Genomic DNA, 40,443 nt, shown 5'->3' with positions numbered 1-40,443 from the left:
GCCGGGTCCGGGGCCGCACGCGTGGGCGGGCGGCGCCGGGTCCGGGACCGCACGCGTGGGCGGGCGGCGCCGGGTCGGGTGCGCCCGCCCGACCCGGCGGATCCGCTCGGTCCGCCGGCCTCAGCGTCGTCTGCGGGCCAGCATCAGGGCACCACCCCCGGCGACGAGAAGAAGCGTGGCCGCCGCGGCGGCGGTCGCCGGGCCGAGCCCGGTGCGGGCGAGTTCCTCGGCGAAAGGAAGGCGGGTGGCGGGGGCGCTGGGGAGGGTGGTGGTGGCGGGGGCGCTGGGGAGGGTGGTGGTGGCCGGAGCGGTGGCTGTGGGCGGGGGTGTGCGGGTGGCGGTGCCGGTCGTCTCGGGGCGCGGCTGCGCGTCCGACCGCGGGTCAGGGGCGGGGGCCGAGGCCGACGCGGAGTCGGCGGGGCTCGGGGTGGTGGGGTCGAGGGCGGGGTCGGAGTCGATGCCGAAGTGGTAGTCGTTCGACTGGCCGACCCAGTCCCCGTCATCGTCGTCCTCGTGCCGTTGTACGACGGCCGCGTTCAGGGTGACCTGGTTGGGCACCGCGTCCGAGGTGAGCGCGAGCCGGAGCTTGACGGTGACGGTACGGCGCGGGGCCACCGTGAAGCCGCTGAACCCGTCGAAGGCCCCGACCAGCTCGGCCTCGTCGGTCGCCACGAAACGGACCGGGTGCGGGTGGGCGCCCGCGTAGAACTCCAGCCGGGGCTGCCCGGGCTTGAGGGCGCGCTCCCTGTCGACGAGGACGACGACCGGGTGAATGCCGGTGCAGGGGCGGGCGGTGCTGTTGGTGAGGTCGAGGTACCAAGTTCCGTAGCCGCCGCCGGCCGCGTAGGAGTGCGGGCCGCCGTGGATACGGCTGACGAGCGGGAAGGCCCCTTCGCCGGAGGCGGCACAGTCCGGGTCCGCCCGCGCGTGGGCCGGAGAGGCCGGGACTGCTGCGGGGAGAAGCGCGGCGGCTGCTGCCAGGCAGAGGGACGTGGGCGTAGACAGTCGCATGAACACATGACCATGCCGGGCGGAACGGACGGAAGCGCGCCGCCGCTCCGGCCGCGGCCGGAAGTCCGCCCGATCAGCGGAAGCGGGTTGCTGTTGCTGTTGCTGCTGCTGCTGTTGCTGTTACCGCTGCCGCTGCCGCTGAACGGTGTCGCCCTCGCCGTCGCGTGAGGGGGCGGGCGCTGCCTCACGGGCGCCGGGCTGACGCGCCGCACAGGTGCGGGCCTCCCTCGGCCCACGGGGCATCGGGCTGGCGCGACCCCCTGGGTGCCGGCGCGGCGACGCCCGGGGCGAGTGCCGGCCCGCCGACGCCCGAGGCGAGTGCCGGCCCGCCGACGCCCGAGGCGGGTGCTGGCCCGCCGCCACCCGCTGGTACCGGCATCATGAGGCGCCGGCCCCCGCCGACCCTTCACGCGTCGGCGCGGCCGAACAGTGGGGCGAGGAGGAGGTGGGCCGCGCCCTCGGCGACTGCGCGGGGGCCGCCGGGCGCGATGCGGACCGGTACCGCCTGTCCGTCGCCACCCTCGCGGCGGGCGTGAGCGTCCAGGACGGCGGCGACTCCGCGTACGAACGTCCGCGGGTCCCCGGCGACGGTGCGGCCGCCGAGCAGGACGAGGTCGATGTCGAGCAGTCCGACGAGGTTCGCGGCGCCCGTCCCGAGCACGCGGGCCGCCTCGGCGGTCTCGCCCCGGGCGACCGCGGCCAGGCACAGGGCCTCGACACAGCCGCGGTTCCCGCATCCGCAGGGCGGCCCGTCCAGCTGGATGACCTGGTGTCCGAACTCCCCCGCGCCTGTCCTCGCGCCCCGGTGCACGGCCCCGCCGATCACGAGCCCGGCGCCGAGCCCAGTCCCGAGGTGCAGATAGGCGAAGGAGCCACCGCTCTCCCCACCCCGCCCGTCCCTCTGAGGCCCCGCGCCCTGGCGCTCCTCACCCTGGCGCTCCTCACCCTGGCGCTCCTCACCCTGGCGAGGCTCCCCGCCGGGAGCCCAAGCCGACTCCCCCTCCCGCTCCCCGGCCCGCTCCCCGCGCGCTTCGCCCTCCCGCCCCCCGACCGCCCGTCCCTCGCCGCCCACCGCCAGTCGTAGTGCCGCCGCGTTGGTGTCCTTGTCGATCACGACCGGCAGGCCGAGCCGTCGGGTCAGGGCGTCACGCAGGGGGAAGCCGTCCCACTCGGGGAAGCCTGTGACGCGGTGCAGGACGCCGTGGGTGTGGTCGAGGGGGCCGGGGAGGGCGACGCCGAGGCCGAGGACGGAGGCCGCGCGGCTGCCCGGCAGCGCCTCCGCCTCGCGGACCGCCTGGTCGATCACCGCGCCCGCGCCCGCTCCGAAATCGAGCGGTGACCGGCGTTCGGCGACCACCGCGCCGGTCAGGTCGCACAGCACGACCGTCGACTCGTCCCGGTCGAGGTGCAGCCCGATGGCGTGCCCCGCCTCCGGCACCAGCCGCAGGACCGTGCGCGGCTTGCCGCCCGTGGAGGCGCGGCGCCCCGCTTCCGCGGCGAGGCCGTCCTCCCGCAGCCGGGCGGTGATCTTACTGACGGCCTGCGGGGTGAGCCCGGTGCGTTCCGCGAGTTCGAGCCGGCTGATGCCCTCCCCGCCGGCCGTGCGCAGCAGGTCGAGCACCAGCGCGGTGTTGTGGCTGCGCACGGCGTCCAGGTTCGCGCCGGCCGGTCCACCTCGTGTGCTGTTCACCCCCGCATTGTCCCTCGCGCTTGCACTTTGGCAACAGCGTTGCCAAAGTGGACGGCATGACAGGTGCGACAGATACGACAGGTACGGCCGACACGTCCGACGCGTCCGGCGCCCTCCTCCGCGTGGGCCTCGTCGGCTACGGTCTCGCAGGCTCCGTGTTCCACGCCCCGCTGATCGCCGCCACCGAGGGCCTCATCCTGGACACGGTGGTCACCTCGAACCCCGAGCGGCAGGCGCAGGCACGCGCCGAGTTCCCCGACGTCCGCCTCGCCGCCGGCCCGGACGAGCTGCTCGGCCGCGCCGGCGAGCTGGACCTGATCGTCGTCGCGTCCCCGAACAAGACCCACGTCTCGCTCGCGACCGCCGCGCTGAAGGCCGGCGTGTCCGTGGTCGTGGACAAGCCGATCGCCGGTACGGCGGCCGAGGCGCGGGACCTCGCGGCGCTCGCCGAGGAGCGCGGCCTGCTGCTGTCCGTCTTCCAGAACCGCCGCTGGGACAACGACTTCCTGACCCTGCGCAAGCTCCTCGCGGAGGGCGCCCTGGGTGACGTGTCGCGCTTCGAGTCCCGTTTCGAGCGGTGGCGGCCGGAGCCGAAGGGCGGCTGGCGGGAGTCCGGCGACCCGGCAGAGATCGGAGGTCTGCTGTACGACCTCGGCAGCCACGTCGTCGACCAGGCTCTGGTGCTGTTCGGCCCCGTGACCGCCGTGTACGCCGAGTCGGACATCCGCCGCCCGGGCGCGCGGGCGGACGACGACACGTTCATCGCGCTCACGCACGCGAGCGGGGTGCGCTCCCACCTGTACGTGTCCGCGACCACGCCCCAACTCGGCCCGCGCTTCCGGGTGCTGGGCTCTCGGGCGGGCTACGTGAAATACGGCCTCGACCCGCAGGAGGCGGCCCTGCGCGAGGGTGAGCGTCCGGGTGGGACGGCGGACTGGGGTCTGGAGCCCGAGTCGCTGTGGGGCCGTGTCGGTGCCGGGGAGTCCCCGCCGACCGGCGGCGGCCGCCCCGAGCCGACTCTTCCCGGCGACTACCCCGCGTACTACGCGGCGGTGGCCGCCGCTCTCCGCGGCACCGGCGAGAACCCGGTGACCGCGCTGGAGGCGGCCGCCGCTCTCGACGTACTGGAGGCGGCCCGCCGCTCGGCCGACGACAAGGTGACGGTGACACTGTGACGCACCACCAGGGGGTCACCCCGAGGTTCCAGCCCGAGATCACCCCGAGCGTCGAGGAGCTGGAGGCACAGGAACGCCGCCTGGTGTTCCGCCAGTTCACTCCCGACGACGCCTGGGCGCTGGGTTCCCTGCTGGTCGAGCTGGCCCGGGAGCGGCAGGCTCCGGTCGCCGTCGACATCCACCGCGCGGGCCAGCAGCTGTTCCACGCGGCGCTGCCGGGCTCGACCCGGGACAACGACGACTGGATCGCCCGCAAGCGGCGGGTGGTCGAGCGGTACGGCGCGGCGTCGTACCTGGTGGGCGCGCGCTTCCGCGCCAAGGGCACGACGTTCGAGGAGGCGTCCCGCCTCGACCCGGGCATGTACGCGGCTCACGGCGGCTCCTTCCCGATCACCGTGGAGGGCGTGGGTGTGATCGGCGCGGTGACGGTGAGCGGCCTGCCGCAGCTCCAGGACCACCGGTTCGTGGTGGAGGCACTGGACCAGTACCTGAACCCGGACCAGGACCGGTAGGCGGCAGCCCCCGGGGGGATGCGACGGTCTCGCCCCCCTGGGGGCGCGGGGAACTGCGCGAACACCACAACGAGCCGGCACCCACCCCCACACAGCACCCCCACCCACCGACAGGGGCGCGGGGAACTGCGCGAAACCCACAACGCACCCGCACCCGCCCCCGCCCCCGCCCCCGCGGAGCGCTACGCCGACTTGAACACCTGCCGCTGCCTCCCCAACCCCCCGATCTCCAGCTCCACCACATCCCCCGCCCGAAGAAACGGCTTCGGCTCGGGCTGCCCGAGAGCAACCCCCGCCGGCGTCCCGGTGTTGATGACGTCCCCCGGGTACAGGGTCATGAACTGGCTGACGTACCGCACGACTTCCCCCACGGGAAAGATCTGCTCGGCCGTCGTCCCGTCCTGCTTCAGCTCCCCGTTGACCCACAGCCTCAGGGACAGGTCCTGCGGGTCGGGAACCTCGTCAGCCGTCACCAGCCACGGCCCGAGCGGGTTGAACGTCTCGCAGTTCTTCCCCTTGTCCCACGTTCCGCCGCGCTCGATCTGGAACTCCCGCTCGGACACGTCGTGCGCGACGGCGTACCCGGCGACATGCCCGAGCGCCTCCTCCGCCGACCCGAGGTAGCGGGCCGTACGGCCGATGACGACCGCGAGTTCGACCTCCCAGTCGGTCTTCACCGACCCCCGGGGCACGAGCACCGTGTCGTGCGGTCCGACCACCGTGTCCGCGGCCTTGAAGAAGATCACCGGTTCGCCGGGCGGCTCGGCCCCCGTCTCGCGGGCGTGGTCGTGGTAGTTCAGCCCGATGCACACGATCTTGCCGATCCGGGCCAGCGGCGGCCCGACGCGCAGTCCGCCGTCCTCCAGCGCGGGCAGGTCCCCGGCGTCGGCGGCGGTCCGGATCCGGCCGAGTGCGGCCTCGTCGGCGAGGAGCGGTCCGTCGATGTCCGGGACGAGACCGGACAGGTCCCGCAGGGTTCCCTCGGCGTCGAGCAGCGCGGGCCGCTCCGCTCCCGCCGTACCGACACGCAGCAGCTTCATGATCAGAATCTCCCTCGATCGCTGACGCCCCGCCGACGGGTGCAGCCATCGGAGGACTGGTCGATCCTCCAAGGCGCCCGTCCGCTCCGCAAGACCCTGTTCGCGTACTGGACCGTAACCGGCGGCTCAGCGGTACAGCACCGCACGCTCCACGGCGCTCCACGTCGTGCTGGTGACCACGTACAGCGCGGCGGCCAGCGGCATGACCGCGACGGTGACGAGGGTGAGGAAGGACATGAACGGCAGGACCCGGGTGACAGCGCCGAGCCCGGGCACGCGCTCCCCCTCGCTCGCCCCCTCCGCGACCCGCGCCACCGGGCTCGCGGCCGTCGTCCGCCGCGTACGGCGGTAGTTGAAGGCGGCGACGGCCGCGACGACGGTGAAGACGCCGAGGTACACCAGGCCCGCGTCCCCGAACGGCCCGCCGGCGCTCAGGGCGTCCGCCCACCGGTCACCGAGGGGCGCGGCGAACAGCCGGTGGCCGAGGAGCGCGTTGGGCCGCCCGTCGATCGTGGTGCTGGAGAACAGGTGGTACAGCAGGAAGAACGCGGGCACCTGGAGCAGCCCGGGCAGGGTGCCGGACAGCGGCGACACCCGTTCCTCGGCGTGCAGTTCGAGCACGGCCTTCCGCAGCTTCTCGGGATCCTTCCGGTGCTTCCCGCGCAGTTCGGCGATCCTCGGCTGGAGCGCGGTACGGGCCTTCTGCCCGCGCGCGGCGGCCCGCGAAAGGGGGTGCACGAGCAGTCGTACGAGCGCGGTGAACAGGATGATCGCGGCAGCGGCCGCGCCCGCCCCGAAGAGGGGCTGGAGCAGGTCGGCCAGGCGGTCGACCAGATCGGCGAAAACGGACATGGGTGAGCCCTCCGGGGGTCTCGTCGTGCCGGGGAGTAGCGGATGGCGGCATGACGACCCACCCGCGCGGGGCACGGATCACGGTCTCGTACTCAGGTGAGGGCGTGCCCTACGCGGCGGTCGTCCGGAGGGCCTGTCCCGGCGCTCGGGGCCTGCGGCGGCCGGCCGCGTCGGGGTCGCGCTGCGGCAGGAACGCCGTGCGGCGGGCGCGGTCGCGGATCGCCATACGGACCCGGGTGTGTGGCACCGCGGGTGCGCAGCGCGCGGTGAGCAGGGAGCAGACGGCGAGCGCGGTGCCGGCCGCGGCGGTCGCGGCCAGCGCGACGGTCGCGGAGAGGCTGCCGGTGTCGAGCAGCGCGAGCTGAAGCAGCAGACACAGAAGCGGCGGCACGACGACGGAACGCGGCAGCAGGGCGACGGGACGGGGTCGCCCGGCGGCGGAACGCGGCAGCAGGGCGACGGGACGCGACAGCAAGGCCGCGGGGCGCGCGACGGTCCGGTTGCGGATCATCGACCGTCCCTCCTCTCGCACTTGTGCCCGTCATACATACAGGACCCCGTCAGACGGCGGCCGGTTCCGTCTCGATCGGCTGCAGCAGTCGCTTCGGCTTGAGCAGTCGCTTCGGCTTGAGCAGGACGCGGCCGACCGGGTCCGCCGGGTCCGGGTCGAGGCCGGGGCCCGGTGCGAGGAGGACGTCCTCGACGGCTACGACGATTCCGCGGGCGGGGCATTCGCCGTACGACCCGAACCCGGTGGCGCGGTCGGCGTGCCGGAACGAGCGCAGCCGGGTCTCACTGAAGTGCACGGTCCCCACACGCCGGGGGAGCGCAGGACGGGCCACAGCTCGACGCCCCGGTCGGTCAGTACGCAGATCTCGCTACGGCGGTCAGCGCGGTCGCGTGGAGACGAGCTTCCCCCAGACCACCAGCCGGTAGCGGGAGGTGTATTCGGGGGTGCACGTGGTCAAGGTGAGGTAGTCGCCGGGGACTTGGTAGCCGTAGGCGGGTCGGACGGTGGACCGGGGTACGGGAGCGAGGACGCCCGAGTCGCGGGCGGAGGTCTGCGGCAGGATCGTGTCGACGGCGTAGGTGTAGGTCGCGCTCGCGGTCTCGACCCGGACGCTGTCCCCGACGGTCAGCCGGTTGAGGTACCGGAAGGGTTCGCCGTGGGTGTTGCGGTGCCCGGCGAGCGCGAAGTTCCCGGCGCGGCCAGGCTGTTGGGTGCCGGGATAGTGACCGACGTACCCCTTGTTGAGGACGGACTGCTTGCCGACACCCTCGGCGACCGGGACGCGCAGACCGAGGCGGGGGATCGTGAGAACGGCGTACGCCTGGGAGCGGCCGGGCGTCGACACGGCCCCGCTGGCGCTCCCGGCCCCGTGACGACCGGCGCCGCCCCGAACGCCACCCGGCGCCGCACCGGAGTCCCCGCCGCCCCCGCCACCCTGGCTCTGCGAGCCGGCGCCCCACTCCCGTTCCAGCGCCTCCACCTTCCGCTCGGCGCCCTGTCTGGCCTGCCGGTTGGTCCACCACAACTGGTGGACGACGAGCAGCAGAAGCACCAGCCCGACCGTGACGAGAAGCTCGCCGCCGGTCCACAGGACGCGCCGCCCCCGGGCGCGGCGCCGCAGGATGCCGTGGTGCACGACGTGCAGCCGCACGATCACGCCTCCTTCCCGAAGCCGCCCGCACGATAGGACGAGCCGCGTGAAGTCACCAGACCCGCGCGCCTGCTCCGGGGACCCCGCCCGCCCGGTATGAGGACCCGCCCTGGGCCGGGCAGGCCCTCCGCCGCTCCGGGCCCGGGTTCAGACGCGCCGCAGATTGTTGATCTTCTGTTGGGCGTTGGTGACGGTGCGCTCCAAGTCGATGCGCGCGGCCTCCTGCCTCATGGCCTGCACCATGCGGATCTCGTGGTCCGCGAGGGCGATCCGCGCCGGGGTGGCGGGCTCGGGCAGTGCGGTCTGGAGGTAGTGCTCCACGCGTTCGACGACCTTGGTGAGGTCGGCGCCTATGGTCCCGGTGTGCTCGACGCGGCCCCTGATCATGTGGGCGATCCGGCTCACCTCGGCGAAGTCCTTCGCCGTACAGGGCTTCCTGGCCAGTCCGCACTGCTCCTTGTAGAGGGCCTCGAGTGCTTCGGCGGGGGCGAGGAGTTCAGCGGTGTCCTCGTCCTTCCTGCGGATGTCCTTCACCCAGGCGAGGGCCTGCTTGTGGTGGGTCAGCGTGAGAGCGCCGAGCCCGCCCGTGACGAAACAGGTGGCGGCCGTGCCGTAGAGGGCGGCCGTACTGGGGTCGGCGGCCGAGACGAGGGAGCTGAGCAGCATGCTGTGGTCCTTTGCGAGGGCGCCGCACACCCGAAGTCGGGGTGGTGAGTGCGGCGTTCGGGATGGTGGGTCCGGGGTCGACGATCAGGTGCCGGTGGCGCTGTGGTGCAGGGCGTCGAGATCGTGCACGATGAACTTGCGGTAGCGGGCCTCGAGCGCACCGTGATAGCGCAGGGTGCGGATCGCGTTCTCCACGGTGGAGACGCCCAGTTGGAGGGACGCGGCCAGGTCCTTCTGCGTCGGGCCGCTGATGGCGGTACGGCGCGAGACGGTCGGCTCCGGAACGCCGGCCGTCTCCGCGAGGTGCGCCAGGAGCATGCTCACGCGCTGGAACGGGGACTGGGCGAAGGTCGCGTACCGCGGGGCGGTTCAGCGATGCGTCTGATGTGGGGCCCACGTGGTAGCGGACCCGGGCGAGGTGCAACGACGAGCCCTCGTCGCGGGGCTTGTGGGCGAAGAGGAGGGCGCACCTCAGCCATGACTGAAGGACTTCCGCCCCCCTCAGGTGCCGATCCCGAAGTCAGGCGCTGCTACGCCCCCACCCCATGACACCCCCCATACCCCCGCCCCGACCCGCACCAGCAGACCGCCCCCCTCTGCGGTGGCCAAGCAACCGCGCGCCCCCTCGCCGCCAGTGTCGTCGCGTACTGCGGTAGCAGGGTCGTGTCCTGCGGGGAGGTGAGTTCCGAGGCTGCGAAGGCCTCGTAGGACGGGACCGTGCCCGTGACGATGCCCAGGTTCGCCGTGCCGGAGGCGGCGAGTTCTCTGAGGGCCGCCTCTATCGTCGCGAGGTGTTCCTCGTGGGAGGGGTACTCCGCCGACAGGGACGGGTACGCCTCGACCAGTTCGGTGAGTTCGGGGGCCGGCCAGTGCAGGACCGCGACCGGGAAGGGGCGGGACAGGGCCTCGCGGAACGTGCCCAGTTCCGCGCGCAGGCGGGAGATCTCCGCCTCCAGTTCCGCCGGGTTGTCCGAGCCGAGGGACCAGACGCGCTTCGGGTCGTGGAGTTCGTCCAGGGACACCGGGGAGGAGTGCAGGGTGTCGGCGAGCATGTCCCAGTCGTCGTGCCCGACGCCCAGCATGCGCCGGACCCGGTGGCGGCCGAAGAGGAGCGGGTGCGTCGCGTACGGGGGTTCCGTCTCGTCCGCGAGGAGCAGTCGTACGGCCTCCGTGAACGTGTCCTGCGCCGCCTCCAGCTCGTCGTGCGACTCCAGGGACTCCGCGACGATGACCCAGGGGGCCGGATCCCGCGGGGACGACGAGCGGATGCCCTCGATGATCGCGCGGGCCTCGGCCTCGTGGTCGTACTCCCAGAGGTTGGACGCCTTCAGCGCCCGGACCAGATGGGGGTCTTCGAGTCCGTCGGGCGACGACAGCAGGCGGTCGTAGAGCGCGGTCGCGGCGGGGCGGTCGCCGGCCAGTTCCAGATGGGCCGCGGCCTGCACCAGCAGGGCTTCCGCGTCCTCGGGATACAGGCCGGCGGTCCGCTCCAGGCGGGCCGCTTCGGCGGTGTGGTCGACGTTCTCGGCAGGAGTGTCGGGGCGCATGGGTGACACCGTACTGCCGACCACCGACAAAGAAGAGGTATGCGCAGGCCAGCGACTGGTGAACACCTGCTTCCGCGCCGCGCCGGCCCGCGCACACCCCCGACTCCGCCTCGCCCTGAGCGACTCGGATCAGATCGTCACGCCGTCGATCTGCAACGTCTGCACCGATTTGGCCGCGAACGGCACCGCCACCGTCTTCCCGCTCAGCGCGGTGTTCGTGTACGCCTTGTAGAGGTCGCCGCCGCCCGTCGTGAGCGTGTTCCAGCGGGGGACGACGCCCCCCGAGCCGCCGGTGACCGTCGTGAAGCGGGAGAGGTCGAAGGTCAGGGTCTGGGCCGAGGCGGCCGTGTTCGCGGCCACGATCACCAGGCGCTTCGCGCTCGCGTCGTAACCGGCCACGGCGTAGCTCACGCCCGTGTCGAGGATCTTCATCCCGGGGCGGATGTGGCGGCTGAACTGTGCCATCACGTAGTACTTCGTCGTCACGGCGCCCGCCGCCAGGGTGTTCGCGTCGTACGCGATCATCGCCCAGTTCGTCGACGGGTCCATGACCTGCCAGTAGACCCAGGCGGTCGGGTGCAGCCAGCGGAAGTCGTAGAGCAGGTTGCTCGCCATGGTCATACCGGTGCCGTCGTTGTCGCCGGTCTCCGAGTTCCACAGCGCCTTGCCGGCCGTCGTCACCACGTCGGTGTACAGCAGGTCGCGCCGGCCGCCCGAGCCCTGGTAGCCGTGGACGTTGACCCGGTTCACGTACCCCTTGGTGGTGGAGCTGAAGGAGTTCCACGTGGTGCGCGCCAGGTCGTAACTCGTCTCGTCCGACGCCGAGATGCGCGTGCCCGTCAGGCCGCGCTTGTCCAACTCGCTGCGCATGTAGGGGAGTACGGCCGACTGGACGGTGGCGTCCATGTGGCATCCCTCCTGGGTGCCGGTAGCCGTCCACCAGCTGGAGTTGGGCTCGTTGAACGGGTCGACCGTCGCGAAGTTCACGCCCCAGTTGTTCTTGGCGTAGAGCGCGACGGCCGCCAGGTGGGACGCGTGCTGGCGGTAGTTCCAGGTCTGCAGGTTGTTGCCGCCGTCCGAGGCGCCCGACGGGTTGTGGTTGCTGCACATCCACCACATCGGGGAGTTGGCGAACAACTCGGTCGTGGCGCCGCGCGAGGTCGCCTTCACCAGCATCGCCCGCTGGGTCGCGTCCGCCGACCAGTCCCAGGCCGAGGAGGTCGGGTCCTCGTTGTTCCAGTCCTGCCAGTAGCCCTCGATCTGCTTGAAGGCGGGGATGTTGGGCGAGGCCGTCATCGTGGCGCCGCCGACGCTGTTGGTGCTGCACGCGCCGAGGTTGTAGCGGGCGATGTTGAGGCCGAGGCCGGGGAGCGTCGTGCCGTTGTACGTCACCGACTTGGTGGTGAAGAAGATGTCGGCGAAGTCGTCGCGGGCGCCGAACACGTTGGCCCACCAGGCCAGTGAGGTGCCCCAGCCCTCCCAGGTGCCGTACGACGTGCCGGGGGTGACGGCGATGGTGGCGTCCGCGTGCGCGGTGCCCGTCGCCAGGGCGCTGCCGAGGACCGTTCCGCCTGCCGCGGCCAGCAGGGTTCTGCGTCGGATCATGACGTCTCCGCTTCGATCGAGGAGCCGCCGACGAGCTCACGGTGAGCTCTCGACGAACTCGCGACGAGCCCGGTGGCCGGTCCCTGAACCGGCTGCCGAACCGGCGTCGTGGCCTGTCCCGTTCATGCCATCAGGAAGCATCGGGGTGCCGCGGTGAGCTTGTCGATAGTTCCGACAGCCCTTTCTAAAACCTATGGAGGAAGTGAGTTCGGGATGTCGGACGGGCGCGGGCGGACCCGGCCGGCGTGAGACATCGCGGCGAGCCGTTCGATGCCGGCAGCGCAATGGCTACTCATTGCGACGGCCGCCCTCCGGTGGAAGTAACCAAGAGTCACCAAATGTGCATGGTGAGTGACTTCTGACTGCCGGTGAGGCGCTGGATGAAGATATCCGGTCGCTTATCGCGCACGCCTGACGGGCGGAAAGTTTTGGTGCCGCCCCGCCCGGGGGTCGTCGTCGTGAGGCGCACGCAAGTGGTCATGGCCATGAATCGACATTTAGTGCCGGACTGTCGCGCGGTGAACCGGACCGATGGGCGGCAATGCCCCGCCTTCACTGAAATGAAAATCTGTCTGATTTTCGGGAGCGGTTTACGGTGTCAGCATTCTTCTGATTGCCGATCGGATTTCACTAAAGCGGGTTTAACTGCGGATTTAAGTTCTGGGGTCGAACTCCTGGGCGAGCGCGGCGGTCGGTTAGGTCATCCTTCCTAGTTCTTCAGAGTCAGCCAAACGGTGGTCAGAAATGGCTAGGAGTGATCCACTCTTCCGCATCGCCGTCAATCGCTCGCGCGCACGAAAGGGGCGTAGGGTGCAGAACGTACTTATCGGTCCGCGATACGCTACGCCTCGTAGCGGATGAGATTCCTCCGTTTGCGGCGGCAGATCTTGGGTCGACTGCCCTACCTGAGGGGGTTTCTCCCCAAGGGGTTTTGCGACGCCGTGTCTCCCGGCCGGTCGAGGGTGTTAACTGGACACAGGTCTGAACCTTGGTGGGTCCAGCCCTATCGGGAGGCTTCGGGGTGTGGTGCTCTGGGGCCTCCCTTCTTATGTGACCCACTCCATCTGGGCCGTCGACCGCTCATCTGATATGCGTCGCCGGACCTGCTCGCATATACCAGGAATTCTCTTCTCGAATATTTCCATGCACGACTCGATTCGTGGAATTCCCGGCTTCTGGGATGTGCCCCACATGCGGACCTCCTCGTCGGGCCCGAGGGAAATCCCTGCCGTTGGGGTGTTTGCGCGCCTTCACCAGGGCTTCACGCAAAGACGATCGCCGCGTACTAGGTGACTGGATATTCCGCTGCGGCTGGAGGTAGCGTTATAGGCCTGACGTTCTCGCCATGCGCCGCCCGGTCACACCACAACCGGGGGGACTACGCGGGAGAGGGCGCTGGACCCACCAACCGGGTGCGCCCGTCCCTGCGCGGGCGCACCCTTCCATAACGGAAAAAAGGGATATCAGGCCGCATGTGTACCGCCGTCAGCGGTGGCATCGTCACGCGTACGCGCCGCGCGAGCCACAACCGTGCAGAAACCACCCACCGTCACCACGCGGCCCCCGCCGCGCCCGTCCTCCCGCCCGTCCCCACGCCCGTCCTCCCGGCCGTCCTCCCGGCCGTCCTCGTGCCCGGCGACCGGCCCCGCCGACGGGAGGCGTGACGGCATGCCGGCCAAGACCGACGCCCCCCGCCTGAGCGACCTCGTCCTCGGCCGGACGAAGATGCCCGAGGGCAGCTTCCTCGACCACCTGCCGGCACCGGCCTGGACGACGATGATCCAGAACTGGGACCAGCGCATACGCTCCTACGAACGCGACCAGCCGCTCCCGCTGACCTCCACCGACCAGCACGTTTTCATCATCGTGCAGGGCTGCATCCGCCAGGACCGCTTCCCCCTCGGCACCGAGCCCGGCACCCCCACGATCACCAGGTTCCGCGGTATCGGCGAGATGGTCGGCGAGACCAAGCTCATCGAGCCCTCCTCCTCCGTCGTCACCACGTGCCTGTCCAAGACGTACGTCATCCCCTGGCGCATCCGTTACATGAAGGCCCTGCAACGCCAGCAGCCCGCCGTCCAACGCGCCCTGCTGCTCAGCCTGGAGGACCGCAACCGCCAGGACGAGCGGATCTTGGGGGCGTTGGCCTGATCGCGTGGGTACCCAACCCTCGAACCCGAACAGGTTTCACAGAACGTCTCGCTTTGTCAGTGGCCGCTGTTAGAACTGAGTCATCTCAACACAGGTGATCAAGGGAGCAGCCGTGGCGAAGCCGCAGGATCTGAGGCAGCCGGTCGCAGGCGTCTACGAGAAGCTGATCACCCACGACGTATACGATGAACTGGCGCAGTTCGAGGCTGCTGGCTGGAAGGCCATCGACGCCGAGGTCAGCGCCGAGTCCTCTCCCCATGTGCTGGCTCGTCACATCAGTCAGGCCGTAAGCCGCAGGCTGAGTCAGCTGCCGCACGACCAGCGGGTCGCCGCCGCCAACCACATCCTGCGGTCACTGGTTGCCGCAACGCCTGATGACTCCGATGCCGGGGCGGCGAGTGCCATCGTCGAGGGCCCACGACAGCTACTGGCTCTCGCCGAGCAGGAAGCTCCGGGGGTTTATGCGATGCGCCCCCTCACACCCCTCTCCGAGACCTCACTGATCACGAACTCGCCCGAGGACCCGAACCTGGGCGCGGAGTTGCGAGCCGAACTGGCCACCGCAGACCACATTGATCTGCTCTGCGCTTTCGTGAAGTGGTACGGCATTCGCGTCCTGGAGGACTCCCTCCGCGCCGCCAAGGACCGCGGAGTGCGGATCCGTGTCATCACGACGACATACATCGGTGCCACTGACCGCCACGCCCTCGACCGGCTCGTCCGTGAATTCGGCGCCGAGGTCAAGGTCAACTACGAACTTCGATCGACTCGACTACATGCGAAGGCTTGGCTGTTTCGCCGGAAGAGCGGCTTCGACACCGCGTATGTCGGCAGCTCCAACCTGTCGAAATCCGCATTGCTCGATGGCCTGGAGTGGAATGTAAGGCTGTCGTCGATCGCCACGCCCGCGGTCCTCAAGAAGTTCGAGGCGACCTTCGACGCGTACTGGAATGACATCGCCTTCGAGCCGTACGACCCCGACTCTCATGGCGAACGCCTCGATCGAGCCCTAGCCCAAGCAGGCGGTAGCACCTCTTCGACCGACCTGAAGATTAACCTCTCAGGCCTAGAAGTGCGCCCCTTCCCGCACCAACGGGACATGCTCGAACGGCTCCGCGTGGAACGAGAGATCCGTGGGCGGCATCGCAACCTCCTTGTCGCGGCTACCGGCACCGGCAAGACCGTAATGGCAGCCCTGGACTACCGCAGTCTGTCCAAGAAGCTTGGTGCCGCACATCCGAGGCTGCTGTTCGTGGCCCACCGCAAGGAGATCCTCAGGCAGTCGCTACGCATGTATCAAGAGGTCCTCGACGACGCCTCCTTCGGCGAACTGCTCCATGGTGGTCAAGAGCCGCAGGCCTGGGACCACGTCTTCGCGAGTGTCCAGTCCCTCAACGTCCGACGCCTGGAACAATTGACCTCTGACCACTTCGACATCATCGTCATCGATGAGTTCCACCACGCCACCGCTGCCACTTACCGTCGGGTTATCGACCACTTCAACCCCAAGGAGCTGTTGGGCCTTACCGCCACGCCTGAGCGGATGGACGGCCTCACGGTGCAGGACGAGTTCTTCGACGGTCGCATCGCGGCCGAGATGCGGCTCTGGGAGGCGCTCGAAAACGACCTGCTGTGTCCCTTCCACTACTTCGGGGTTCCAGATGGCACAGATCTGACGCACTTCGGGTGGACCAGGGGAACCTACGTCGACAGCGAGCTCGGAGATCTCTACACAGGGAACCACGCCCGCGCCCGCATCGTGGTCAAGCAGATTCGAGACAAGGTCTCCAACCCCGGAGCCATGCGTGCCCTGGGCTTCTGCGTGACCAGGGCGCATGCCCACTTCATGGCCGACTTCTTCCGCGAGGCCGGCTTCAAGGCCGCGTCGCTGGACAGTGGCTCGCCCGCCAGCGTACGCGAGCAGGCGCTAGCTGACCTCCGCGACGGGAAGCTCCAAGTCATCTTCTCCGTCGACCTGTTCAACGAGGGCCTCGACATCCCTGACGTCGATACGCTGCTGCTCCTGCGCCCCACCAACAGTGCCACCGTCTTTCTCCAGCAGCTTGGCCGGGGACTGCGTCGCACGGAGTCGAAGCCAGTACTCACCATTCTTGACTTCATCGGTCAACACAGGGCGGAGTTCCGTTTCGAGGCACAGTTCCGGGCCCTGACGAACCTTTCGAGGAACCGGCTCGTCGATCACATCGAGCACGACTTCCCGCAACTTCCCTCCGGATGCCAGATCATCCTGGAAGGCAAGTCGAAGGAGCTTGTGCTCGACAACATTCGCACCCAACTGGGCGCCACAGTGAAGACGTTGGCCAACGAGGTCAAGGCGTACAGCACACCCCGACTCGCCGACTACCTCCACGAAAGCCGACGTGAGATCAAGGAGCTGTACAAGAGCGACAACTCCTGGACGACCGTGATTCGGCGAGCAGGCATCGTCAAGGACGTTGCCCCGTCGGAAGAAGCCGCCCTCCTCAAGCGCGTCCATGCCTTCCTGCACGTCGACGACCCAGACCGGGCAAAGGCATACCTCCGCCTCCTCGCCGATGACGCCCCGCCGTACGAAGCACTGAGCCCAGCCGCCCAGACGTACGCACGCATGTTGTTCTTCAACCTGTGGGACAACGCGGGCGGCTTCACAAGCTACCAGCAAGGTCTCAAGTCACTGCACGGCCAGAGTGCCTTCCGTGACGAGCTCCGACAAGTGCTGTCGCACGTCATCGAGCAGGCGGACCACTTTCCTATCCCCCTGTCGGGTATTCACAGCCGCATCCCCCTGAAGGTCCACAGTGCCTACAACCGCTCCGAGATCCTTGCCGCGCTCGGCGTAGCGCGCCTGGGTGGTCAGATGCCGCGGTCCTTCGCTCAGGGCGTCCAGTGGGTTGAGGAAATCAAGACAGACGCCCTCCTCATCACCTCAGAGAAGAACGAAAGGGACTTCTCTCCGACGATCCGCTACAAGGACTACGCCCTGAGTCCAACGCTCTTCCACTGGGAATCCCAGAACGCGACGGCCGCCAACTCGCCGACGGGACTGCGCTACCAGAATCACAGGCAGCAGGGCAGCCAGGTCCTCCTGTTCATGCGCCGCTACAAGAACACCGACATCGGGAAGTCACAGCCGTGGATGCTCCTGGGACCTGCGACCTACGAGGGGCACACGGGTAGCAAACCGATGGCAATCACGTGGCGATTGCGACACGAACTTCCGGCTGATGTATGGACATACGCGGCTATCGCTACGGGATGATCTCGCCCGTATCCAGAAAAGGCGGCCAGCTACTCGGAATCAGCTCTCTTGATATCTTCGCAGACGAATATTTCCAGCCTCTGGGATTCCGGGAAATCTCAATGGCGGCCAGAGGGAATCAGCGAACGTCAGGCACGCCTGGCAGAGGTCGCGCTCAGCGTGTGGCCTGGAGCAAGTCAGTGATCCGGAGGCCGAACGTGAATCTGGCCGATCTGTGAACTGTGGAAGCGCGGCTGTCCGGGGCTCAGCATCCTCGTGCCGGGCCCCGCCCCTCGACCTGCTACTTCGCCGACATCGCGTTCTGCCGTGCTCAGTCCCCAGGCTCGGCGCCATGTGCCTGGGCGATCCCATCGATGCGTTTCGCCAGGTCAAAATCCGCATTCGTGAGCTTGTGCCCGGCGTCATGCGTTGTGATCGCGAAGCGCACCGTTCCCCAGCGCAAGTCGATGTCCGCGTGGTGGCTGATAAGTCGTTCGATGTCGGCGACGTGCACGATCATCGCGACCCCGCCGTGGTATCGGATGCCGTAGGCGCGGGTGATTTCGTCGCCTTCACGGCGCCAGCCGGGTGTTTCCAGGAGGGCGGCGTGAATCTCTTCCTCGGTCAGCGGTACCGGTGTCTCCGACACGTTCAGCTCCTCTCCATCACGGGTGCCAGAATTCCATCGAGGTCCCGGCTGACCGGCGAATCCTGCCAAGGACGCATCCTCCGTTGCAGGATCACCAACTCCCGTGTCATGCGGGCGGATCGCGTCTCGATGGCGATGTCGGCGGCCGCCCGAGCGATCTCCAATGCTTCGTCTGGGTTGCCTGCTCCAGCCGCCGCCGTCGCGTGCCGTGCCAGGTAGACGCCGCGGTCGCGCCGCGCCGATGCAGGCACGCCCTCAAGAACCTGGTTCCACAAGGATGCCGCTTGTGAGCCTAGGCCGAGCCTGCCGTAACAGGTGGCGCGCTGCACTTCGAGGTAACCGGGTGTGCGGCGGCAGGCGTTGCCCCACGGCAGGTCGTCATCGACTCGCGAGAGCAGTCCGTCGGCTTCGTCGAGGAGTCGGTCGACCGTGCTGCGGTCACCTGTGAGGCTGGCGCCATGGGCTTGCTGCTGCATCGCCATGATGCGCACCTTGGGAACCAGTCGCCGCGAGTCCTCAAGGGTCGCCTCGCACAGGTCGATCGCGGCCGCTCCGTCTCCCAGATCCGTGCGAACCTGGGCCTGATTGACGAGCGAGTAACCGATCAAGTGTGGGTCGCGGGAGCGTACCGCTATTTCCTGCGTGACTCCGCGCCAGAAAGCGGCTCCGTGCATGTCTCCTGCGTCCTGGTACAGCCATCCGACAAGCGCCGCGTACGCAGCCCCAGCGCGGAGTAGGCCCTGTCGGGTCTCTCCCTTGGCTGAGCGGACCAGCTTGTCAATGAGCTGGTACTGCGCGGAGACGGTGCCGATCAAGTCGTGCGGGCCGAGGAACATGTCAGCCCGGTAGTGACCCTCGAGTTGCTGCTGAAAGTAGTCGATCAGCGCCGGGTCGACATATTGAAGTGCAACGGGCCCCGGGACGAGAGCCGCAGCGGTGACCGAGACGAACGTACGGCGTTTCACCCGCTCCTCTTCCTCGTGTTGCTCGGGACGAATCCAGCCCGGCGGGGTGGTGAATCCGAGGTCCTCCGGCCACCGGCCGAGGGCGTCGTGGATCACGAGCGCCGTTTCCTCCGAAGGCCAGCCTGGAGTCGTGCCTTCCCAGCGGCGCCATGTTCGCGCCGAGACGTTGAACTGCCGGTCGTCCAGCAGTTGACGCCCGTGCTCGGTGAGACTCTCCGCAGCCTTCTCCAGGCTTCGCCAACCCACTCGTAACCGCGCCGCTTTCAACGCGTCGTTGCGACCCATGTATCCAGTCTGAGGTGTCACAGCGCGTGTAACCGGTCATGGCCGCTACATGGCCGCCCGTGGCCACGCAATGGCCTGGTTCCGTCACTTGTCGCAACTCATCATCCTCATGTGACTACACAACGTGCTCGACACCAGACAGCTGACAGCGTGATTGCCGAGTGGCTCGCTCAGGCACACCCTGTACCGGAGCATGCTCGGGCCGAGTGGTCGAACCAGGGGGTAGCGCTCTTACCGCTCGGCCGACGCTTCGCCGCAGTACGACTCTCGGGAACGCTCGTGCACGCCGCCCTCGACTCGGATGACCCGGGTGTGGTGACCGAGGCCCTGACCGTGCGCCTCCACGGACCCGTCATCCACGACAACCGGGCCGCCGGCCCGACGTACTACGCGCTCATCCAGTGGCATGCCGGTCTCGTCTGGGACTACAACCGCAGTGCTCCGTGTCTGCGGGACGACACCTATCTCGGGGTCCCGCGGATCGATCGGCGCGAACCGCCCGGAACGTACTGGGTTGTTCCGCCGCGCTACGACGGTGACCTGTGCCGGCCGCAGGCCGTGCGAGACCTGATCGACGCCGGGCACCGGCGGCTCATCCAGCACGCGTCGGCCTGATTTCGCCGCCCACCGCCTCCCCGTGCCAGGTGCTGCGCGGCGGGCCGCAACTCGCCTCTCCTCCGGCGCGCCAGGCGTTCGGCGTTCAAGGGGAGTTCCCCCCGTCCATCCAGAGTTCCCCCCACACGTGAGGTGTTGCCGTGTTCGACACAAGCCCGGCCGAACGGCCGCCCGGTCCGACGCCGCCCAGGACTCGCACAAGTTCGCAGGAGGCGCCGCGATGACGATCACCCTCGCGACCAGCCCGGGCCCGGGCCCCTGTCCCGGCACCCGTACCGGCCGATCCCTCGTCGCCGACGTCGAGTTCGAAGCCCTTGCCTCGTTCTGTGCCGACGAGTACGGCTTGGAGCGTTGCGTCGCCGACCGTGTCGTCGATCAGGCTCTGGCGCTGGTTCATGTGATGGGGACGTCCCGGTCGGGAGCCACCATGGCTCCCTCGCGGCTGGTGGATCCCGGGTGGCACACGCTCGTGCTGCACACCGACTGGTACGCCAACTGGTGTCAGGAGCAGTTCGGTTACTTCCTGCATCACCGGCCTAACAGCAGGACCCGTACGCGCGGCCTGATGACCTCGGTCGTGGAGAGGATCCGCTCGGCCGGCTTCGAGGTGGACGAGCGGTTGTGGGAAACGGCCGCCGACTGCAATCCGCCCGCCTGCTGCGGCGACGGTCCCTGCTGCTGACTCCCTCTGTCCACTGGTGGGCGGGTCGGCTCACCCAGGTCGGCTCGCCCGGCACCGCCCTCCACTTCCCAGAACGGACCCATCCCCGTGTCCTCCAACGAGCTGACCGCGACCAGCCGTGTCACCGTCTTTCCCCTCGACGGTCTCACCGTCGCCTACACCACCCGGTCCGGTGACGAGCGTGGGCTGGGCGACATCGGGCTCGTCGCCGTCGTTGACGAGGACCGGGACGGCGAGGAGTTGTGGCGGCTGGCCCAAGACCTCGGCGGCCGCGTCCACGGCGGTGACCAGGCCCGGTGGATTCTCACCCAGGCCAGCCGGGCGCGGATGGTGAGGTCCGGCGATCTGCCCTGCGCGACCTGGACGGCGTACATCCGTCGGCGCTTCGACCTCGATGCCCTCTTCGTGAATCACGACGTCCTGCTGACCGGCCGGATCGCGTTATCGGCCTTCTGACAGCCCACAGGGAGTGGTCAACGGGAGCTGGCTGCGGTGGAGTTCAGCCGGTCCAGATACGCGTCGAGTGCCGCGAACGTCGCTTCCGGCTGCTCGATGTGCGGGAGGTGGCCCGCCTTCGGGATGATCTCCAGGTGGGCGTCGGGGAAGGCGTTCGCGTAGGTCTGGGCGTAGGCGGGGGTGACGATGCGGTCGCTTTCGCCCCAGAGGAGGAGGGTCGGGACGTCGGCGTGGCGCAGGCGGTTCAGGAGCTTCGGGTCGTACATGCCGGGGTCGCCGGCGAGGGTGCGCAGGGTGGCCATGTTGGCGCGGGTGACGGCGAGTTGTTCAGGCGGGAGGAGGGCGGGGTCCTGGTAGTAGCGGTCGGAGTCGTGCCAGGCGTGCTCGGCGATGCCGCGGGCGTCGAGGGCGAAGAAGTCGGGGATGGGTTCGCCGGGGACGTCGATTCCGACGGCGTTGACCAGGACGAGGCCGGTGATGATGCCCGCCGTGTCGCGTACGGCCATCTCCGCGGCCGTCCAGCCGCCGAGCGAGGAGCCGACCACGAGGACGTCGCGCAGGCCCTGGGCGCGGAGGTGGTGGAGGTAGGTGAGGGCGAGGTCGTCGACGCCGGTCAGCCAGTCGGGGCGTTCGGTGCCGTTCCAGCCGGGGTGGGTCGGGGTGATGGTGTGGCTGGTCCGCGCGAGGTGGGCGGAGAGTCCGGCGACCGTGGCGGGTCCGCCGCCGCCGTGCAGGACGAGGGCCGGACGGCCGCTGCCGGCCGTGGCCAGGGTGAGGGACAGGTCTGAGTACAGGTCGAGCCTGTGGTCGGTAGGCATGCGACCACCATAACTAAAGATGTTTATATAAGCTAGCTTAGTCGTGCTCTAGACTGGGCTCATGCCCGATGAACTGCAGGATCTCGGAAGAGCCGTCAAGCGAGCGCAGTACCGGCAGCACCGCGCGCTCGACAGCCGCCTCGCCGGCGTCGGCACGACACTCGCCCAGTGGGACGCCCTGCGGGCGATCAGTGAGTCACCGGGGTCGTCCGCGCGCGCCCTGGCCTCGGCGACGTTCCAGAGCGAGCAGGCCTTCGGCACCCTCGCGGGGCGGCTCGTGGCCCTCGGCCTCGTCGAGCGGCGCCCCGGCGGCGGCCGACGCATCGAGCACCACCTCACCCCGGCCGGTGAGCGGACCCTGGCGGCCGGGCACTGTATCGCCGACGAGGTGCTCGCCGCCTGCTTCGCCCCGTTGGACGCCGCCGACCGCGTCACACTGCTCGACCTGCTGCGCCGGGTCACGGCGGACGCGGATCCGGCCCCGGCCCCGCACACGGAGTCGGGGGCCGGCGCTTCCACGTGACCCGGACGTACTTCGCACCCCGCGCGCTCTCCCTCCCTACGACGCCGGGGCCAGTTCCGCCTTCACGAACAACAGGGCGTATCCGGACGGCAGTCGGGACAGGACGCGGGTCGCCAGGTCGTCGCCCACCAGCTTCGGCAGGACACCGAGGACCGAGCTGACGTCCCAGCGGGCCGTGGCAGGGGTGGCGCTCCTCGTGCGGGCCGCGACCGCGTCCACGAACTCCGCCGCCGTGAGGGGGTGGGCCGCCGGGACCTGGGAAGCGATCAGCCGCGCCGCCTCCCGGGGCAGCGCGCGGGCCAGGGCGTCGCGTTCCTCGCCCGTCACCTGGCCGCCGAGGGCCGACAGGACCGTACGGCTGACCCGTTCGGCCGCCGCCCGGGTCGGATACAGGCCGCACTCCCGCACCTCGTCGACCAGCCGGGTCCAGCCGGCGTCGCTCACATCGCTCACGGGGGCCAGGTCGTCGCGGCCGTGCGGGTGGTCGTGCACGTCGGCCGAGCGGGGCCGTACCCCGGACCGGGCGCCCTCCTCCGTCGTGCTCGGCCAGATCGTCGTAGTCATCGGCGGGGCTCCTCCACCAGTCGTTCCAGTCGTCGCAGGGCGAACGGCGCGTGGCGCGCCATACGAGGGTGGTGCGCCGGCGCGTCCCGCAGGCCGTGTGCGGTACGGCCTGCGGGACGCCGCCGGGGACGGGCGGCCGTCAGCCCCTGATCTGCCGGCGGCCGCGGTCGCCGCCCGTGATCTCGATGCGGCGCGGCTTGGCCTGTTCGGCCACGGGGATGCGCAGGGTCAGGACACCTGCGTCGTACGAGGCGTCGATGCGTTCCGTGTCGAGGGTGTCGCCGAGGAAGAGCTGGCGGGTGAACGTACCCGTGGGACGCTCGGCGACCAGGGTTTCGGCGCCCTCGGGGGCGGGAGAGCGGCGCTCGGCGCGGACGTTCAGGACGTTGCGTTCGACGTCGAGCTCGATCGTCTCGGGGTCGATGCCCGGGATGTCGAAGTGGACCACGAAGTCGTCCCCGGAGCGGTACGCGTCCATCGCCATCGAGGCGGGACGGCTGGTGGTGTTGAAGACCTGCTGCGCGAGACGGTCGAGGTCGCGGAACGGGTCGGTACGCATGAGCATCACAGGTCACTCCTCTCGTCAGATGTTGGGTGCGATGCCCTAACGCTTCTTATATAACTCGCACGATGAAACTTGACAACCCGCGACTCAGGTTCGTTTCGTGGTTCCGGGCGCGCGTTAGCCTCGGGCGCATCGGACCGTACGACGACGACGCCCCGGCGGCCACGGCGGCGGGGCGGCGCAGGAGGCAGAACATGGCGAAGGTTCCCAGCTCGGTGGTGGCCGCGGGCGGGCTCGTCGGTGGGTACGGCATGGCCCGCTGGACCCGGAAGCGGCAGCTCGGCGGGGTCGTCCTGGCCGTCGCCGGGGCCGCGGCGGCGCAGCAGTGGCGTCAGCAGGCCGGCGGGAGGGCGGCGGGAGCGCTGACCGCCGCGTACGTCGCCGCGTTCGCCGGGTCGCACCCGCTGGCCAAGAAGGTCGGCGCCTGGCCCGCGGTGTTCGGGGTCGCGGGTGCCGTGGCCCTCGCGTCGTGGGCGGTCGCGGACCGCCGCGGCTGAGACGCCTCCCGCGCGCGGGTCAACTGACCGCCACGGCTGCGAGAGCCCACACGGGACAGCCGACCGCCGCAGCTGAGAGTGCCCACACGGGACAGCCGACCGCCGCGAGCCGCCCGGCCGCTGCGGCTGCGAGAGCCCGCACGGGTCAGCCGACCCGCCGCGAGCCGCCCGGCCGCTGCGGCTGAGAAGGCCCGCACGGGTTAACCGACCGCCGCAGCTGCGAGAGCCCGCACGGGACAGCCGACCGCCGCAGCTGAGAGTGCCCACGCGGGTCAGCCGACCCGCCGCGAGCCGCCCGGCCGCTGCGGCTGAGAAGGCCCGCACGGGACAGCCGACCGCCGCGGCTGCGAGAGCCCGCACGGGTCAGCCGACCGCCGCGAGCCACTCGGCCGCCCTGGCCGAGACGACCCACGCGAGTCACCCCGACCGACGGGGGCCGGCCGGCCGAACCCGCCCGGGGCCGGACGCGCGACCGACCCACCCTAGGCCGGCCGTCCGCGACCGACCCGCCCGACGCGGATCACCGACCCACCCGGCGCCGGCCGACGCCGCTCAGCCGACCGACGCGCCCCAGCCGACACCCCCGTGGAAAGGCCCCGCAGGGGTCGCCTACGACGCGCCCGCCGACCGGAACGTCCGCCGGTAGCCCTGCGGGCTCGTTCCGACCACCCTCCGGAAGCGTTCGCGGAAGGCGGTCGGTGAGCCGAAGCCGACCTGGGTCGCGATGCGTTCCACCGGGTCCGGGGTCGTCTCCAGCAGGTGCTGGGCCCGCCGTACCCGCGCCCGGTGCAGCCACTGCAGGGGCGTGGTGCCGGTCTGTTCGCGGAAGCGGCGGTTGAGAGTACGGGTGCTCATCCCGGCGTGGGCGGCGATCTCGTCCAGGGTGACGTCCCGGTCGCAGTGGTCCTCCAGCCACTGCAGTACCGGTTCCAGCGTCGCGCCCGCGGGGGCCGGCGGCTGGGCGTGGACGATGAACTGGGCCTGGCCGCCCTCCCGTTCGAGCGGCATGACCGACAGGCGGGCCGCGTGGGCGGCGACCTCCGAGCCGTGGTCCCCGCGGATCATGTGCAGGCACATGTCGAGGGCGGCGGCCGCGCCCGCCGAGGTCAGGAACTGGCCGTTGTCGACGTAGAGCACGTTCGGGTCGACGGTCACCTCCGGGTACCTCGCCGCCAGGTCCGGGGCCGCGGTCCAGTGGGTCGTCGCGCGCAGGCCGTCCAGCAGGCCGGTCGCGGCGAGGACGAACGCGCCGACGCAGACCGACGCGATGCGCGTGCCGTTCGCCGCCGCCGCGCACAGCGCCTGGGCGACCCCCGGGGGCAGCGGGGCCATGGGGTCGGCCACGCCGGGCAGGACGATCGTGTCCGCACCGGCGAGCGCCTCCAGTCCGTACGGCGCCCGCACGGTGAACGGGCCCGCGCTCACCTCCGCGGCCGGCGAGCAGACCCGTACCCGGTAGGCCGCGCGGCCGTCCGGCAGCCGGGTCCGGCCGAAGGTGTCGACGGGGGCGGAGAGGTCGAACGGGATGACGCCGTCCAGCGCCAGTACGGCCACGGTGTGCATGGCGAGATCGTAGGCGCAGGCGGGATCGCGGCCGACGGCCGGCCGGGGGATGGCCGACCGGGGTGGCGGGAGGCACGGCGACGCGGCCGCCCGGCCGAGTCGCGGCCGACGGCCGGCCGGGGATGGCCGACCGGGGGATGACCGACCGGGGTGGCGGGAGGCACGGCGACGCGGCCGCCCGGCCGACGGACGCCTGCGACGCGGCCTGGCGGGAATCCGTCGGCCCGTGGCAGTACCGCCACTTCTGCGGGGTCCGGGCCTCGCCTAGCGTCACCCCGTGACCAAGTTCCTCCTGGCCGTCCACGTCCTCGCCGCCATCGTCGCGATCGGTCCCGTCACCGTCGCCGCCAGCATGTTCCCGCCCAGCGCGCGCCGGGCCCTGGCCGCGCCCGACGACCCCGGGGCCGTCGGGACGGTACTGCTGCTGCACCGCATCTGTCGGGTGTACGCCGCCGTCGGCGTCGTCGTCCCCGTGTTCGGGTTCGCCACCGCGAGCAGCATGGGCGTCCTCGGCGACGCCTGGCTGATCGTGTCGATCGCCCTGACCGCCCTCGCCGCGCTCGTGCTGGCCGCGCTGGTCCTGCCGAGGCAGGAGGCGATCGCCGACCGGTTCGCCCCCGGCGACGGGGAGACCGGCACCGCCACCACCGCCACCATGGCGACCACCGCCGCCACCACCAGCACCAGCGCGGCCACCATGCCCAACACGCCCAGCACCCGGCAGGCGACCGTTCAACTCGCCATGTTCACCGGCCTGTTCAACATGCTGTGGGCGACCGTCACCGTGCTGATGATCATCCGGCCCGGCTCGACCACGGGCGCCTGACCGACCCCGGCCCTGGCCCCGACCACGGACCAGCGGACCCGAACGAACAAGACCCCCGGAACAACCCGACAGGGGCCCGGCAGCACCGGGCCCCTGTTCGACGAGTCGCTGCTACGCCGGGGCCGACCCGGAAGCGCCCGACGCGCCCGAGGCATCCGAGGTACCCGCCCCCGCCGACGTGCCCGACACGTTCGCCTTCGCCTTGGACGAGGACGACGCCACCGCCGTCAGCGGCTTGGCGATGTCCTCCAGCGAGCGGCGCTCGGCGTTCACCGCGAGGAACGCGGCGACGATTCCCGCCGCGCACATCAGGCCGGCGCCGATCTGGAAGGCGAGGACCGTGTCCCCGACCTGGCCGGACTGGGTGAGGTCGGCGAAGACCAGCGGGCCGGTGATACCACCGGCGGCGGTGCCGATGGCGTAGAAGAAGGCGATGGACATCGCCCGCGTCTCCATCGGGAAGATCTCGGAGACCGTGAGGTAGGCGCTGGACGCGCCCGCCGAGGCGAAGAACAGCACCACGCACCAGCAGGCCGTGAGCGTGGTCGCGGTCAGCGAGCCCCGGTCGAACAGCCAGGCCGTGCCGAAGAGCAGCACGCCCGACAGCAGGTACGTCGAGGAGATCATGACCCGGCGGCCGACCGTGTCGAACAGCTTGCCGAGGAGCAGCGGGCCGAAGAAGTTGCCGACCGCGATGACCGCGAAGTAGTAACCGGTGTTGCCGGTCGGCACGTCGAAGAACGTCGTCAGGATCGCGCCGAAGCCGAAGGTGATCGCGTTGTAGAGGAACGCCTGCCCGATGAACAGGGAGAAGCCGAGGACGCTGCGCTTGCGGTAGGTCGCGAAGACCGTGCGGGCGATCTCCCCGAAGCCGACGCTCCCCCGCTGCTCGATGCTGATCTCGCCCTCGGGCTGCGGCAGCGGCTCGCCCTTCTCGGCCTCCACCTTGCGCTCGATCGAGGCGACGATGTCCTCCGCCTCGCGTTCCCTGCCGTGGATCAGCAGCCAGCGTGGACTCTCCGGGACGTGTCGCCGTACGACGAGGATGACCAGGCCGAGCACCACACCCAGCGCGAACGTCAGCCGCCAGCCGACGTTCTTCGCGAAGATGTCGGTGTTCAGCGCGACGATCGACAGCAGCGAGCCGCCGACGGCGCCGATCCAGAAGCTGCCGTTGATGATGAGGTCGACGCGGCCGCGGTAGAACGCGGGGATGAGCTCGTCGATCGCGGAGTTGATCGCCGCGTACTCACCGCCGATACCGAAGCCGGTGAGGAAGCGGAACAGGAAGAACCACCAGGGCGAGAACGACACCGCGGTCAGGGCGGTGGCCGCCAGATACACCATCAGGGTGATCATGAACAGCTTCTTGCGGCCGAAGCGGTCGGTCATCCGGCCCCAGAACAGGGCGCCCACGCAGGCACCGGCCACATACAGGGCGGCCGCGATACCGGTGATCTGCGCTGAGGTGATCGACAGACCGCTGCCCGGCTCCGAGAGCCGGGAGGAGATGTTGCCGACGACCGTGACTTCCAGACCGTCGAGGATCCAGACGGTGCCGAGACCGATGACGATCGTCCAGTGCCAGCGCGACCACGGGAGGCGGTCGAGACGGGCAGGTATGGCGCTGGTGATGGTACGGCCTGGTCCGGCCGTGGCAGTGGCGCTGGACATGGGCTCCCTCCTCGTCGAGCGAACCACCTCCGTCTGCCCGTGTCCTGGCGCCTTACGCCCCGGCCCTCACGCCCCGGCGCTTGCGGCCCGGCCCGCGTCACCGGCGCACAGGCCCCGCTCCGCCCCGCGGCACCCGCGCGCCCCGGGGCGGCCGGGGCGGCCCGCGGCCTTCTCACGCCCCCAGCGCCCGCGACAGCGTGAAGATCGCCAGCCCCGCGAGGGAACCCACCACCGTGCCGTTGATCCGGATGAACTGCAGGTCGCGGCCGATGTTCGCCTCGATCTTCTTCGTGGTGTGCTCGGCGTCCCAGCCGGCCACCGTGTCCGTGATCAGCGAGGTGATCTCCTTGCGGTAGGTGGTGACCACGTACACCGCGGCGCCCTCCACCCACCGGTCCACCTTGTCCTGGACCTTCGGGTCGGCCGCCATCCGGGCACCCAGCGACAGCAGCGAGGCCCGCACCCGCAGCCTGAGCTCGCTGCGCTCGTCCTCGGCGGCCGAGACGATCATGGATCGTACGGCCGTCCAGGCCGACGCGATGAGGTCCTGGACCTCGCCGCGCCCCAGCACCTCGCCCTTGAGCCGCTCGACCCGCGCCCGGGTGTCGGTGTCGGACTGGAGGTCGGAGGCGAAGTCGGCGAGGAAGCGGTCCAGGGCGCCACGCGCCGGATGGGAGGGCATGTCGCGCATCTCGGTGGTGAAACGCAGCAGCTCCTTGTAGACCCGCTCACCGATCCGCTTGTCGACGAACCTCGGGGTCCAGCCGGGCGCCCCGCCCTGGACGGCGTCCATCACCGAGTCGTCGTGCAGCACCAGCCAGTCGTGCGCGCGGGTGACGACCAGGTCGACGAACCGGTTGTGGCCGCCGTCGGCGACGACCTTCTCCAGCATCTTGCCCATGCCGGGCGCGATCTCCTGGGCGTCGGCGCGCCGGGTGATGGCCTCGCCGACCACCGCCTGCACGTCCGCGTCGCGGAGCACGGTCAGGGCGCCCCGCAGCGCCGCGGACAGCTCCGCGGTGACCCGGTCGGCGTGCTCCGGATCGGCGAGCCAGACCCCGAGCCGGCTGCCTATGCCGACGGCGCGCAGCCGCTGCCGTACGACGTCCTCGGAGAGGAAGTTCTCGCCGACGAACTCACCGAGCGAGACGCCCAGCTGGTCCTTCTTGGTGGGGATGATCGCGGTGTGCGGGATGGGCAGGCCGAGGGGGTGGCGGAACAGGGCGGTGACCGCGAACCAGTCGGCCAGCGCGCCGACCATGCCCGCCTCGGCGGCCGCGCCGACGTAGTCCGCCCAGGCGCCGGCGCCCGAGTGCGACGCCCACCGGGTCAGGACGTACACGAGCGCCACGAACAGCAGCAGGCCGGTCGCGGTCAGTTTCATGCGGCGCACTCCGCGCTGCTTCTCCCGGTCGGCCGCGCTGAACGTCGTCATCGTGCGGGCGGCGGGCGCCGGGGCGGCCGGTCCCTCCGGGTCGCCCGTCGGTTCAGATGTCGTACGGTCCATTCACTCCACCCGTCCGTGATCTCCTGCACATATTGTCCCTTCCTGACCGACTGTCGGAACGGGTCAGGAGTTCCCGGCGTCTCTCCGGGCGGGGAGCTGCCCCGTTCACCTCCCGCCCGCCCCATGACGCATCATGGGGATGATCACATCGGAGCCCGGGGCTCCCTTTCGCCCGAGGAGACACGCACCCGCATGACCACGCGTCACGGTTATGCCCTGCTTTCCGCCATCGTCGCCGCGATCGTGGCCCTGTCCGCCGCGATATACGTCTCGGTCGCCGCCGACGGCACCGGCGCCGGCACGCGCACCCTCGCGGGGGCCGGGACCCCGCACAACTCGGCCGCCCCCGCCTCCGCCGGGGCCTGGGTCGGCGCCTGGTCCGCCTCCCCGGCCGGCGGCGAGCCCGGCACCGACACCGACGGGATGGCCGGCCGCTCGGTGCGCAACGTCGTGCACGCGGCCGTCGGGGGTACGAGTGCCCGCGTCACGCTGTCCAATCTCTACGGCCGGTCACCGCTCACGATCAGCCACGCCTCGATCGCCGTGGCCGCCGGCACCGGCACCGCGGCCGCGAGGACCGACGGCATGCGGCGCCTGACCTTCGGCGGCAGCCCCGCCGTCGTCGTCCCGGCGGGCCGGCAGGTCCTGAGCGACGCCGTCGCCCTGCGCGTCCCCGGCGGCGGCGACGTCCTGGTCACCACGTACTCGCCGGTCCCCTCCGGGCCGGTCACCTACCACCCGCACGCCCGCCAGATCTCCTACGTCGCCACCGGCGACCGCACCGAGGACCTCACGGCGACCGCGTACACCGGGCGGAGCGAGTACTGGCGCTACCTGACCGCGCTGGACGTGCTCAGCGACGCGTCGGACGGCACGGTCGTCGTCCTCGGCGACTCGCTCACCGACGGCATCACCTCCACCGAGAACGCCAACCGCCGCTGGACCGACGTCCTTTCGCAGCGGCTGCGCACCGCCGTGGCGGCCGGCCGGGACGTGCCGCGCTACAGCGTCGTCAACCAGGGCATCAGCGGCAACCAGGTCCTCGCCGACAGCACCGGTCTGGTGTACTCGGGGACTCGCGCCGGCGCATCCGTGCCCGGCAACGAGAGCGGCCTGGGCCGTTTCTCCCGGGACGTGCTGGGCCGGACCAACGTCCGGGCCGCCGTCATCGACCTCGGCGTCAACGACATCCTGCGCAACCCGCGGCTCGCCGACCCCGACCGGGTCCTCGCCGGTCTGCGCACCCTCGTCGGCCAGGCCCACGCCCGCGGCCTGCGGGTCGTCGGCGCGACCCTGATGCCGTTCCACGGCCACCACGGCTACACCCCGGCCCGCGACGCCGTACGGCAGCGGATCAACGCCGACATCCGCGCGGGCCTGGTCTACGACGCCGTCGTGGACTTCGACCGGGCCCTGCGCGACCCCTACGACCCGCGGCGGCTGCGCGCCGACTACGACTCGGGCGACCACCTCCACCCCAGCGACAAGGGATACGCGCGGATGGCCGAGGAGTTCGACCTCGACGACCTCAAGGGGACGGTGCCGGCGAGGCTGTAGGGCAGGTCCGGGGCGCCCACCGCACGACCGGCCGGCCGATCGAGAGACCGGCCGGACCGCCGGACGTCAGACCGGCCGGACCGCCGGACGTCAGGTCAGTGCAGTTCGCCGCCGGAGTCCCGGCCCTCCAGCCGCTCGCGCCGCCGCTCCTCCTTGAGTCGCTGCCGTTCGGCCCGCGTGACCTTGCGCTCGATCCCGACCCCGCCCCAGAACGCGAACCCGGTCACGACCACCCGGGGTGCCCCCGGATCGCCCCCGGTCCCCACCTCGCGCTGGTCGAAGCCGCCCATGACGCCGATGCCGTGGACGACGACCTCGACGCCCGGCGGCACGGTGATCTGGACGCCGCCCATGATCGCGATGCAGTTGATCACGACCTCCCGGTCGGCGAAGTTCGCCTCCCGCAGATCGATCTCGCCGCCGCCCCAGAACGCGAACGACGTGAACCGCCTCGGCACCGTCCAGCGTCCCCGCCGCTGGAACCCCGACATCACCGCCACGGCCCAGGTCGACGAGCCCTCACCGCCGACGATCCGCCGCGCCCAACTCCCCTGTCCCGCGGTCTCCTTGGTCATCGACACCGGGGAGGCGTGGGCGGTCGGCAGGTCCCGGGTAATCGGCGTCAGCTCCCCGTAGGTGCGCGCCTTGTACGTCGCGTCGAGCCGTTCCTCGAACTCCGTCATGTCGAGCCGGCCCTCCGCGAGGGCGTCCCGCAGGACCTCGGCGACTCGTTCACGATCGGCGTCGGACGCGCGGAGCTCCGGAAGGTCGTCGGTCATGCCCAGCAGCCTACGAGTTCACCCGCCCCGCGGCTACGACACCGATTCCTCCGAAGACGCCGGGGACGGGGAAGGGGACGCCGGGGACGGTTCGGGCGGCTCCGGCTTCGACTCCGCGTACATCCTGGCGATCACCGCCTCGATGTCCGGCTCCCGCACCGAGAGGTCCAGCAGCGGGTACCCGGCGGCGACCCTCGCCACCAGCGCCGCCGCCGACTCCGCCGCCGGGAACGCCAGCCACTGCCGCGGGCCTTCCACCCGTACGACCCGGGCCGGCGGCGCCACGATCGGCGGCAGCTCCCGCTCCAGGTCCACCACCAGGGTCCGCTCGCTCTCCCCCACCTCGTGCAGGCCGGTGAGCGGACCGTCGTACATGAGCCGCCCGTGGTCGATGACCATCACCCGCGAGCACAACTGCTCGATGTCCTGGAGATCGTGCGTGGTCAGCAGCACCGTCGTACCACGCTCGGCGTTCAGCTCCCGCAGGAAGGTGCGCACCGCGACCTTGGAGATCACGTCGAGCCCGATCGTCGGCTCGTCGAGGTACAGCACCTCCGGGTCGTGCAGCAGGGCCGCCGCGATGTCGCCGCGCATCCGCTGCCCCAGCGACAGCTGCCGCACCGGCACCTCCAGCAGGTCCCCGAGCTCCAGGAGTTCGACGCACCGGTCGAGGTTCTCGCGGTACCGGCCGTCAGGGATGCGGTACATGCGGTGCATCAGCCGGTACGAGTCGATCAGCGGCAGGTCCCACCACAGCGTCGTACGCTGCCCGAACACCACCCCTATCCGGTGCGCGAGGCGCAGCCGCTCCCGCGACGGGTCGATGCCCGCCACCCGCATGCGGCCGCCGCTCGGCGTCAGGATGCCGGTGAGCATCTTGATGGTGGTGGACTTGCCCGCGCCGTTCGGCCCGATGTAGCCGACCATCTCGCCGCGCGCCACCGTGAAGGAGATCGAGTCGACCGCGCGCACCTGCCGCCGCTCGCTCCGCAGGAAGCCGGTCTTCCTGCGCACGTCGAAGACCTTCTCGACACCGTCCACTTCGATGAACGCACTGTCCACGACCTCGTCCACGCTTCCCTCAGTTTCCCGTACTCCGGTAGGACCGCAGGCCGGCCCGCCAGGCCACCCCGGCCAGCGCGCAGCACCCCGCCGCCACCAGCGGCGGCGCGAAGGCGACCCAGTGCGGCAGCGCCAGGGGGTAGGGCCGCCCCAACAGGTAGGACACCGGCAGCCAGTTGACGAACGCCAGCGGCAGCACGAACGTCACCGCCCGCACCAGGTCCTTCCCGAACACCGTCGGCGGGTACTGCAACAGCGTCGTACCGCCGTAGGTGAACGCCGACTGCACCTCGGCGGCGTCCTGCGCCACGAACTGGAAGGCCGCGCCCACCACGAACAGCGCGGAGAAGATCGCCGCGCCGCTGACCAGCGTCACCGGCAGCAGCAGCGCCTTCGGCACGCTCCAGTCGACGTCGACGGCGGTCAGCGCCCAGCCCAGGACCAGCGCCCCCTGCACCGTCCGGGCGGTCCGGCGCAGCGCGAAACGGTCCGCCGCGACCTGCGCGAGCACCGGCGCGGGCCGCACGAGCAGGGTGTCGAGCGTGCCGTCCCGCACCCGCGTGCCCAGCCGTCCCGCCGAGCCGACCACGAGGTCGGCGATCCCGAAGGACGTCACGGACAGGCCGTAGAGCAGGGCGACCTCGGGCAGCGAGTAGCCGCCCAGTGAGTCCACCCGGGAGAACATCAGCAGGATCGCCACGAAGTCGAGCCCGGTCACCAGCAGGTTGCCGAGCACGGTCATCGCGAAGGAGGCCCGGTAGGTCGTCGTGGAGCGGATCCACATCCCCGCGATCAGCCGGTAGGCGCGCAGCCCCTCGACCACCACACCGACCCGGCCCGCCCGCACCATGCCGCCCGCTCCGGCCCGCACCACCTCGTCCGCCCCAGCCGCCCCACCGGCCCGCACCACCTTGTCCGCCCCGGCCGCCTCAGCCACCCTGGACCACCACCCGTCGGGTCGCCGCCGCCTGCACCAGCCGCCCGGCGCCCAGCAGCGCCACCGCCCATCCCGCCTGGAAGGCGAAGGTCCGCAGCGGATCGGCCTCGCCCATCAGGACGTCCGCGGGCAGTTGCAGCAGCGCCGACCACGGCAGCGCCCGCACGACCTCGCCGAGCCCCCCGGGGAACACGTTCAGCGGCAGCGTCATCCCCGAGCAGAACAGCCCCGTCACCAGAAGCAGTTGCAGCACGCCCGTGCCGTCCAGCAGCCAGAACCCGCTCAGCGCCACCAGGAAGCGGATCGCGAAACTGACCACCGCCCCCAGCAGGACCGCCACCAGGAACGCGAGCCACACCAGCGGATCGCGCGGCAGCGCCACCGGGAAGAACCACGCCCCGAACGCGAAGGGGATCACCCCCCGGCCCAGCAACTGGAACGCCGAACGGCCCAGGTCGGCCGCCAGGAACCACAGTTGGAGATCGGCCGGCCGGTACAGGTCGATCGCGATCTCACCGGTGCGGATGCGCTCCATGAGCTCGTTCTCGATCCCGCCGCCCTGGATGGCCAGCGCCGCGAACAGCGCCTGCCCCAGCCACACGTAGGTGACCGCCTGCGCCTGGTCGTAGCCGCCCAGATGCGGCCGCTCGTCCCACAGCGCCAGATACGTGTACACCAGGATCAGACCGAAGACGGTGTTGGTGAACACCCCGGCCGCGGTGGCCATCCGATACGTCGCGTACCGTCGAAAACCCCCCGCCGCGACAGCCGCGTACAACCGGACCGAGCCCACACCCACCGTCCCCCTCACCCGCCCGCAGCCGTTCCGGCACCGAAGCGCAGGAGCCTAGCCCCCAGGTGGCGAGCCGTGCCACGGGTTTTCCGGTCCTGGATGCGTGCCGGAAACCGGGAACGGAACGCATGGTGCGAGAGTCTTCAACAGAGGACGCAGAACGCGAACGAGGTCGTACGGGAACGTACGACGCGAAACAGGAGTCCGTGCACGACATGAGTGACGAGCCGCAGCCGCAGCAGCCGAACCAGGGCTGGGCACCGAGAGAGCCGCAAGCGGCCGCAGAGCCCGCGGGCACACCGCCCGCCAGGCCGAAGCGGCCCCGGCGCACCGGCTGGCGCCGGCTCCTCCCGACCTGGCGCATGGTGCTCGGCACGTTCGTCCTCGGCGTCGCGCTGCTCGCCGGCCTGTTCTTCCTCGGCTACTCCATGGTGCAGATCCCGTCCGCCAACGCCTTCGCCACCAAGCAGAGCAACGTCTACCTCTACGCGGACGGCAGCCAGCTCGCCCGCGACGGCGAGGTCAACCGGGAGAACGTCTCCCTCCCCCAGATCTCCAAGGACGCCCAGCACGCCGTACTGGCCGCGGAGGACCGCGACTTCTACACCGAGTCCGCGATCGACCTCAAGGCGATGCTGCGGGCCGGCTGGAACACCGCCACCGGCAAGGGCAGGCAGTCCGGCTCCACGATCACCCAGCAGTACGTGAAGAACTACTACCTCGCGCAGGAACAGACCGTCACCCGCAAGGTGAAGGAGTTCTTCATCTCCATCAAGCTCGACCGCAGCGAGAGCAAGGACAGCATCCTCGAGGGCTACCTCAACACCAGCTACTTCGGCCGCAGGGCCTACGGCATCCAGGCCGCCGCCCAGGCCTACTACGGCGTCGACGCCTCCGCGCTCGACCCGGCCCGCGCCGCCTACCTCGCCGCACTCGTCAACGCGCCCAGCGAGTACGACGTCGTCGCCCACCCGGAGAACAAGCCGGCGGCCCTCGCCCGCTGGAACTACGTCCTGGACGGCATGGTCAAGAAGGGCTGGCTCAGCCAGTCGGCGCGCACCGGCCTGAAGTTCCCCATGCCGAGGGAACAGACCGTCTCCACCGGCAAGTCCGGGCAGCGCGGCTACGCCGTCGAGGCCGTCAACGAGTACCTCGTCAAGAACAAGATCGTCACCACGGACGAGCTGGAGGCGGGCGGCTACCGCATCACCACCACCCTGCAGAAGAGCAAGCAGAACGCCTTCGTCAAGGCCGTCGACGACCAGGTGATCTCCAAGCTCGACAAGAAGCACCGCAAGGTCGACACCTACGTCCGGGCCGGCGGCGCCTCCGTCGACCCCAGGACCGGCAAGGTCGTCGCCATGTACGGCGGCATCGACTTCGTCAAGCAGTTCACCAACGGCGCGACCCGCGGCGACTTCCAGGTCGGCTCCACCTTCAAGCCGTTCGTGTTCACCTCGGCCGTCGCGAACGACTCCACGACGCAGGACGGCCGCACCATCACCCCCAACACGACCTACGACGGCACCAACAAGCGCCCCGTCGAGGGCTGGCCCGGCGGCACCTACGCCCCCGAGAACGAGGACCAGGTCTCCTACGGCGACCTCACCGTGCGCGAGGCCACCGACAAGTCCGTCAACGCGGTGTACGCGCAGATGGCCGTCGACGTCGGCTCCGACAAGGTCAAGCAGACCGCGATCGACCTCGGCATCCCGGGCGACACCCCCGACCTCACCGCCTCCCCGTCCATCGCGCTCGGCCCCTCCACCGCCAGCGTCCTGGAGATGGCGGAGGCGTACGCGACCCTGGCCAACCACGGCCGGCGCGGCATGTACCGCCTGGTCGACAAGATCACCAAGGAGGGTCACAGCGCCGCCGTGCTGCCCGCCTACAAGACCGACCAGGCCGTCAGCCGCGAGGCCGCCGACACCACCACCTCGGTCCTGCAGAGCGTCGTCGAGAACGGCACCGCCACCGCGGCCCAGGCCGCGGGCCGTCCCGCCGCCGGCAAGACCGGCACCGCCGAGAAGGACACGGCCGCCTGGTTCGCCGGCTACACCCCCGAACTCGCCACCGTCGTCTCCGTCATGGGCCAGGACCCCGTCACCGCCGCCCACAAACCGCTGTACGGCGCGATGGGCCTGCAGCGGGTCAACGGCGGCGGGGCGCCCGCCCAGATCTGGGCGCAGTTCACCAAGGACGCCCTGAAGGGCAAGCCCGTCGGCGAGTTCGACCTCCGGCTCCAGCCCGGCGCCGACGAGGTCCAGGAGGCCCCCAGCGACGAGGCGACCGACCCCGGCACGGGCGACCCCGACGAGGAGGGCACGACGGGCACCACGGGCACCACGGGCACGACCGGCGGCACGAACACCCGGGGCCAGACGCAGGGACAGACCGGCGGCACCACCACCGGCGGCACCACCGGCGCCACGCCCACCACCGGCGGCACGAACGGCACCCCCACCACCGGCGGGACCACGACCGGCGGCACCACGGGCGGCACCACCACCGACGGCGGCACCACGACCGGCACCACCGGCGGGACGACGACCGACGGCGGCACCACGAACGGCGGCACCACGAACGGCACCGGCGGCGGCGACACGGGCGGGACCACCGGCACCAGCGCCGGCACCGTGGCGGGCCCGCTCAGCAGCGCCACGAGAAGACGCTGACCGGCCCCGGCCGGGGCGCGCGCCGCCCCGGCCGACCCGGTCAATGCCCCGAGGTCGCCTTCAGCCCCACCACCGCCACCAGCAGCAGCGACACGAAGAAGATCCGGGCGGCCGTCACCGGCTCACCCAGCACCACCATGCCGAGCACCGCCGCCCCGGCCGCGCCGATGCCCACCCACACGCCGTAGGCGGTACCGATGGGCAGCGACCTCGCCGCGTACGACAGCAGCAGCATGCTGGCCACGATGCCGGCGCCGGTGAGCACACTGGGCAGCGGCCGGGTGAAACCGTCGGTGTACTTCATCCCGACCGACCAGCCGACCTCCAGCAGACCGGCGACGACGAGCAGAACCCAGGCCATGACAGGGACCTCCGAGACGGGCGGGTGCGGGCGATGCGTCGTCTTTGCCTGCGTCCCGGTACGGCGCGTCTCGTCGGGTCTCCTTCGAAGGTAGCAAAGGAACAGCGTGAGGGGCCGGTGACCATGGTCACCGGCCCCTCACGCCATCGATCCACAGGCACCGCCCGTGGTTACAGATACAGCCCCGTCGAGTCCTCCGACCCCTCGAACCGGTCCGCGGCCACCGCGTGCAGATCCCGCTCACGCATGAGCACGTACGCGATGCCCCGCACCTCGACCTCGGCCCGGTCCTCCGGGTCGTACAGCACCCGGTCGCCCGGCTCCACGGTCCGCACGTTCTGACCCACCGCGACGACCACGGCCCAGGCCAGCCGGCGGCCGACCGCCGCCGTGGCCGGGATCAGGATGCCGCCGCCCGAACGCCGCTCGCCCTCACCGGTCTCCTGCCGCACGAGCACCCGGTCGTGCAGCATCCGGATGGGCAGCTTGTCGTGCTGGGGGCTGGAATCGTTCCTGTTGGCGCTCACGCGTCGAATTTACCTGCCCCGGCCCCGTCCGGGCGCCGCCGGGTCAGCTCCGGCGGCGGCGGGTCCCCAGGGCCAGCAGCCCCACCACCCCGAGCACGGCCAGCGCGGCGACCGGCACGACCCGCTCCAGCCGCGGCGCGCCCTGCTCGTCCACGAACTGGCCCTTGACGTCGCTCACGACGCGGTTCACGCCGACGTAGGCACGCCCCAGCGTGTGGTCGATGTGGGAGACGGCCCTGGCCCGGGCGTCCCCGACGATCGTCTTCGGGTGCACCCGCACCCCGATCTCGTCGAGCGTCTCGGCCAGCAGCTCGCGGCGGCGCCTGATGTCCGCCTCGATCTGCGCCGGGGTTCTCGTGTCCGACGTGTCCGCCACCGTACGGCCTCCGAAGTCAGCTGATGCTTGGTGCGGACAGTCTGTCAGCTCGCGGCCGGAGCGCACTGTCAGGACCCCCGGTTACGCTCGGAGCGGCACCCGTTCTTTTGCCTTTGCACGCACAAGGAGACCAGGACCGATGACGGAGCGACTCCAGCCCGGGGACACGGCCCCCGCCTTCACCCTCCCCGACGCCGACGGCAACGAGGTCTCGCTGGCCGACCACAAGGGCCGCAAGGTCATCGTCTACTTCTACCCGGCGGCCCTCACCCCCGGCTGCACGAAGCAGGCGTGCGACTTCACGGACAACCTGGAACTGCTGGCCGGCGCGGGCTACGACGTGATCGGCATCTCCCCCGACAAGCCGGAGAAGCTCGCGAAGTTCCGCGACAAGGAGTCCCTGCGGATCACCCTCCTCGCGGACCCCGACAAGACGGCCACCGAGGCGTACGGCGCGTACGGCGAGAAGAAGAACTACGGCAAGACCTACATGGGCGTCATCCGCTCCACGGTCGTCGTCGACGAGGACGGCAAGGTCGACCGGGCCCTGTACAACGTCCGCGCGACCGGCCACGTCGCGAAGATCATCAAGGACCTGGGGATCTGAGCACCCACTCCCGACCGCACGAGCGGCTCGCCCGGGGACGCCCCGGCGCGGGCCGCTTCCCGTTCCGGGCGTGACTGTCGGATCACCTGCTCGTTACTTCGTACGAGCCGCGAACATACGGCCGGAACGAAGGGGGTCCATGGGGGTCAGCAGATACACCAGGGAGCGACTGGAGGAGGCGGCTTCCGGAGCGCGGACCTTGTCGGAGGCGCTGGACAGAATGGGGGTGGACCCCAGGAGCTCCACGCGTCGCTATGTGCTGGCCCGCATGAGGAGGCTCGGGGTGGACGTCTCGCACTTCGAACGCGAGGGCGTCAAGTGGACCAGGGAGATCCTCCAGTCCGCGGTGTCGGCTTCGACGAGCATGTCCGAGGTGCTGCGCCGGCTCGGACTCGAGGCGGTCGGCGGGCACCACACCCACATCAGTCGCAGGGTCAGGGCGTACGGCATCGACACCTCGCATTTCCGGGTGCCGACCCGGCGGGGCGAACGCCGGCGCCCGAGGACTCCCGCGGGCCTGCTCGTGGAGCGGCCGGCCGGCGAGGCCCGGCGCGTCCCCGGTGACCGTCTCAAGTGGGCGATGACCGCGTCGGGCGTGCCGGAACAATGCGCCCTGTGCGGCACGGAAGCGACCTGGCGGGGCCGCCCACTCCCCCTGGAGGTCGACCACGTCGACGGCGAGTGGTGGAACAACCGCATCGAGAACCTGCGACTGCTCTGCCCCAATTGCCACTCCACGACCGACAGTTACCGCGGGCGGGGCAAGAGGAGCGCCAGAGGCGGCGCGGCATGAGCCGGGGAGTGCGGTACACCCGCGAGCGCTTGTCCGAAGCTGCGGCGCGGTGTTCCGACATCGACGAGGTCATCGCGTTCTTCGGGACGAGGGCGTACGGCCAGCTCCGACGCCACCTCTTCAGGCGGTTCGACCACTTCGGCATCGATGTCTCCCACATGCCGCGCCGGATGTGGGTGCAGACGCCCGACAAGCCCGGAGCGGACGCGCTGCGGCGAGCGGTCACGCAGGCGACGTCCGTCGCGGGCGCTCTGCGCGCCCTCGGGATGGAGCCGTACAACAACCGCCTGCGTACCCTGCTTCGCGAGTGGGCGGCGGAGGCGGGCCTGAGCGTCTCCCACTTCCTCGGCCAGGCGCATCAGCGGGGAAAGCCGGGAACCGTCCCCCTCCGCGGCCCCCAGGACATCCTCGTCGAGCACCAGGGCAAGCAGCGGACGAGGACACATCTGCTGCGTCGGGCGCTCTTCGAGATCGGGGTCCGGGAGGAGTGCGCCGACTGTGGCACGGGGCCTGAATGGCTGGGCAGACCCATGACGCTGGAGGTCGACCACATCAACGGGGACTGGCGAGACGACCGGCCCGAGAACCTGCGGTTGCTGTGCCCCAACTGCCACGCGGTCACCACTACCTGGTGCCGAG

General features: G+C 70.7%; 42 protein-coding genes and 1 riboswitch (1 of these 43 running past the window's edge). Of the genes, 16 read left to right on the top strand and 26 right to left on the bottom strand.

From position 1 onward, the window contains the following. Nucleotides 1–120: 120 nt before the first annotated feature. Entirely contained in the window at nt 121–1,011 is an 891-nt protein-coding gene (locus ABZT03_RS20570; RefSeq protein WP_356041286.1) for a hypothetical protein, read from the bottom strand. 6 nt (nt 1,012–1,017) lie between these two features. Between ABZT03_RS20570 and ABZT03_RS20565 the strand changes: the two genes are divergently transcribed. Continuing rightward, nucleotides 1,018–1,179, top strand: coding sequence for a hypothetical protein (locus ABZT03_RS20565; RefSeq protein WP_356041285.1), 162 nt, complete (start codon nt 1,018–1,020; stop codon nt 1,177–1,179). A 238-nt stretch (nt 1,180–1,417) separates the two neighbouring features. Here the strand turns inward: ABZT03_RS20565 and ABZT03_RS20560 are convergent, their stop codons facing one another. Further along, nucleotides 1,418–2,701 (bottom strand): ROK family protein, encoded by a 1,284-nt coding sequence (locus tag ABZT03_RS20560; protein WP_356041283.1) that lies wholly within the window; start codon nt 2,699–2,701, stop codon nt 1,418–1,420. Between the two features lie 56 nt (nt 2,702–2,757). Between ABZT03_RS20560 and ABZT03_RS20555 the strand changes: the two genes are divergently transcribed. After that, nucleotides 2,758–3,876, top strand: coding sequence for a Gfo/Idh/MocA family oxidoreductase (locus ABZT03_RS20555; protein WP_356041281.1), 1,119 nt, complete (start codon nt 2,758–2,760; stop codon nt 3,874–3,876). Beyond that, complete coding sequence (locus ABZT03_RS20550) at nt 3,873–4,388, top strand: heme-degrading domain-containing protein (protein WP_356041279.1); 516 nt, start codon at nt 3,873–3,875, stop codon at nt 4,386–4,388. Before ABZT03_RS20555 ends, ABZT03_RS20550 begins: the two co-directional genes overlap by 4 nt. 182 nt (nt 4,389–4,570) lie before the next feature. Here ABZT03_RS20550 and ABZT03_RS20545 read toward each other — a convergent pair whose 3' ends face one another. The 9 genes from ABZT03_RS20545 to ABZT03_RS20505 all read right to left on the bottom strand — a co-directional run bounded on the left by ABZT03_RS20545 (nt 4,571) and on the right by ABZT03_RS20505 (nt 11,759). Further along, nucleotides 4,571–5,428, bottom strand: coding sequence for a fumarylacetoacetate hydrolase family protein (locus ABZT03_RS20545; RefSeq protein ID WP_356041278.1), 858 nt, complete (start codon nt 5,426–5,428; stop codon nt 4,571–4,573). A 126-nt stretch (nt 5,429–5,554) separates the two neighbouring features. Next, the gene (gene yidC, locus ABZT03_RS20540) at nt 5,555–6,280 is read right to left on the bottom strand and encodes a membrane protein insertase YidC (RefSeq protein ID WP_356041276.1); all 726 of its coding nucleotides are present in this window, start codon (nt 6,278–6,280) and stop codon (nt 5,555–5,557) included. A gap of 109 nt (nt 6,281–6,389) precedes the next feature. After that, nucleotides 6,390–6,734, bottom strand: coding sequence for a DUF6412 domain-containing protein (locus ABZT03_RS20535; RefSeq protein ID WP_356041291.1), 345 nt, complete (start codon nt 6,732–6,734; stop codon nt 6,390–6,392). Nucleotides 6,735–6,840: 106 nt separating this feature from the next. Continuing rightward, entirely contained in the window at nt 6,841–7,086 is a 246-nt protein-coding gene (locus ABZT03_RS20530; protein WP_356041274.1) for a hypothetical protein, read from the bottom strand. A gap of 81 nt (nt 7,087–7,167) precedes the next feature. Beyond that, nucleotides 7,168–7,941, bottom strand: coding sequence for a class E sortase (locus ABZT03_RS20525; RefSeq protein ID WP_356041272.1), 774 nt, complete (start codon nt 7,939–7,941; stop codon nt 7,168–7,170). A gap of 147 nt (nt 7,942–8,088) precedes the next feature. After that, on the bottom strand, nt 8,089–8,607 hold the full coding sequence (locus tag ABZT03_RS20520; RefSeq protein WP_356041271.1) for a hypothetical protein: 519 nt from the start codon (nt 8,605–8,607) through the stop codon (nt 8,089–8,091). Between the two features lie 84 nt (nt 8,608–8,691). Then, nucleotides 8,692–8,925, bottom strand: a complete 234-nt coding sequence (locus tag ABZT03_RS20515) for a helix-turn-helix domain-containing protein (RefSeq protein ID WP_356041290.1) — start codon at nt 8,923–8,925, stop codon at nt 8,692–8,694. A gap of 212 nt (nt 8,926–9,137) precedes the next feature. Beyond that, nucleotides 9,138–10,154: an SEC-C domain-containing protein gene (locus ABZT03_RS20510; RefSeq protein WP_356041269.1), complete on the bottom strand. Its 1,017-nt coding sequence runs from the start codon at nt 10,152–10,154 to the stop codon at nt 9,138–9,140. 129 nt (nt 10,155–10,283) lie between these two features. After that, nucleotides 10,284–11,759: a beta-1,6-galactanase gene (locus tag ABZT03_RS20505; RefSeq protein WP_356041267.1), complete on the bottom strand. Its 1,476-nt coding sequence runs from the start codon at nt 11,757–11,759 to the stop codon at nt 10,284–10,286. 1,668 nt (nt 11,760–13,427) lie between these two features. On the opposite strand from ABZT03_RS20505, the gene ABZT03_RS20500 reads away from it, so the two are divergent. Both ABZT03_RS20500 and ABZT03_RS20495 read left to right on the top strand, forming a co-directional pair. Beyond that, on the top strand, nt 13,428–13,910 hold the full coding sequence (locus ABZT03_RS20500) for a hypothetical protein (protein ID WP_356041265.1): 483 nt from the start codon (nt 13,428–13,430) through the stop codon (nt 13,908–13,910). 112 nt (nt 13,911–14,022) lie between these two features. Continuing rightward, on the top strand, nt 14,023–17,169 hold the full coding sequence (locus ABZT03_RS20495) for a DUF3427 domain-containing protein (protein WP_356041263.1): 3,147 nt from the start codon (nt 14,023–14,025) through the stop codon (nt 17,167–17,169). Nucleotides 17,170–17,479: 310 nt separating this feature from the next. Here the strand turns inward: ABZT03_RS20495 and ABZT03_RS20490 are convergent, their stop codons facing one another. Then, the gene (locus tag ABZT03_RS20490) at nt 17,480–17,797 is read right to left on the bottom strand and encodes a 4a-hydroxytetrahydrobiopterin dehydratase (protein ID WP_356041261.1); all 318 of its coding nucleotides are present in this window, start codon (nt 17,795–17,797) and stop codon (nt 17,480–17,482) included. Nucleotides 17,798–17,799: 2 nt separating this feature from the next. Continuing rightward, nucleotides 17,800–19,047, bottom strand: a complete 1,248-nt coding sequence (locus ABZT03_RS20485) for a Twin-arginine translocation pathway signal (RefSeq protein ID WP_356041259.1) — start codon at nt 19,045–19,047, stop codon at nt 17,800–17,802. 279 nt (nt 19,048–19,326) lie between these two features. On the opposite strand from ABZT03_RS20485, the gene ABZT03_RS20480 reads away from it, so the two are divergent. The 3 genes from ABZT03_RS20480 to ABZT03_RS20470 all read left to right on the top strand — a co-directional run bounded on the left by ABZT03_RS20480 (nt 19,327) and on the right by ABZT03_RS20470 (nt 20,800). After that, nucleotides 19,327–19,662 carry a hypothetical protein gene (locus tag ABZT03_RS20480; protein WP_356041258.1) on the top strand — a complete coding sequence of 112 codons (336 nt, stop codon included), beginning with the start codon at nt 19,327–19,329 and terminating at the stop codon, nt 19,660–19,662. A gap of 220 nt (nt 19,663–19,882) precedes the next feature. Then, a complete protein-coding gene (locus ABZT03_RS20475; RefSeq protein ID WP_356041256.1) occupies nt 19,883–20,344 on the top strand; it encodes a hypothetical protein in 462 nt (153 codons plus the stop codon). An 87-nt stretch (nt 20,345–20,431) separates the two neighbouring features. After that, a complete protein-coding gene (locus ABZT03_RS20470) occupies nt 20,432–20,800 on the top strand; it encodes a hypothetical protein (RefSeq protein ID WP_356041254.1) in 369 nt (122 codons plus the stop codon). 17 nt (nt 20,801–20,817) lie between these two features. Here the strand turns inward: ABZT03_RS20470 and ABZT03_RS20465 are convergent, their stop codons facing one another. Then, entirely contained in the window at nt 20,818–21,618 is an 801-nt protein-coding gene (locus ABZT03_RS20465) for an alpha/beta hydrolase (RefSeq protein WP_356041252.1), read from the bottom strand. Between the two features lie 61 nt (nt 21,619–21,679). On the opposite strand from ABZT03_RS20465, the gene ABZT03_RS20460 reads away from it, so the two are divergent. Further along, nucleotides 21,680–22,141 (top strand): MarR family winged helix-turn-helix transcriptional regulator, encoded by a 462-nt coding sequence (locus ABZT03_RS20460; RefSeq protein WP_356041250.1) that lies wholly within the window; start codon nt 21,680–21,682, stop codon nt 22,139–22,141. A 36-nt stretch (nt 22,142–22,177) separates the two neighbouring features. Here ABZT03_RS20460 and ABZT03_RS20455 read toward each other — a convergent pair whose 3' ends face one another. Both ABZT03_RS20455 and ABZT03_RS20450 read right to left on the bottom strand, forming a co-directional pair. Beyond that, nucleotides 22,178–22,705, bottom strand: coding sequence for a DUF2267 domain-containing protein (locus ABZT03_RS20455; protein WP_356041249.1), 528 nt, complete (start codon nt 22,703–22,705; stop codon nt 22,178–22,180). 139 nt (nt 22,706–22,844) lie between these two features. Further along, a complete protein-coding gene (locus tag ABZT03_RS20450; RefSeq protein ID WP_356041247.1) occupies nt 22,845–23,270 on the bottom strand; it encodes an Hsp20/alpha crystallin family protein in 426 nt (141 codons plus the stop codon). A 194-nt stretch (nt 23,271–23,464) separates the two neighbouring features. Here ABZT03_RS20450 and ABZT03_RS20445 point away from each other — a divergent pair, with 194 nt between their 5' ends. Then, nucleotides 23,465–23,767 carry a hypothetical protein gene (locus ABZT03_RS20445; protein ID WP_356041245.1) on the top strand — a complete coding sequence of 101 codons (303 nt, stop codon included), beginning with the start codon at nt 23,465–23,467 and terminating at the stop codon, nt 23,765–23,767. A 609-nt stretch (nt 23,768–24,376) separates the two neighbouring features. Here ABZT03_RS20445 and ABZT03_RS20440 read toward each other — a convergent pair. Then, entirely contained in the window at nt 24,377–25,330 is a 954-nt protein-coding gene (locus tag ABZT03_RS20440) for a helix-turn-helix domain-containing protein (protein WP_356041243.1), read from the bottom strand. Between the two features lie 277 nt (nt 25,331–25,607). Between ABZT03_RS20440 and ABZT03_RS20435 the strand changes: the two genes are divergently transcribed. Then, nucleotides 25,608–26,156, top strand: a complete 549-nt coding sequence (locus ABZT03_RS20435; protein WP_356041241.1) for a hypothetical protein — start codon at nt 25,608–25,610, stop codon at nt 26,154–26,156. A gap of 111 nt (nt 26,157–26,267) precedes the next feature. Here the strand turns inward: ABZT03_RS20435 and ABZT03_RS20430 are convergent, their stop codons facing one another. Then, complete coding sequence (locus ABZT03_RS20430) at nt 26,268–27,830, bottom strand: MFS transporter (RefSeq protein ID WP_356041239.1); 1,563 nt, start codon at nt 27,828–27,830, stop codon at nt 26,268–26,270. Nucleotides 27,831–28,002: 172 nt separating this feature from the next. After that, nucleotides 28,003–29,265, bottom strand: a complete 1,263-nt coding sequence (locus tag ABZT03_RS20425; protein WP_356041289.1) for a DUF445 domain-containing protein — start codon at nt 29,263–29,265, stop codon at nt 28,003–28,005. A gap of 264 nt (nt 29,266–29,529) precedes the next feature. On the opposite strand from ABZT03_RS20425, the gene ABZT03_RS20420 reads away from it, so the two are divergent. After that, on the top strand, nt 29,530–30,894 hold the full coding sequence (locus tag ABZT03_RS20420) for an SGNH/GDSL hydrolase family protein (protein WP_356041238.1): 1,365 nt from the start codon (nt 29,530–29,532) through the stop codon (nt 30,892–30,894). Between the two features lie 95 nt (nt 30,895–30,989). On the opposite strand, the gene ABZT03_RS20415 is transcribed toward ABZT03_RS20420, so the two are convergent. The 4 genes from ABZT03_RS20415 to ABZT03_RS20400 all read right to left on the bottom strand — a co-directional run bounded on the left by ABZT03_RS20415 (nt 30,990) and on the right by ABZT03_RS20400 (nt 34,471). After that, a complete protein-coding gene (locus ABZT03_RS20415) occupies nt 30,990–31,673 on the bottom strand; it encodes a DUF1707 domain-containing protein (RefSeq protein ID WP_356041236.1) in 684 nt (227 codons plus the stop codon). A 33-nt stretch (nt 31,674–31,706) separates the two neighbouring features. Next, the gene (locus tag ABZT03_RS20410; RefSeq protein ID WP_356041234.1) at nt 31,707–32,747 is read right to left on the bottom strand and encodes an ATP-binding cassette domain-containing protein; all 1,041 of its coding nucleotides are present in this window, start codon (nt 32,745–32,747) and stop codon (nt 31,707–31,709) included. A gap of 7 nt (nt 32,748–32,754) precedes the next feature. Continuing rightward, nucleotides 32,755–33,585: an ABC transporter permease gene (locus tag ABZT03_RS20405; RefSeq protein ID WP_356041288.1), complete on the bottom strand. Its 831-nt coding sequence runs from the start codon at nt 33,583–33,585 to the stop codon at nt 32,755–32,757. Nucleotides 33,586–33,664: 79 nt separating this feature from the next. Beyond that, a complete protein-coding gene (locus ABZT03_RS20400; protein ID WP_356041232.1) occupies nt 33,665–34,471 on the bottom strand; it encodes an ABC-2 family transporter protein in 807 nt (268 codons plus the stop codon). Nucleotides 34,472–34,680: 209 nt separating this feature from the next. On the opposite strand from ABZT03_RS20400, the gene ABZT03_RS20395 reads away from it, so the two are divergent. Next, nucleotides 34,681–37,140: a transglycosylase domain-containing protein gene (locus ABZT03_RS20395; RefSeq protein ID WP_356041230.1), complete on the top strand. Its 2,460-nt coding sequence runs from the start codon at nt 34,681–34,683 to the stop codon at nt 37,138–37,140. A gap of 40 nt (nt 37,141–37,180) precedes the next feature. Here ABZT03_RS20395 and ABZT03_RS20390 read toward each other — a convergent pair whose 3' ends face one another. The 3 genes from ABZT03_RS20390 to ABZT03_RS20380 all read right to left on the bottom strand — a co-directional run bounded on the left by ABZT03_RS20390 (nt 37,181) and on the right by ABZT03_RS20380 (nt 38,404). After that, on the bottom strand, nt 37,181–37,501 hold the full coding sequence (locus ABZT03_RS20390) for a multidrug efflux SMR transporter (protein ID WP_356041229.1): 321 nt from the start codon (nt 37,499–37,501) through the stop codon (nt 37,181–37,183). Between the two features lie 32 nt (nt 37,502–37,533). Further along, nucleotides 37,534–37,607: riboswitch (guanidine-III (ykkC-III) riboswitch) on the bottom strand. 64 nt (nt 37,608–37,671) lie between these two features. After that, nucleotides 37,672–38,028, bottom strand: coding sequence for a co-chaperone GroES (locus tag ABZT03_RS20385; RefSeq protein WP_356041228.1), 357 nt, complete (start codon nt 38,026–38,028; stop codon nt 37,672–37,674). A 43-nt stretch (nt 38,029–38,071) separates the two neighbouring features. Further along, entirely contained in the window at nt 38,072–38,404 is a 333-nt protein-coding gene (locus tag ABZT03_RS20380) for a DUF3618 domain-containing protein (protein WP_356041226.1), read from the bottom strand. 139 nt (nt 38,405–38,543) lie between these two features. Here ABZT03_RS20380 and bcp point away from each other — a divergent pair, with 139 nt between their 5' ends. From bcp to ABZT03_RS20365, 3 genes are all read left to right on the top strand, one after another. Further along, on the top strand, nt 38,544–39,011 hold the full coding sequence (bcp, locus tag ABZT03_RS20375) for a thioredoxin-dependent thiol peroxidase (protein ID WP_356041224.1): 468 nt from the start codon (nt 38,544–38,546) through the stop codon (nt 39,009–39,011). Between the two features lie 139 nt (nt 39,012–39,150). Next, nucleotides 39,151–39,804, top strand: a complete 654-nt coding sequence (locus tag ABZT03_RS20370; protein WP_356041222.1) for an HNH endonuclease signature motif containing protein — start codon at nt 39,151–39,153, stop codon at nt 39,802–39,804. Next, nucleotides 39,801–40,443: the 5' portion of an HNH endonuclease gene (locus ABZT03_RS20365; RefSeq protein ID WP_356041221.1), read on the top strand. Its footprint extends 26 nt past the window's final position; the window shows 643 of its 669 coding nt (coding positions 1–643); its start codon is at nt 39,801–39,803; its stop codon lies off the right edge, out of view. The genes ABZT03_RS20370 and ABZT03_RS20365 overlap by 4 nt, the downstream gene beginning before the upstream one ends.

The organism is Streptomyces sp. NPDC005574, from assembly GCF_040605435.1.
Lineage (GTDB): Bacteria > Actinomycetota > Actinomycetes > Streptomycetales > Streptomycetaceae > Streptomyces.
This window is presented reverse-complemented; position numbering and strand designations above follow the sequence as displayed.

Bases quoted from the DNA above. Each gene is read 5' to 3' on its own strand.
- ABZT03_RS20425 (WP_356041289.1), bottom strand. From the start codon at position 29,265: ATGACGACGTTCAGCGCGGCCGACCGGGAGAAGCAGCGCGGAGTGCGC.
- ABZT03_RS20455 (WP_356041249.1), bottom strand. From the start codon at position 22,705: ATGACTACGACGATCTGGCCGAGCACGACGGAGGAGGGCGCCCGGTCC.
- ABZT03_RS20395 (WP_356041230.1), top strand. From the start codon at position 34,681: ATGAGTGACGAGCCGCAGCCGCAGCAGCCGAACCAGGGCTGGGCACCG.
- ABZT03_RS20415 (WP_356041236.1), bottom strand. From the start codon at position 31,673: ATGACCGACGACCTTCCGGAGCTCCGCGCGTCCGACGCCGATCGTGAA.
- ABZT03_RS20445 (WP_356041245.1), top strand. From the start codon at position 23,465: ATGGCGAAGGTTCCCAGCTCGGTGGTGGCCGCGGGCGGGCTCGTCGGT.
- ABZT03_RS20465 (WP_356041252.1), bottom strand. From the start codon at position 21,618: ATGCCTACCGACCACAGGCTCGACCTGTACTCAGACCTGTCCCTCACC.
- bcp (WP_356041224.1), top strand. From the start codon at position 38,544: ATGACGGAGCGACTCCAGCCCGGGGACACGGCCCCCGCCTTCACCCTC.
- ABZT03_RS20570 (WP_356041286.1), bottom strand. From the start codon at position 1,011: ATGCGACTGTCTACGCCCACGTCCCTCTGCCTGGCAGCAGCCGCCGCG.
- ABZT03_RS20515 (WP_356041290.1), bottom strand. From the start codon at position 8,925: ATGCTCCTGGCGCACCTCGCGGAGACGGCCGGCGTTCCGGAGCCGACC.
- ABZT03_RS20440 (WP_356041243.1), bottom strand. From the start codon at position 25,330: ATGCACACCGTGGCCGTACTGGCGCTGGACGGCGTCATCCCGTTCGAC.
- ABZT03_RS20485 (WP_356041259.1), bottom strand. From the start codon at position 19,047: ATGGGTCGCAACGACGCGTTGAAAGCGGCGCGGTTACGAGTGGGTTGG.
- ABZT03_RS20500 (WP_356041265.1), top strand. From the start codon at position 13,428: ATGCCGGCCAAGACCGACGCCCCCCGCCTGAGCGACCTCGTCCTCGGC.
- ABZT03_RS20420 (WP_356041238.1), top strand. From the start codon at position 29,530: ATGACCACGCGTCACGGTTATGCCCTGCTTTCCGCCATCGTCGCCGCG.
- ABZT03_RS20520 (WP_356041271.1), bottom strand. From the start codon at position 8,607: ATGCTGCTCAGCTCCCTCGTCTCGGCCGCCGACCCCAGTACGGCCGCC.
- yidC (WP_356041276.1), bottom strand. From the start codon at position 6,280: ATGTCCGTTTTCGCCGATCTGGTCGACCGCCTGGCCGACCTGCTCCAG.
- ABZT03_RS20565 (WP_356041285.1), top strand. From the start codon at position 1,018: ATGACCATGCCGGGCGGAACGGACGGAAGCGCGCCGCCGCTCCGGCCG.
- ABZT03_RS20405 (WP_356041288.1), bottom strand. From the start codon at position 33,585: ATGGTGCGGGCGGGCCGGGTCGGTGTGGTGGTCGAGGGGCTGCGCGCC.
- ABZT03_RS20545 (WP_356041278.1), bottom strand. From the start codon at position 5,428: ATGAAGCTGCTGCGTGTCGGTACGGCGGGAGCGGAGCGGCCCGCGCTG.
- ABZT03_RS20555 (WP_356041281.1), top strand. From the start codon at position 2,758: ATGACAGGTGCGACAGATACGACAGGTACGGCCGACACGTCCGACGCG.
- ABZT03_RS20390 (WP_356041229.1), bottom strand. From the start codon at position 37,501: ATGGCCTGGGTTCTGCTCGTCGTCGCCGGTCTGCTGGAGGTCGGCTGG.
- ABZT03_RS20505 (WP_356041267.1), bottom strand. From the start codon at position 11,759: ATGATCCGACGCAGAACCCTGCTGGCCGCGGCAGGCGGAACGGTCCTC.
- ABZT03_RS20450 (WP_356041247.1), bottom strand. From the start codon at position 23,270: ATGCTCATGCGTACCGACCCGTTCCGCGACCTCGACCGTCTCGCGCAG.
- ABZT03_RS20510 (WP_356041269.1), bottom strand. From the start codon at position 10,154: ATGCGCCCCGACACTCCTGCCGAGAACGTCGACCACACCGCCGAAGCG.
- ABZT03_RS20370 (WP_356041222.1), top strand. From the start codon at position 39,151: ATGGGGGTCAGCAGATACACCAGGGAGCGACTGGAGGAGGCGGCTTCC.
- ABZT03_RS20475 (WP_356041256.1), top strand. From the start codon at position 19,883: ATGACGATCACCCTCGCGACCAGCCCGGGCCCGGGCCCCTGTCCCGGC.
- ABZT03_RS20430 (WP_356041239.1), bottom strand. From the start codon at position 27,830: ATGTCCAGCGCCACTGCCACGGCCGGACCAGGCCGTACCATCACCAGC.
- ABZT03_RS20460 (WP_356041250.1), top strand. From the start codon at position 21,680: ATGCCCGATGAACTGCAGGATCTCGGAAGAGCCGTCAAGCGAGCGCAG.